The sequence below is a fragment of the Umezakia ovalisporum Ak1311 genome, from assembly GCF_029891685.1.
GTDB classification, from domain to species: Bacteria; Cyanobacteriota; Cyanobacteriia; order Cyanobacteriales; family Nostocaceae; genus Umezakia; species Umezakia ovalisporum.
Genome location: NZ_JANQDJ010000082.1, coordinates 1 through 55,600, shown reverse-complemented (window position 1 = coordinate 55,600; position 55,600 = coordinate 1). Strand labels below are relative to the sequence as shown.

Annotated in this window: 44 protein-coding genes, 1 tRNA gene, 2 pseudogenes and 1 riboswitch; of the genes and pseudogenes, 20 read left to right on the top strand and 27 right to left on the bottom strand. The window is 40.2% G+C overall.

The window, feature by feature from the left end:
• Positions 1-200, top strand: a pseudogene (locus tag NWP25_RS16340) (RNA-guided endonuclease TnpB family protein); the annotation flags it as partial.
• A 57-nt stretch (positions 201-257) separates the two neighbouring features.
• Positions 258-464 (top strand): annotated as a pseudogene (locus NWP25_RS16335) (5'/3'-nucleotidase SurE); the annotation flags it as partial.
• 9 nt (positions 465-473) lie between these two features.
• Here NWP25_RS16335 and NWP25_RS16330 read toward each other — a convergent pair.
• The 3 genes from NWP25_RS16330 to NWP25_RS16320 all read right to left on the bottom strand — a co-directional run bounded on the left by NWP25_RS16330 (position 474) and on the right by NWP25_RS16320 (position 3,806).
• Positions 474-791: a hypothetical protein gene (locus tag NWP25_RS16330; protein WP_280650446.1), complete on the bottom strand. Its 318-nt coding sequence runs from the start codon at positions 789-791 to the stop codon at positions 474-476.
• 265 nt (positions 792-1,056) lie between these two features.
• Complete coding sequence (locus NWP25_RS16325) at positions 1,057-2,808, bottom strand: ABC transporter ATP-binding protein (RefSeq protein WP_280699788.1); 1,752 nt, start codon at positions 2,806-2,808, stop codon at positions 1,057-1,059.
• Positions 2,809-3,086: 278 nt separating this feature from the next.
• Complete coding sequence (locus NWP25_RS16320) at positions 3,087-3,806, bottom strand: hypothetical protein (protein ID WP_280699786.1); 720 nt, start codon at positions 3,804-3,806, stop codon at positions 3,087-3,089.
• Between the two features lie 282 nt (positions 3,807-4,088).
• On the opposite strand from NWP25_RS16320, the gene galE reads away from it, so the two are divergent.
• Positions 4,089-5,087 carry a UDP-glucose 4-epimerase GalE gene (galE, locus tag NWP25_RS16315; protein WP_280650449.1) on the top strand — a complete coding sequence of 333 codons (999 nt, stop codon included), beginning with the start codon at positions 4,089-4,091 and terminating at the stop codon, positions 5,085-5,087.
• Positions 5,088-5,158: 71 nt separating this feature from the next.
• Here galE and NWP25_RS16310 read toward each other — a convergent pair whose 3' ends face one another.
• The 6 genes from NWP25_RS16310 to fba form a co-directional block, all read right to left on the bottom strand.
• Positions 5,159-5,725: a hypothetical protein gene (locus NWP25_RS16310; RefSeq protein WP_313959074.1), complete on the bottom strand. Its 567-nt coding sequence runs from the start codon at positions 5,723-5,725 to the stop codon at positions 5,159-5,161.
• A 55-nt stretch (positions 5,726-5,780) separates the two neighbouring features.
• The gene (locus tag NWP25_RS16305; protein ID WP_280650451.1) at positions 5,781-7,052 is read right to left on the bottom strand and encodes an urease accessory protein UreH domain-containing protein; all 1,272 of its coding nucleotides are present in this window, start codon (positions 7,050-7,052) and stop codon (positions 5,781-5,783) included.
• Between the two features lie 94 nt (positions 7,053-7,146).
• A complete protein-coding gene (locus tag NWP25_RS16300) occupies positions 7,147-8,277 on the bottom strand; it encodes a mechanosensitive ion channel family protein (protein ID WP_280650452.1) in 1,131 nt (376 codons plus the stop codon).
• 5 nt (positions 8,278-8,282) lie between these two features.
• Positions 8,283-9,380, bottom strand: coding sequence for a mechanosensitive ion channel family protein (locus NWP25_RS16295; protein WP_280650453.1), 1,098 nt, complete (start codon positions 9,378-9,380; stop codon positions 8,283-8,285).
• A gap of 1,249 nt (positions 9,381-10,629) precedes the next feature.
• The gene (locus tag NWP25_RS16290) at positions 10,630-12,279 is read right to left on the bottom strand and encodes an alpha/beta hydrolase (RefSeq protein WP_280656587.1); all 1,650 of its coding nucleotides are present in this window, start codon (positions 12,277-12,279) and stop codon (positions 10,630-10,632) included.
• Between the two features lie 185 nt (positions 12,280-12,464).
• On the bottom strand, positions 12,465-13,544 hold the full coding sequence (gene fba / locus NWP25_RS16285; protein ID WP_280650455.1) for a class II fructose-bisphosphate aldolase: 1,080 nt from the start codon (positions 13,542-13,544) through the stop codon (positions 12,465-12,467).
• A 113-nt stretch (positions 13,545-13,657) separates the two neighbouring features.
• Between fba and NWP25_RS16280 the strand changes: the two genes are divergently transcribed.
• Positions 13,658-13,792, top strand: a complete 135-nt coding sequence (locus NWP25_RS16280; RefSeq protein WP_280650456.1) for a hypothetical protein — start codon at positions 13,658-13,660, stop codon at positions 13,790-13,792.
• A gap of 323 nt (positions 13,793-14,115) precedes the next feature.
• On the opposite strand, the gene NWP25_RS16275 is transcribed toward NWP25_RS16280, so the two are convergent.
• The 3 genes from NWP25_RS16275 to pdhA all read right to left on the bottom strand — a co-directional run bounded on the left by NWP25_RS16275 (position 14,116) and on the right by pdhA (position 16,221).
• Positions 14,116-14,187, bottom strand: a tRNA-Lys gene (locus NWP25_RS16275).
• A gap of 61 nt (positions 14,188-14,248) precedes the next feature.
• Entirely contained in the window at positions 14,249-15,121 is an 873-nt protein-coding gene (locus NWP25_RS16270; protein ID WP_280650457.1) for an aldose epimerase family protein, read from the bottom strand.
• 65 nt (positions 15,122-15,186) lie between these two features.
• The gene (pdhA, locus tag NWP25_RS16265) at positions 15,187-16,221 is read right to left on the bottom strand and encodes a pyruvate dehydrogenase (acetyl-transferring) E1 component subunit alpha (RefSeq protein WP_280650458.1); all 1,035 of its coding nucleotides are present in this window, start codon (positions 16,219-16,221) and stop codon (positions 15,187-15,189) included.
• Positions 16,222-16,920: 699 nt separating this feature from the next.
• On the opposite strand from pdhA, the gene NWP25_RS16260 reads away from it, so the two are divergent.
• Both NWP25_RS16260 and NWP25_RS16255 read left to right on the top strand, forming a co-directional pair.
• On the top strand, positions 16,921-19,212 hold the full coding sequence (locus tag NWP25_RS16260; protein ID WP_280699784.1) for an IMS domain-containing protein: 2,292 nt from the start codon (positions 16,921-16,923) through the stop codon (positions 19,210-19,212).
• Between the two features lie 490 nt (positions 19,213-19,702).
• Positions 19,703-20,953: a DUF4912 domain-containing protein gene (locus NWP25_RS16255; protein WP_280650460.1), complete on the top strand. Its 1,251-nt coding sequence runs from the start codon at positions 19,703-19,705 to the stop codon at positions 20,951-20,953.
• Positions 20,954-21,193: 240 nt separating this feature from the next.
• On the opposite strand, the gene NWP25_RS16250 is transcribed toward NWP25_RS16255, so the two are convergent.
• The 4 genes from NWP25_RS16250 to ntrB all read right to left on the bottom strand — a co-directional run bounded on the left by NWP25_RS16250 (position 21,194) and on the right by ntrB (position 25,292).
• Positions 21,194-21,997: an SAM hydrolase/SAM-dependent halogenase family protein gene (locus NWP25_RS16250; protein ID WP_280650461.1), complete on the bottom strand. Its 804-nt coding sequence runs from the start codon at positions 21,995-21,997 to the stop codon at positions 21,194-21,196.
• 3 nt (positions 21,998-22,000) lie between these two features.
• Positions 22,001-22,834, bottom strand: coding sequence for an ABC transporter ATP-binding protein (locus NWP25_RS16245; RefSeq protein WP_280656591.1), 834 nt, complete (start codon positions 22,832-22,834; stop codon positions 22,001-22,003).
• A gap of 51 nt (positions 22,835-22,885) precedes the next feature.
• Complete coding sequence (locus NWP25_RS16240) at positions 22,886-24,328, bottom strand: ABC transporter substrate-binding protein (RefSeq protein WP_280656592.1); 1,443 nt, start codon at positions 24,326-24,328, stop codon at positions 22,886-22,888.
• Between the two features lie 112 nt (positions 24,329-24,440).
• The gene (ntrB, locus tag NWP25_RS16235; RefSeq protein ID WP_280650464.1) at positions 24,441-25,292 is read right to left on the bottom strand and encodes a nitrate ABC transporter permease; all 852 of its coding nucleotides are present in this window, start codon (positions 25,290-25,292) and stop codon (positions 24,441-24,443) included.
• A 95-nt stretch (positions 25,293-25,387) separates the two neighbouring features.
• Positions 25,388-25,607, bottom strand: a riboswitch (cyclic di-AMP (ydaO/yuaA leader).
• 210 nt (positions 25,608-25,817) lie between these two features.
• Between ntrB and pirA the strand changes: the two genes are divergently transcribed.
• Complete coding sequence (gene pirA / locus NWP25_RS16230) at positions 25,818-25,973, top strand: arginine synthesis PII-interacting regulator PirA (protein ID WP_280650465.1); 156 nt, start codon at positions 25,818-25,820, stop codon at positions 25,971-25,973.
• 655 nt (positions 25,974-26,628) lie between these two features.
• Here pirA and NWP25_RS16225 read toward each other — a convergent pair.
• On the bottom strand, positions 26,629-27,558 hold the full coding sequence (locus NWP25_RS16225; RefSeq protein WP_280650466.1) for a DUF2382 domain-containing protein: 930 nt from the start codon (positions 27,556-27,558) through the stop codon (positions 26,629-26,631).
• Positions 27,559-27,948: 390 nt separating this feature from the next.
• On the opposite strand from NWP25_RS16225, the gene NWP25_RS16220 reads away from it, so the two are divergent.
• A complete protein-coding gene (locus tag NWP25_RS16220; protein ID WP_280699783.1) occupies positions 27,949-28,773 on the top strand; it encodes an S-layer homology domain-containing protein in 825 nt (274 codons plus the stop codon).
• Between the two features lie 112 nt (positions 28,774-28,885).
• Here the strand turns inward: NWP25_RS16220 and aspS are convergent, their stop codons facing one another.
• The 3 genes from aspS to NWP25_RS16205 form a co-directional block, all read right to left on the bottom strand.
• Positions 28,886-30,673 carry an aspartate--tRNA ligase gene (gene aspS / locus NWP25_RS16215; RefSeq protein WP_280656595.1) on the bottom strand — a complete coding sequence of 596 codons (1,788 nt, stop codon included), beginning with the start codon at positions 30,671-30,673 and terminating at the stop codon, positions 28,886-28,888.
• A 118-nt stretch (positions 30,674-30,791) separates the two neighbouring features.
• Positions 30,792-32,117 carry an ABC transporter substrate-binding protein gene (locus NWP25_RS16210; RefSeq protein WP_280650469.1) on the bottom strand — a complete coding sequence of 442 codons (1,326 nt, stop codon included), beginning with the start codon at positions 32,115-32,117 and terminating at the stop codon, positions 30,792-30,794.
• Positions 32,118-32,189: 72 nt separating this feature from the next.
• Entirely contained in the window at positions 32,190-33,275 is a 1,086-nt protein-coding gene (locus tag NWP25_RS16205) for a glycosyltransferase (RefSeq protein WP_280650470.1), read from the bottom strand.
• A 423-nt stretch (positions 33,276-33,698) separates the two neighbouring features.
• Here NWP25_RS16205 and NWP25_RS16200 point away from each other — a divergent pair, with 423 nt between their 5' ends.
• Both NWP25_RS16200 and dnaK read left to right on the top strand, forming a co-directional pair.
• Entirely contained in the window at positions 33,699-34,463 is a 765-nt protein-coding gene (locus NWP25_RS16200; protein ID WP_280650471.1) for a class I SAM-dependent methyltransferase, read from the top strand.
• Between the two features lie 394 nt (positions 34,464-34,857).
• On the top strand, positions 34,858-36,744 hold the full coding sequence (gene dnaK, locus NWP25_RS16195; protein ID WP_280699782.1) for a molecular chaperone DnaK: 1,887 nt from the start codon (positions 34,858-34,860) through the stop codon (positions 36,742-36,744).
• A gap of 164 nt (positions 36,745-36,908) precedes the next feature.
• Here the strand turns inward: dnaK and NWP25_RS16190 are convergent, their stop codons facing one another.
• Positions 36,909-37,193, bottom strand: a complete 285-nt coding sequence (locus NWP25_RS16190; RefSeq protein WP_280650473.1) for a hypothetical protein — start codon at positions 37,191-37,193, stop codon at positions 36,909-36,911.
• Positions 37,194-37,691: 498 nt separating this feature from the next.
• Here NWP25_RS16190 and NWP25_RS16185 point away from each other — a divergent pair, with 498 nt between their 5' ends.
• From NWP25_RS16185 to NWP25_RS16140, 10 genes are all read left to right on the top strand, one after another.
• On the top strand, positions 37,692-39,056 hold the full coding sequence (locus NWP25_RS16185; RefSeq protein ID WP_280650474.1) for a UDP-N-acetylmuramoyl-tripeptide--D-alanyl-D-alanine ligase: 1,365 nt from the start codon (positions 37,692-37,694) through the stop codon (positions 39,054-39,056).
• A 1,177-nt stretch (positions 39,057-40,233) separates the two neighbouring features.
• Positions 40,234-40,851, top strand: coding sequence for a hypothetical protein (locus NWP25_RS16180; RefSeq protein WP_280650475.1), 618 nt, complete (start codon positions 40,234-40,236; stop codon positions 40,849-40,851).
• 48 nt (positions 40,852-40,899) lie between these two features.
• Positions 40,900-41,277, top strand: coding sequence for a hypothetical protein (locus tag NWP25_RS16175; RefSeq protein ID WP_280650476.1), 378 nt, complete (start codon positions 40,900-40,902; stop codon positions 41,275-41,277).
• Positions 41,225-43,972: a hypothetical protein gene (locus NWP25_RS16170; protein ID WP_280656599.1), complete on the top strand. Its 2,748-nt coding sequence runs from the start codon at positions 41,225-41,227 to the stop codon at positions 43,970-43,972. Before NWP25_RS16175 ends, NWP25_RS16170 begins: the two co-directional genes overlap by 53 nt.
• Before the next feature lie 114 nt (positions 43,973-44,086).
• The gene (locus NWP25_RS16165) at positions 44,087-44,854 is read left to right on the top strand and encodes a hypothetical protein (RefSeq protein WP_280656600.1); all 768 of its coding nucleotides are present in this window, start codon (positions 44,087-44,089) and stop codon (positions 44,852-44,854) included.
• Positions 44,855-44,890: 36 nt separating this feature from the next.
• Complete coding sequence (locus NWP25_RS16160) at positions 44,891-45,940, top strand: hypothetical protein (RefSeq protein WP_280650479.1); 1,050 nt, start codon at positions 44,891-44,893, stop codon at positions 45,938-45,940.
• 105 nt (positions 45,941-46,045) lie between these two features.
• Positions 46,046-46,870, top strand: a complete 825-nt coding sequence (locus NWP25_RS16155) for a hypothetical protein (RefSeq protein WP_280650480.1) — start codon at positions 46,046-46,048, stop codon at positions 46,868-46,870.
• 43 nt (positions 46,871-46,913) lie between these two features.
• Positions 46,914-47,594 (top strand): hypothetical protein, encoded by a 681-nt coding sequence (locus tag NWP25_RS16150; protein ID WP_280650481.1) that lies wholly within the window; start codon positions 46,914-46,916, stop codon positions 47,592-47,594.
• A 36-nt stretch (positions 47,595-47,630) separates the two neighbouring features.
• Positions 47,631-49,202: a TrbI/VirB10 family protein gene (locus NWP25_RS16145; RefSeq protein ID WP_280650482.1), complete on the top strand. Its 1,572-nt coding sequence runs from the start codon at positions 47,631-47,633 to the stop codon at positions 49,200-49,202.
• Positions 49,203-49,298: 96 nt separating this feature from the next.
• Entirely contained in the window at positions 49,299-49,868 is a 570-nt protein-coding gene (locus tag NWP25_RS16140; RefSeq protein ID WP_280656602.1) for a hypothetical protein, read from the top strand.
• A gap of 9 nt (positions 49,869-49,877) precedes the next feature.
• Here NWP25_RS16140 and NWP25_RS16135 read toward each other — a convergent pair whose 3' ends face one another.
• The 6 genes from NWP25_RS16135 to NWP25_RS16110 form a co-directional block, all read right to left on the bottom strand.
• The gene (locus tag NWP25_RS16135) at positions 49,878-51,188 is read right to left on the bottom strand and encodes an MFS transporter (RefSeq protein WP_280650484.1); all 1,311 of its coding nucleotides are present in this window, start codon (positions 51,186-51,188) and stop codon (positions 49,878-49,880) included.
• 247 nt (positions 51,189-51,435) lie between these two features.
• Positions 51,436-52,347 (bottom strand): ferric iron reductase, encoded by a 912-nt coding sequence (locus tag NWP25_RS16130; protein ID WP_280650485.1) that lies wholly within the window; start codon positions 52,345-52,347, stop codon positions 51,436-51,438.
• Positions 52,344-53,324 carry an iron-siderophore ABC transporter substrate-binding protein gene (locus tag NWP25_RS16125; RefSeq protein ID WP_280650486.1) on the bottom strand — a complete coding sequence of 327 codons (981 nt, stop codon included), beginning with the start codon at positions 53,322-53,324 and terminating at the stop codon, positions 52,344-52,346. The genes NWP25_RS16130 and NWP25_RS16125 overlap by 4 nt, the downstream gene beginning before the upstream one ends.
• Before the next feature lie 5 nt (positions 53,325-53,329).
• On the bottom strand, positions 53,330-53,704 hold the full coding sequence (locus NWP25_RS16120) for a TroA family protein (protein ID WP_280699781.1): 375 nt from the start codon (positions 53,702-53,704) through the stop codon (positions 53,330-53,332).
• A gap of 102 nt (positions 53,705-53,806) precedes the next feature.
• Positions 53,807-54,262, bottom strand: a complete 456-nt coding sequence (locus tag NWP25_RS16115) for an ABC transporter substrate-binding protein (RefSeq protein ID WP_280699778.1) — start codon at positions 54,260-54,262, stop codon at positions 53,807-53,809.
• Between the two features lie 160 nt (positions 54,263-54,422).
• Positions 54,423-55,454, bottom strand: a complete 1,032-nt coding sequence (locus NWP25_RS16110; protein ID WP_280699790.1) for a TonB-dependent siderophore receptor — start codon at positions 55,452-55,454, stop codon at positions 54,423-54,425.
• Positions 55,455-55,600 lie beyond the last annotated feature (146 nt).

Below are 55,600 nucleotides of genomic sequence, written 5' to 3'. Positions count from 1 at the left end.
GTAGCGGAAACAGAGTAAAAAGAGGTTTGTTTAGAAATAAGCAAGGAATAAAAATAAACGCTGACTGCAACGGAGCAGCCAATATTATTCGTAAAGTAGCGATGATGTTTAAGTTTGACTTAACCGGAATCAGTAGAGGTTTTTTAAGTCAACCTAAGAAAGTTCTTTTATGGAATATTCAGAAATCCCCGTGTCTTTAGACCGGGGAAGCTTAAGGGTATTTTATCTTTGTGTATCTGTGGTTTAAATTCACTTTGAATGTGAATTTACCACATCTGCAACCAGGTGACCCAGATCCTCAAATCGTGTTTTGTCAACCCTCTACTAAACCCTTACCAATTAACTATACGGATAGCAATGATTTTTATTATGTAGGTGAATGTGGCAAACGCCACCGCATTCCTGGTAGTGATGTTGATGTTTTTTTTTCCGGTAATATCGCCGTAAATTTGTTAAGAGTGTAAGTGTAATTGCTAGTCTTGGCTGTACACTGTGTCTTTTGATTCTGGAATTATTGACATCAGCCTATCCAGAGTTTGTGTGAGTTCGGTTATTCGTTGTAGTGAATCTTCCTGAGATTCAGCAAGGGTTTGGACAGCATCACATAATGCAAAAATTTGATATCCTTGCTGTTGCACTTGCTTACCCTGTGCTTCAACTTGCACGCGGAGATTTTCTAATCCTTCAGCGAGGTGTTCAATTGTCTCAGTGGTAGTGAGTACTGCTTCGCCAATTTGTTCAACAATGCATTCTACGCGACTTATTTTAGCTTGGACACCAGATGAAATCATTTATTTACCATCCCTGAATTGAGTGTCGCTCCCAATAGCCGTTGTTGTTTCTATACTATTTATGATTTTGTTCCTTGATGCTTCTGTCAAAGGATAGAAGCATTTTTAATTTGTTTAAAATACTCACCGACGTAGAACGTCGGTGATTCTTGACAGATTACAGCAACCAGGTACCAGAGTAGTGTTACAGTTGCTCCCCGTCAGTTTAAGGTTCTGTCGGTGCCCTATGCCGACCATTTCTATATTTGTAGATGCGTTCTCCTCTTCAACGCAACAGCTCCTCTACCTGATGCTGAGTCCACAAAGTTTTGTAAAGGCCCTCGCTTTGTAACAGTTCTAAGTGAGTGCCTGTCTGGACAATTTTGCCCTTATCCATAACAAAAATACGGTCAGCAGTAGCAGCAGCAGATAGCTGATGAGTGATAAAAATTAAGGTTTTGCGTCTGGAATCAGAGGAAAGATTATCAAGAATTTTTGTGGCGGTTTGATTATCCACACTGGAAAGGGCATCATCCAAAATTAATATTGGCGCTGCCATGAGCATTGCCCGAGCCAAAGCAGTACGTTGTCGTTGACCACCAGACAAAGTTATACCACGTTCACCAACAATGGTTTCATACTGATGGGGAAAATTTTTGATTTCTGCATCAATTTGCGCTTGTCTGGCAACATTTTCTACATCCTGAACTTCACTAACTGGGTCACCGTAGCGAATGTTATTTTTAATTGTGGTGCTAAACAAAAAGCTATCTTGAGGAACGTAGGCGATGGCCTGACGTAAATCTGCCAATGATATCTTAGTAATATCCCAACCATCCAAGAATAATTGACCCGGTGCAATATCTAACAAACGCGGTAACGCATTTGCCAAAGTTGATTTACCAGAACCAATAGCCCCGACAATAGAAACTGTTTCCCCTGGGAAAATAGTAAAGTTGATATTGTCTAAGGCCGCAGTACTAGCCCCTGGGTAAGTGTAACTAAGATTTTGGGCTGTAACTTTGCCTTTGATCTCAACTAAAGGCAAATGTACAGTGTCGGCTTCGTCTTGAATTTTCGGTTTTACAGAAAGAATAGACTCAAGACGGTCAATACTAACTTCACCACGTTGATAAGCCGTGATTGTAAAACCTAATAACGCAGTGGGAAAAACTAAACGTTCTACATAAATTAGCAGCGCCAAAAAATCTCCTACAGCCAAGGTTCCAGTGGATATCTGTGTAGCCCCTAGCCAGATGATTACTAGAGAACTGAGATTAGCTAGACCACCGATTAAGGGAAATAGTATATTTCGGCTTTTAGCCAGTTGTAAGTTAGCCGTCAATAGCTGCTGATTCTTTTGGGCGAAAGCTCGACGCTCATTTTCTTCTTGGGCGTAAATTTTAATCAGCGCAATACCACTAATATCCTCTTGAATCAGTTCACTAATATCCGATAATTCCTCTTGGACTACTGCTTGCTCTTTCCGTAGGCGATTGCTAAAAAGATGTACTAACCAGAACATAAAGGGATAGACAGCCAAAGAAGCTAGGGTGAGATTGACGCTAATTGTTAACATTACTGGTAGCGTCAGAGCATAGGCAAACACAGTATTTGCCAAACTCAATACCGCAAAACCCACCAACCTCCTGACATTATCCACATCACTAGTAGCCCGACTAATTAAATCTCCAGCAGTGTTAGTGGCAAAATAAGCAGGCTCCAGCTTGAGTAAGTGTTGAAAAATTCTTTGTTTTAGGTCAAATTCTACCTGCCTTCCTACGCCAAACAGCCAAATGCGCGAAGCCATACGAATCAGCCACATCGCGCAACTGAACAAGATAATCGGCACTACGTAAGATAATACGTCACTGAAATCAAAGCTGGCCGAAAGTTGGTCAACTGCTGAACGGATCAACCAAGGTATATAAACACCCAGGCCATTAACGGATAATAAAGCAAGAATGCCTAGTGTCGTTTCCCGCCAATGGGGACGTAAGTAAGCACCGAGTTTAGCAAGTCGTCGAGATTCTGCCATTGAGAGCGATATTGCGACTTAATCATTTGAAGATGAACTGCTAATCAGTCTGTGTTTTTGGTAATTCCGCAGTCCGCTCTATCCTACTTTAGCGAATAGCGAACCCCTTAAAGCAGCAATTTGTGATGATAACTCTTGCAACAGTTCATTTTTTTCAGATTAAACCACAGATGGAGACAGATGGAGACAGATAAATACCGATATTTATCTGTATTCATCTGTGGTTCATTTTTCCTGATTGCTTTTTTACAAACAATCCAGGTGCTACAGTCACTTTTTTAGTCAGCTGTCCGGTTACCACGCAAGAAAAAGTAAATCTGGTTAAGATAACTTTCCCATACTTGGGTTGTGAGTTGCAGAGTTTGTGCGCTAGGTACAAAGTCTTCAATGCGCAACCCCCGCTCACCAATGGCCTGAGGATTTTGTAACAGGTAAGGTGAAACTTTCACACCCAAAGAATTTAATGCTACGGTTGCAGGGCGTTCTTGATTGAGAAACATACCATTGGCCACTACATCAGAATTTATCGTGGGGGTGGTTGCTGGGCTCAATGCTACAAGGACCTCCGGGGATGACGCTAAGGGATAATCCTGAATAATTTCCTGAGTTACTAAGTTGGTGTCACCCACCATTGCCACAGGTATTCTTACCAAAAAGTAAGCGATCGCTGGTGTACTTGCCAAGAGTAAAATTGTCAGGGACCAACCAAGCAAATAACCACCTGGTTTTTCTATTCCCCCGCCCTTAATCCTTTGTGCGGCAAAAATTAAGAGCAACATGGAAGCTCCCAAAGGCTTGAGGGGAAATGATACAACCCTCCACAAAGATGCTACAGCTGGTTCATTGGGGTTAATAAACGACAAAGCTATAACAATCAAGACAATGACCAACAGTAATCTCCCCACAAACGTTCCAGATGGATAAAATCTCTGGAACAGAGAGTATACAACAGTGCCAATTAGCAGCCACAGCAGCACTCGACTTAGTAATAGAAACATAGGTTAACTCTCAAATTTTTTTTGTGGTGTGAGCCAGTTAACAACAGGAGTTTCCCCATGAATAACTGACACACCCGTTAGGGACAGCATAGAGATTTTTGGCATAAGATGTATTTTCCCGTCAAGAGCAAATACCTCCAGCCCAAGACCAAAGACCACCGTCGTAGTGATTTTAGTGCAATTTTTTCACACTGCGTCTACTATTTGTCATTTTCCAGGTGAGCAATATGAGCACCAGTCAACTAAATTAATTGAGTAGTTGTCAACTGCAAAGGAAAAACTATGTCTTTTGAAAAGCCCTGCATCTTAGTAACCGGGGGAGCTGGATATATTGGTTCCCATACTGTACTCGCTCTCAAGCAAGCTGGTTATGAAGTGGTAATACTAGATAATTTAGTTTATGGACATCAAGATTTGGTAAAAAAGGTTTTACAGGTTGAACTAATAGTAGGAGATACAGGCGATCGCGCCTTATTAGATGACTTGTTTAAAACTCGCAACATTGCGGCGGTCATGCACTTCTCTGCCTATGCCTACGTAGGTGAATCAGTGACCGACCCAGCCAAATATTACCGTAACAACGTTGTGGGTACCCTGACGCTGTTAGAAGCCATGCTAGGGGCATCAATTAAGAAATTCGTCTTTTCTTCTACCTGTGCTACCTATGGAGTCCCAGAAGTCGTACCTATTCCCGAAAACCACCCCCAAAACCCCATTAATCCCTATGGGGCAAGCAAGCTGATGGTGGAGCGGATTCTTTCTGACTTTGATGTAGCTTACAGTTTCAAATCAGTACGTTTTCGCTATTTTAATGCAGCTGGCGCTCATCCCAGCAGCTTGCTAGGGGAAGATCATCAACCAGAAACCCACCTCATTCCCTTAGTACTGCTCACTGCTTTGGGTAAAAGAAAATCTATTTCCATCTTTGGCACAGATTATCCCACCCCTGATGGTACTTGTATTCGCGATTATATTCACGTTAATGACTTGGCAGATGCTCATGTTTTAGGATTAAAATATCTCTTACAAGATGGCCATAGCGAAGTTTTCAACTTAGGTAACGGTAACGGCTTCTCTGTCAGAGAAGTAATCGCGGCAGCACAAGAGGTAACTGGACTAACCATACCAGTTGAAGAATGCGATCGCCGCCCTGGTGATCCTCCATCTTTAATTGGCAGTGGCGAGAAAGCCAGAAAAATCCTCAACTGGCAACCCCAATATCCAGACATCAAAGACATTGTCACCCATGCCTGGCATTGGCATCAAAAGCGACACCTGTAAAAGTGATGAGTCAAGGATATCGTTTAATGATTAAAATTCTCCCTCTTTCAATCTTGTGTATAGAAAGGACATCAACGGGTCTCACGCTCTTTCAACTCCTGTAGTATAAAAAACACAATACCCACAGCCAGAAGAATTGCCAGCACTAGCACTGTAATAGTGAATCCTGACTTAATATTCACATTTTGAGTCGGTGCATTATTAGCATTTAGGACATTTTCTTGGTTTCTGGGTGTTCCACCAGCCACAGTGACTTCAAACTCAAATTGAAATGGTTTAAAACTTCCTTCATTTCTGGGTTTACCACTGAGCTGTAGTTGATACAGTCCTGCCTTGGGAAAATTTATTTCTGCACCGGGAATACCTTGATAACGTTCAGCTGACACAGGTTGTAAAGATGGCTCTAGTAGAGCTGGTTCCCCTGGCGTATGAGGTTCAGCATAAATCAATAATTCACAGTGGCATTGCGTCAGGGGAATTACCTTACCACCTTTACGGGTCAGAGCAAACCAAGCTTGGGTCTGTTCTCCAGCACGAGGATTATCCTGGGGCTCAATGTGGAGAGTAGCACCGACATCTTGAGATATTTCCACTTGATGGGCAACAGTGGAATCAGCAGCAGTGATAGATACAATCAAACAACTCAAAAATAATAAAGAATAATAAATTATTTTTGGAATCTGATCATGGCTGTTAGTAGGATTTGGTTGGGGGTACATAAAACTTTTCCATATTTAACTTTGACCAAAACAAACGTGAACGGATCAATAACACACCAAAGGTGACAATTCCCATTATCACTACCGCTAATTTATTCCCCCATGTTAATTCCAAGGAACCCAGGTAATGGGAACCAATCAATACAGTATGAATAGCACTTAAGAGTAAAGCTGGTATACTCAGTAAATGAATTTGTCGCCAGCGCTGGCCCAAATATTTTTGTAGTGATTCAAAACTTGTGAAAGCCGCCGGGGTAATTAAAACTAATGCCACAGCACCCGCAGCCATCCCCCACTGAAAATCTGGCGGTAAGAAAAACAAAGCGGCAAATTGCCACTGCAAGGAATGTTCAATCATGTGGGTGGTATGAACTACAGCCATAACAAAAGCACCCACTCCCAAACCCCGACGGTAACGCAAAGGTGAAGCCCACAGGCGGCTAATAGGACGGGCGATTAGTGCCAGTATCAGACAAGCCAAAGCACCGTGTCCACTGTAATCTACCATTGTATGACCGGTTCGCAGCAAGGTCAGTATCCCAATGATGAGTGTCACCCAACCGCCTAAGCGAAATAATTGACTTTGTTTATCTCTATTTACCAAAGAAGTAGAAACACCTACACCTAGCATAGTCGGTAAGGTTCCCAGACCAAAAGCCAGCATAGTCACTGCACCCATCCATAAATTGCCAGTTTCCGCGGCTTTAATCTGAGCAGCATATAAAAAACCGCAAGGCATTAAACCCCAAGTCATGCCTAAAAGCATAGGTGTCCACCATCTGCTTTGGTAGGAAAGCTTGATCATCCCTGTACTAAGGCGGTCATGTAAACGTCCTTTTAGTAAAGGATGTAATACAGGAATTCGCGGTAGCAACTCAGGTTTTACTTGCCCTAACCCAAACCAAATCAGCATTACACCAGTAATAATTGCCATCCCACGACGGAAATCACTGCCTACACCCGCCAACTGACCACCTTGGAGTAATACTGAACCCAGGGCCCCTATGCCAGCACCGACCAAACCATAGCTCAACATTCGCCCTAGGTTCAGTAGTAGATGAAATCTTAATTGCTGCTGGGACGAGTTGGGTATTTTCCAAGGTGGTGTCTCTTGGCGAGAAAGTTTTTCTGGAGTTGTTTGTTGCTGAGACAGGGAAAATGCCACAGTAAGGGGTCCACACATTCCAAAGCAATGTCCAAAACTGCCTAAGAACCCCAGGATGGTAATGAGTGACAAATCTAGCATTGTGATCAATTCCTGCGGCACTTTTCTAGTGCGGAAATTTACCCTAATTTCTTGGCTGTGTCAAAAGACGAGTTGTCAAACTTGGCTGAGGTTGTTACAGCGTAACTGGCGAGTCTACATAAATTGTCGGTTCTTGCATGGTAAATTCAATGCCAAAACTAACTAATTTCTTGGAGATTTTCTCATTGGCTAACTCTAATAGACGTTTACGTAATTGTAAAGAGTTATCACTGGAACCCAAAATAAAGAACGTCACTCTTGTGCGAGTTGTTTGCTTTGGCGAATTATGATTTAAAAAGGTAATACTGGTGCTTCCTGGATCTATCCCAAACAGTGAGTTAGTACTTTCGGCTACCACTTGCTCTACTAAAGCTTGTTCTTGATATTCCAGCACCGTGGCAAAATCGAGGTAGAGTAAAACCATGACTTTTTTACCTCGAGTAATATTTTCAATTTCTAAGTTTGCCAATATAGAATTGGGAATAATAAACAAAGTACTCTTAGCCGCAGTCCGAATTTTACTGGAGCGAATGCCGATTGATTCTACTCTGCCAAACAACCCTTCAGGGATTTGCCCAGATTTCTGTAAACGAATATATTCCCCAGGAATAAAGGGTCTATCTAAATATAAAACAATCGTTCCTAGCAACTGCTCTAATGTCTTTTGTGCAGCAAAAGCAATTGCTAATCCACCAATACCTAAACCAGTTAATAAACCAATTAAATTAAATTGTTGACTCTGGGCAAAGATGATAATCGCCGTAAAGCCAATCATCACATTTGCTAAGGTTTCAAATACTAAAAGTAATTCGTCTACTTCCCGTCCCAATTTACGTAATAATTCAATACCATATACCCGAATAAATTGGCGAAATATACGAGAAGCTAGCCAAGCTAGACTACTGATAACAGCTAAATCTACAATGGGGGAAATAAACCTATATATAGATTGATATTCGATAATCCATGCTAAGGATAATGAAATCAAAATTAAACTACCAGAAACTCTAAATGTGTTTCTGGTAGGTTCAATTAAATTATTATAAATAGTGGCTACTTGCTGCGGTGCAAACCGCCTAATAAAGATTCTGATTAATGTTGGTGTGTATCTTCCAGCTATTACAGATAGGAGAGTAAAGAATAAAAACAAGCCAAATCTAGTTAGGAATAATATTGTGGTATCCCGCTGGAGAAATTGCAAGATAATCTGTGACATTTTGCTCATTATTTCTAAATCGTAATGGGTGAGTCAACATAAACTGTTGGTTCTTCTATATCAAATGAAATACCATATTCCTTTAAATATTGAGTCATGCTTTGAGTGGCTAAATCTAAAAGTTGACGACGTAATTCCATGGAAACATCTCCAGAACCCAAAATAAAGAAAGAAACTTGCGCTTGACTTTTATCTTGGTCAACTAGATTATTAATATTCTTAAAAGTTACGTTTGTATTACGAGAATCAAGTCCAAAAATCCCCCTTGTACTTTCTAAAATAACTTGACGAATCAGCGCTTTTTCTTCAATGTTGATGGCTCGATAAAAAGTCAAATAAAGTATAGACATTACTTTTTTTGCCCCAGTAAAGTTTTCAATATTTACTTGAGTCAAAGAACTATTGGGAACTATCACCACTGTTCCTTTACCAGATGTACGAATGCGAGTGGATCTGAAGCCAATAGATTCAACTCTTCCAAATGTACCGTCGGGTAAACCAATATAATCATCAATTACAAAGGGGCGGTCAAGATAAATAACAATACCACCCAAAACTTGCTCTAAAGTCTTTTGAGCAGCAAAGGCTACTGCTAAACCACCAATTCCTAAACTCGCTAGCAATCCTAAAAGGTTAATTTGATGACTTTGAGCATAGATGAGAATAGCTACAAAAATAATGATAATATTAGCTATCCATTTGACAAGGATGAGTAACTCACTGCTAATTTTCTGCCCAGTTTGAAAAGCAATATTTAATAAATAAAAATCAAAAAAGTTTTTAAATAACCTAGAAGCTAATAAACTCGTCGTGATGGTTAAAGTTAAACTAATGATGATTTCTAAGGAGGTAGTCCAGCTATTACGCGGAAATAAAAATGAAATTAACTCCAAGGCAGAAACTATAAATACAGAAATAATTAAAATTTCATTGGGTTGAATTAGTTTTTGATAAATATCTTTAGTTTGCAAAATTTTTAGTTGTTTACGGAGGAATTTTAACCACACAAAAATTAAACGGAAAATTCCGAATATCAAGCTTACAGCTACTAATCCTAGAAGGGCAATGGTGATCTCTTTAATGGTAATCGTTTCTAATGCAAAATCTAACATTTAGCCAATTAAAAATGCAATTTCATACTTTAGCTCAAATTTTAACAAAAATCATACCTGACTAGCTCTGAAAACCGCGAATCTAGCTATTGATTGGTTTGGCTCTCACAGATATAGTCAAGGATAAACTTAGCATTTAGCCAATGGATAATGCAATTTTATATTTAGCTCAAATCTCTACAAAAATCATCGCTGACTAGCTCTGAAAACCGCGAATCTAGTTATTAATTAGTTTCCCTCTCATGGGCATAGTCAACGATTCAAATTTATTTTGCAATTCATATTACAATCATTAGTTACTCGTTAGAGTTCTGAGAAAATTCTATCCACAAATAAATACTGGATAGATAGGCTACTGATAGAATGCAGATATTTAATATACAATTAGAGTCTTTCATGTTACCGAAGTCCTGGTGAAAGTGTACAAGAAGGAGGAAAATTGGAGTACATAAACCTTGCTGTCAACATCCAAATTATGGAATGTTGAAAAAATAAATCAAGCAAAGTCAATTACGTTAATAGATGAAACTACAAATATAGGGCATATTAAACACGGCTAGCCCTAGGAATGATTTAGCCAAAATCAAGGTACAAACAAATACATTTTTCGACCTGACCTCAACTCATCTGAGGTAGGCGGCTAAATAGCACTGATGAATTAAACTTGTCTAATGTTTGACTAGCTTTTCACCAATGTCTTTCCTCTTTGCCACACATTGCTGTGCAGACAAGCAGCAATCACCAGCAAGCTAGCATTACTTAGCCTATGAGCCTATTACCTATTATTTATGTACGTCATCTTTATCTTTGCTCCCCATTATAAATCTAAATTAGACTACAACCCAAAAAAATTGTTAAAAAATTTATTCTCCAAAGCAGTTGTTGAAAATATTTCATTGATCTAGCGGTAATTAAAATTCAAAAATGTCTCTATTGATCATGCGATCGCTATTAAAAACTAGTAAAAAATACTCATGGAATTTGTTGTGCTGTTTGACTCAAAATCTTTGTCTGTGCAGGTTATCTTGACACAATTACAAAGAATTTGCTATTGCATACTAGTTGGTCATCAGGTAAGCTGCCACCTCAATTTGTTACGCATTGACACTTATCAATGTCGAAACAAGGTGGCAAATACACCAATATTAACTAACTGATTGTTGACGGATCTAAGAGAATGTTTTGTTTGGTATGAATAATATTTTTTGAAATAAAACCAAACACGATGTGCTAGCCTGATGGTAGTTTCTTAGTTACCATCAAGTTGCTGAACAATTGACATAGCACCAGAAGGAATCTCTCTGACAATCCGAAATGGGAAATTTTCAGTTGAAACTAACTGGGCATAATCTGATGTGAGAAAGACAGCATATTGACCAGCCCCAGGAGTCATCTGTGCAGCCATTGCCAAAGTAATGGATTTCAGGAATTTGCGAATGTCTGCTGCTTGTTCCCCAACGATTTCAGCACCAGCAACGGGTGTATCCGCTTTTCCTGCCTGATTTAAAGTGGTACTGGGGTCTTTTATGCTTAGATGAGTACCCCCAATTACACCAACTAACCATTTAGTCCCGGGAATTTGATTAAATCCTAGTATTTGTTCCGTTAAAGCAGGAGTGGTTTTATCTGCGGAACTTGCCAAGATTAAAGTTGGGACTTCCACCTTGGTTAAACCTGTTTTACCAAACATTAAAGAACTGGTGGGATTTAGGGCGATGGCTTGTTTAACTCTTTCATCTCGTAGTTGATAGCTGTTTTCTGGCAATTCTTGAGCAATACATTGGATGGTTTCACCAAAACTCAAACTAGCTAAATTCCCTTGGCAGCGTTGCCTAAGTAGATCCAGTTGTAACTCAGCTCCAGCAATTGCTAAGGCTGTACCACCACCAAAAGAATAGCCGACTATCATAGCGTTATTAGCGGCCAGTTTTCCTTGCAATGGGTGATTAGCTGTTTGATTTAGCTTTTCTAGCTCGTTCAGGACAAAACTAATGTCTCTGGGACGTTCCAAAAATTCTTGAGGCTGTAAAAGCCTGTTTTTACCTTGTATTGCTAAATTAGTATTTGTTTCATTACTACCAGGATGTTCTAAAGCCGCGACAACATAACCGTGGGATGCTAGATGGTTTGCCAGGTAGCGCAACTCATGGCGCACTGACCCTAAACCGTGGCTGAAAATCACCAGGGGTTTTTCCGCAGTAATGCTGTTAGATGAGTAAATATCAACGGGAATGTTACGACTGCGCTTTTGATCATTCCAATTCAACTTCAGTACTTCTACTTGAGCTGTTCCTGGTTCGCTGGGGTCAAATGGTATGGAAATCCGGGGTATTCTAGAATCAAGTTGGGGTGCGATCGCTAGCATAAACTGTTGAGTGCGCCAAAAAGAGGTGTTCAAACTTCTTGCAACTCGGAAGGCCTTTGGCAGACTAATTTCTAACCTGTCACTGGGATAAGCAGCAATAAAACTGAGTATAGAAAGACCCTGTGGTTGATTAGCGCCTAACACTAATGCTGCTCTCAGTGCTTGTACTCCTGCCTGATCCTTTCTCACTAAAGCCTCAGACAAATTACTGAGAATAGTTGTACCAATCTGACTATTGAGTAATCTACTCAACGTTACAGCATCAATTGGTACTTTCGCTTTCAGTAATGCCGAGAAATAGCGCCGTTGTTCTTCAGATATTCTCCCGGTGTAAAGCCCTAAACCCTTGGGCAATTCCCCTGTACCCGCAACTTTTTGCAACTCGGCCAGGGATATAGATTCTGCAAATAAACCAAAACGCACAACAACAGTATCAGCAGCACGTACAGAGGTGTTTGACCCACAAAACTGTGTCAAAGCCATGGCACCCAAGAAAGTGGCAATTATCTTGAGGTTTTTCCAGTATCTTCCCATAAAATTTTCACCAACTTATACTTACGGGAATATAACGGAAATTTGTGTACTTGACTACCCCAATCTTTAATTCATAAGCAAGGTTTTTTGACGAAACGCTTCCCTCAGCCAGTAGGGCATAAGATGCAAAAAAACAAGTGAAAAGAGCATAGCATTGCTATGCCCCTATTTAATTTTTGGCGATATTAAACTGTAGCAGATGCCTTAGTAATCACATTGAGTTCGCCCTTGGCATACTTGACAGCAAAATCTTCCAGAGAAATTTGCTTAATCTTGCTAGCATTACCGGCGGTGCCAAATTGCTCATAGCGTTCTGCACAAACCTTCTGCATATATTTAATAGAAGGCTTGAGGAAGTGACGGGGGTCAAATTCCTTAGGAGCTTTAGCTAAAGCTTCACGAACGGCAGCGGTGATAGCTAAACGGTTATCGGTGTCAATGTTAACTTTACGTACACCACTCTTAATACCTTTTTGGATTTCTTCCACGGGTACACCGTAGGTTTCGGGAATTGCACCACCGTACTCGTTAATCAGAGCAATTAAATCTTCAGGTACAGAAGAAGAACCGTGCATTACCAGGTGGGTATTAGGTAAACGGCGGTTAATTTCCTCAATGCGGCTAATTGCCAAAATTTCCCCAGTGGGCTTGCGAGTAAATTTGTAAGCACCGTGACTTGTGCCGATGGCTACAGCCAAAGCATCTACCTGAGTTGCTTGTACAAATTCTACAGCTTGGTCGGGGTCGGTCAGCAATTGAGAGTGGTCAAGTGTACCTTCAAAACCGTGACCATCTTCAGCTTCACCAGCACCAGTTTCCAAAGAACCCAAACAACCAAGTTCACCTTCAACGCTGACACCCAAAGAATGAGCTACATTAACCACTTCACGAGTGACATTGACGTTGTACTCAAAACTTGCTGGGGTTTTAGCATCAGCTTCTAGAGAACCATCCATCATTACGCTGGTAAAGCCATTCTTGATTGCTGAGTAGCAAGTAGAAGGTGCATTTCCATGATCTTGGTGCATAACAATGGGAATGTGGGGATAGGTTTCTGCTGCTGCCAAAATCAGGTGGCGGAGAAAGTTTTCCCCAGCATAAGTACGAGCGCCACGAGAAGCTTGTAGAATCACAGGGCTATCAGTCTCTGCTGCCGCCTTCAGAATTGCTTGAATTTGTTCCAAGTTATTAACGTTAAAAGCAGGAATGCCGTAACCGTTTTCAGCCGCATGATCCAAGAGCAGCCGCATTGGTACAAGCGCCATAGATAGTCCTCCTAATTTGTTTTTCAGCTAATCCGTGTCAGACAAGCGTAATGTTTACGCTGACTTAATAGTTTTTTCAACTTATAGGAAATTATAACTAGTGTCGGGTGCTTATGTTGAAAAACTTTGTGGCATTACTATATCAAGGTAATCTATGGTTTCAATATGCTGTTGTCATATTCGTTACCGCCAAGCCAGAAAGTTTGGTAACTTGGGATGCTAGACTGTGTGTTGAAGTGATTCTCTAGTTGGGATTACTCTTTGGCGTTAGCTCAAATCACCATCGGATATTATGTTGAATTTCAACAGGACTGAGGCAAAACTTTCTCTAAATTTGTTTAGTTTGCCTTCTTCGCCTCCTTTGCGGTAGGTTATTCCGTGACTTATCATAAGCTTTATTAACAAAAGCGATGGCCATAGCTTTGAGAAAATACACTAGCTTGTTTGTTGATAGACCCCCGCCACCGCTTCAGAAAGATGCCACAAGTTCAGCGTGAAAGCCTTGTTATCAGCTGTTATTTTCCATGGAAAACGCTAACGACACTGGTAAAGCCGTCTTGTGACATCTTTATGGGTCGCCCGGGATTCGAACCCGGAACTAATCGGTTAAAAGCCGAGTACTCTACCGTTGAGTTAGCGACCCTTTCTGATTGTTTAACAACTTTGTCATCATAGCATGAGCATCTGTAAATTTGCAAATTGTTTTATAAAAAATTTGCTGTTAACCTGACAAATGCCGTGCCCATTGCGTTTGGATCTAATACAGTTAGGTTTTCGCCTGTATTGAGGGCGTTGCGAGAGGCTGTCCAGGGTTCTAGACAGTAGAAGTCTTTGCCTTTGAGGGTCCAAAACACCAGACAAGAGTAGATGGGATCATAATCCAAAACCAATTCTAGTGCACGACTGCGATCAATCACTGTGGCGGATTGGCTGGTCAAATTCTTAAAAGCAACATCAATTTCATCGCGGTTGAAATCAAAATTACCTGCAAATGAGTGAATTTCCTGACTACCTTTTTCTTGATAGTGCTGAGAGGGAATTTTCAACTCTAGCTGATTCTTATCAATACCGGTGAGAAAGTAAGGATGGAAACCAGCAGAAAAGGGCATGGGTGTGGATGACAAATTTTTATATTTCTGCCGAATTGCTAGAGTATTGCCTTGCAACTCATAGGTAAAAATTACTTCAAAGTCAAAAGGATAAACTGCCTTAGTTTCCTCGTTGCTACAAAGTACAAGAGTCAGGCTAGCTTGATTTTGAGTTTCTTGCTCAGTGACTTGCCAAGGTAAATCACGAGCGAAACCATGTTGTTTGAGAGTATACTGTTGCCCGTTATGACTGTAGGAATTATCTACTAAATTGCCACAGATAGGAAACAGAATCGGATTTCCACCTCTGACGCTCAAATCCGGATGAGTAAAGCGTTCAGTGTCTAGATAGAAAATTTCTTGCCCTTGGATACGCCAACGGGTGATGACACCGCCTCTTGCTGGCACTACTTCTATTTGAGATCCAGCACTTTCATCGGTGAGGATGTAAGTTTTGTATTGTTGGTGTTCAACAGTGATAGTAAACACAAGTTTTAGTCCTTATATGGTGAATGTGGAGTGCTAATCACTCAGCACTCAGTATATTGCACTTTTTAATGGTCTTCTGCGAATACGAAGCGATACAATTCCCTGGGGTCAGGTTCTGGGCTACTTTCGGCAAACCGAACGGCTTCATCGATTAATTCTTGAATTTTCCGGTCAATTGCTTTGAGTTCGCCATGGTCTGCTAACTTTTGCTCAATTAGATTATCTGCTAGTTTCTTAATGGGGTCACGGGAAAACCAGAATTCTTTTTCGGCTTTGCTTCGCATTTCATCGGGGTCGGCGAGGGAGTGTCCTCGGAAACGGTAGGTAAGGGCTTCAATTAATGTGGGACCTTCACCAGCACGAGCGCGGGCGATGGCTTCTTGGGCGACGGCCCGCACTGCTAGCACGTCCATACCGTCTACTTCCACGCCTACCATGTTAAATACACTGGCTTTTTTGTAAATCTCTGGCTGGGAAGTTGCTCGTTCGTGAGACATTCCAATTGCCCATTTATTATTTTCCACTACAAAAATAATCGGCAGTTTCCACAGAGCTGCCATATTTAAAGTCTCGAAAAATTGACCGTTGTTAGCCGCACCATCCCCAAAAAAACAGGCTGTTACTTGGTCGGCGTTTTGGTCTCCTAACACCTCCCGGCGGTATTTGCTTTGAAATGCTGCTCCAGCTGCTACAGGAATACCTTCAGCTACAAAAGCATAACCGCCTAGTAAACCATGCTCGGCAGAAAACATGTGCATGGAACCACCACGTCCTTTGCTACATCCTGTGGCTTTGCCAAATAATTCTGCCATTACTTCTCGAGCTGGTACACCTGCACTGAGCGCATGAACATGGTCGCGGTAGGTGCTGCAAACAAAATCTTCACCCGGTCGCATGGAGAGGATAACGCCTGTGGAAACGGCTTCTTGACCGTTGTACAGGTGGACAAAACCAAACATTTTGCCCCTGTAGTACATCTCAGCGCATTTGTCTTCAAATGAGCGGCCTAGTACCATGTCTTCGTATAACCGCAATCCTTCTTCTTTGGTGATTTTGGCATTGGCTGTATTAAATGTAGGTAGGGCGCGTTCTTGAACCATTATTTTCTAGTGTTCCTATAGTAAAGCTGAAACTTACCATCTCAAATAAGTTGCCTTCACGCAATATTTGCTCTTCGTTAGCTGGGCAGTGCTGAAGTCAACCACAAAAAAAATTATGCCCCAAAAAGGTTTATGGGCAATGGATCTGAAACAGTGAGTGAATTTTTGATTGTTATACCCACGATCTGGGAAGATTTCACCCCAAGGGCAACAGATACACCCTTGAGTTTTTTCTCTTTCTACTCCTATTCATAGGCTACCAATCAGGATAGCTTGGTTTCTGCATATCCATGCACAATTTAGAAAAATTGAACCAGAAAATTTCTCTATTGAGCTAGATACTTGTAAATTTAGTTTGTGTATGTTATCGTACATACTATTTAGTTAGCAACATATCTATTTAAAAGTAGTTTCTTTAACTCTGTAAATAGGGAAATCGGTGAAATATCAGCAACTTTGAGTAGTGACGGGCAAAAATACTAGGAATTAAAACAAAGTATTGACACTTTCTGGGCAAATGGGAAATTGTATCACTAAAATGTTATTCAAATTTTAGAGGGTAATAGGATAATTAGTTGCAATATACACTTATATTGTAATTTATCTACGGTATTATTCACGTTATTATTATGGCACGGTTTTACATGCCTGGAATGCTCTAGGTTAATTGTTTTGATCACAGTGCAGGGGAAGTAGACTGTGCGAATTCCGCTAGATTACTACCGAATTTTGGGATTACCGTTAGCGGCAAGTGATGAACAGTTGCGGCAATCATATAGTGATCGCATTGTGCAATTGCCACGACGAGAGTATTCCCAAGCAGCAATTTCTTCTCGCAAACAACTTATAGAAGAAGCTTACGTGGTTTTATCCAATGCTAAAGAACGTAGCAGTTATGACCAGCTTTATCTTGCCCATGCCTATGGTCATGACGGCAGCGGTAATGCTACTGTTTCCCCGGGAAACCAGACAGAAACCAACGACGGTGATCCCGATATTCAGGGTCTAAGTATCGACATTTCCCAAGAGGAATTAGTGGGTGCTTTATTAGTTTTGCAAGAGTTGGGGGAATATGAACTGGTACTAAAGCTCGGTCATAATTACCTGATGACTCAAAGCGCCATAGCATCTAACAGACAAGTTCATGATCTCAAAAGTGAAGAACTTTTACAAAGTTCTGATTACCCAGATATTGTGCTCACTGTTGCTTTGGCTTGTCTAGAACTAGGTCGGGAGCAATGGCAGCAAGGTCACTATGAAAATGCCGCTATTTCTCTGGAAACTGGTCAAGAACTGCTGGCTCATGAAGGGCTGTTTCCCAGCGTACAGGCCGAAATGCAGGGTGACCTGTACAAGTTGCGTCCCTATCGCATTTTGGAATTGTTGGCATTACCTGAGGAAAAGGTGGCTCAAAGACGCCAAGGTTTGGCATTTTTGCATGATATCTTGAATGATCGCGGTGGAATTGATGGTGGTGGTAATGATCAATCTGGTTTAAACATAGATGATTTTTTGCGCTTTATCCAGCAGTTACGCAATCATTTAACAGTTGCGGAACAGCATAAGCTATTTGAAGCGGAAAGTAAGCGTCCGTCTGCTGTTGCTACTTACTTGGCAGTTTATGCTCTATTAGCTAGGGGATTTACTCAACGCCAACCGGCTTTAATTCGTCAAGCCAAGCAAATGCTGATGCGTTTGGGGAAGCGTCAAGATGTACATTTAGAACAATCATTGTGTGCGCTGCTTCTCGGGCAGACTGAAGAAGCTACCCGTGTTTTGGAACTAAGTCAGGAATACGAAGCTTTGGCTTTTATTCGGGAAAAATCCCTAGATTCTCCCGACTTGCTACCCGGGCTATGTCTGTATGCAGAACATTGGTTACAAGATGAGGTATTCCTTCACTTTCGAGATTTAGCTAAACAGAAAGCGTTGCTGAAAGATTATTTTGCCAACCAACAGGTGCAAGCTTATTTAGAAGCCTTACCCACTGATGCGGAAACTACTAATGAATGGGCTGTAATCAATCGTCAGTCTTTTTCCCAGACTCCTTTGCAGAGTTATCATTCCACTGGTGTTTCTTTAGAATTTTCTGAAGGTAAGGCAAGATCACCGGGCTTACCAGGAGCTCCAGAACAGAAAATACATGAAAATCCGAGCTTTTCCCCAACTATTCGGAATATACCGCCAGATAAAATTTCACGGCATACTAACTCACAAACAAGTGTAGGAGAATTTTCTCGTCCTGCACGCACAACTAAAGTAACTAATCCTGATGTCACCAGTACAGCTGGGTCTACTCCCACTCGTCAAGTCAAAAAGCGCCGGAGGCGAAAGCTCCATCCAAATGTCAACGGGGGTCATCCTCAAGGAAAACAAAAGGTTGTTGGTACTTTAGCAGGCAAAACACAACTTGTTTGGACTATATTTGCTTCTTTGGTAGGTATTCTAGTTTTTTGGCTGTTAGTTTCAACGATGTTTGGATGGGTAAAAAATTTGTTCTCCCCTGTACCAGTTTTGCAGGGTGAACAGTTATTGGTGGAAATTAATAAACCAGCAATTGAAATTCCAGACCCAAGCAGCAAGTTGCAATCGGCAGAAGGTTCTCTGACAGACGGAACGTCCCAAGAAGTTATTCAAACTTGGCTATCTACTAAAGCAGCAGCTTTAGGACCAAAACATAAGGTGGATAGTTTAGAAGACATCTTAACAGGTAAAGTCCTTTCTCAATGGCGGCAGCTTGCCCAACAAGAGAGGTCACAGAATCGCTATCGGACATATAACCACACACTGAATGTGGAGTATGTTGATCAAAAGTTGGATCAAGCTGTAGTTGTGGCTACGGTGAGGGAAGTAACACAGTTCTATGACAAGGGTCAGCTCAGAAATTTTTCTGATGAAACTTTGCGTGTGCGATATTCTTTAATTCGAGAAGCTGATTTTTGGCGCATCGAAAATATGTCAGTTATTAATCAGGTTAGTATGAGTTTTTAATGGTTTGGTCAGTGAATGTGGTCTGGGGCAAATTTTTTAGTCCCTCAGATACTCCTCAGTCCCCCTTTTTTAGGGGGATTTTAACGGCTGAAGGGGTAAATGTCATGAGTTCATGACATTTACCCCTTTGGATGAACCCACTAATTTGAGTTTTGTCATGAAATAATGACATTAGGATCCCGAAAGAGCCGATAAATTCGTATAACAGGCAAAAAAGTGACTTTGAACCCCTTGATCCCTACCAAGGTTTACTGGTTAATATTTACTTAACAAAAGAACTCCTTCGATCCCGAAGAAATGCTAATGATGGCATGATGGCTGGATGGCAAGGCAGTGAATTTTAATTTAAAAACAAACTAAAAAGTTAAAACTGGGCAAAACCAGAAGTCAGGAGTCAGAAATTCATCTGGGGTGGATGAAATTTTATTTTATAGAAGATTCTGTAACCCAGGGAAATCATTTACCTTGCACACTACTGGAGGCCAAAATTGTGGCAAAAGAACGCCCACCATTAGAAGAGATGACACTAAGGCAACTACGCAAAGTTGCCAGTGAATACAGCGTCTCTCGCTATAGCCGAATGCGTAAATCTCAGCTGCTGGCAGCAATTCAAGAAGTCCAGCGCAGTAAAGTAACGCTTAGTCCAACTCGTTCACTGGAGGCACAGGAAACCGTGGAAGCAGCAAAATTTGAATTGGGTCAAGAAGACCGTACTGGTGGTTCTCTGGCTGATGTTGATGAAGGACTGGCCGATCTACCACAAGGTTACGGTGAAAGTCGGATCGTACTTTTACCCCGCGATCCTCAGTGGGCTTACACCTACTGGGATGTTCCCAATGAGCATAAAACGGAACTACGCCAAGAAGGGGGACAGCAATTAGCATTGCGGATCTATGATGTAACCGATATCGATCTTGATCAGCAAAGTCCTCACAGCATTCAGGAATATCCGGCTGACGAGCTGGCAAGAGAATGGTACATTCCTATTCCTGTTAGTGATCGCGATTATGTTGTAGATATCGGCTACCGTACTGCTGATGGTCGTTGGTTAGTTTTAGCGCGTTCTGCGAGAGTACACATTCCACCTGTTTATCCATCTGACTGGATTGAGGATGCGTTTATTACTGTTAACTTTGACGAAGACCTACGTGGTAAGACTATTTACGAGTTAGTACCCCCTGGGAAGAAAGCTACTGGTGCAGGAGTAGGTGTAACTGGTAACGCCCCCATCTACGAGGAAATCTTTGGCTTGGCTGAATCTGCTGAGGCACAACGAGTTGCTGGTTCTCTGTTCGGTTCGATGCAGCACGTACCAGGTTCTGTAAGTCCCGAACAGGCTATCAGTTCCTACGTTTTCCCCTCTGGTGTGGGTATGTGGGCAGTTCCCACTGTGTCTGGTCTAACTATGTCTGGTGTGGGTATGTCTGGTGCTGGCTTCTCAGCTGGCGCTATACCAATGCGTCCTCGCAAATTCTGGTTAGTTGCTGATGCTGAGTTGATTGTTTACGGTGCAACGGAGCCTGATGCTACTGTAACCATTGGTGGTCGTCCAATTAAGCTGAATCCAGATGGTACATTCCGCTTCCAGATGTCTTTCCAAGATGGTTTAATTGATTATCCAATTTTGGCTGTTGCGGCTGATGGTGAGCAAACACGATCAATTCATATGAAGTTCAATCGTGAGACTCCATCCCGAAATACCAATACTAAAGATGAAGCTGTTTTAGAATGGTTGGCTTAAGTTCCTGATTGGAATTGAGAAAATTAAATTGCTTCCCGCTATGTTAATTACATGGCGGGCTTTTGTTTTCTCACATAATTTTAAATTCAGCTTACTGGACTGGATGCTTGGGATTAGCTAATTTTTGGGTGTTATTTATTGCCAATATCTGGGGTAATTGCTTGGAATCCTTTAGGTGAGTCAAATACTAAGAACAAAATTGCCCAAATTTCTCATAAAACCTGTTTTGATTCACGTTACCTATAAAAATAAGATTTGTAACGAATCCTGACAATTCATCTGCAAGTGTGAGGCTGCGTTACGGCTATTAATGGCAATTTCTACCCAGCCATGACTACCAATCAAAGCCGCGACTTCGCCTACATCAACATCACCATAAGTTGCACATCCCGGTATGGTCAACCCAGAGGCCTGCACACACCAATTTTTACCTTGGACATATTTTCCGGGAATATTGCTGACTAAGTTACCAAAATGATCAATATACTGAATACAACCTGTTACGCCAGAATGAGTTGGGTGGTATTCTTGTATATCTAACTTTACCAAAGTAGCAGCATCGATTTTTTGCCCTAGCTTTTTTAACGGGACACCAGTGGCGAGATGAGCGCCCACTGGTGCGAAGATGTCTCTACCGTGAAAAGTTTTGCTAGGTTCGGGGGTGTGCCAATAATGAGGGTTCGTGAGTTCAATGGTGTTGATTGCCGGAGTTTGAGCCAGTACGCCGCTAAATATGCCGTTGTCTGGCCCTACTAAAAACCCTTGAGCAAATTCTACCGCGATCGCCCTTCGCTTACTGCCTACTCCCGGATCTACCACTGCCACATAAACTGTCCCCTGGGGAAAATATGGGTAAGCACTCATGAGACAAAACCTAGCGGCGGCGATGTTTTGCGCTGAAATTTGGTGTGTTAAGTCTATTACCCTGATGTGGGGATTGATTTGAGCCACAACCCCTTTCATCACACCAGCATAAATATCGCGATCGCCAAAATCCGTCAGTAGTGCTATGAGTGATGGTTGATTTACTTGTTTATCGGTCATGACTTATTCGTCTTGTGTAAAGTATTTATCCAGGAAATTAATAGCATGGTTGCGGATTTCAAAATATTCTTTTGATTTTGCTATGACAGCACGGTCTCGTGGACGTTGAAAAGGAATCTTTAATATTTCTCCAATTGTTGCTGCTGGACCATTAGTCATTAACACGATGCGGTCAGACATATAAATGGCTTCATCTACATCGTGAGTTATCATCATTACTGCTTGCCGATTATTTTCCCAAATATTTAACACTTCTCGTTGTAACTTGCCCTTAGTTAAGGCATCTAATGCCCCAAAAGGTTCGTCCATTAGCAACATTTTTGGTCTTATTGCTAAAGCTCTGGCAATACCTACTCTTTGTTTCATACCTCCAGAAATTTCATCTGGATATTTATTGGCTGCTGACATTAAGTTCACCATTGCTAAATGTTGGTTAACAATGCTAATTTTTTCGGAGCGATTAGCATTTTTCAGCACTTCATCTACTCCTAGACGGATATTTTCTCGCACAGTTAACCAAGGTAAGAGTGAGTAGCCTTGAAAAACCATCATTCTTTCGGCTCCTGGCTGGCGAATTTCTTTTCCATCTAGGCGTACTGATCCAGAAGTTGCTTTTTCTAACCCAGCTACTATCTTTAATAGTGTTGATTTACCACATCCAGAGTGACCAATGATAGAAATATATTCGTCTTCCCCAATAGTTAGATTAACTTTATCTAGAACAACAAAATTACCTGAAGGTGTGGGATAAGACTTGACTAAGTTTTCAATTTCTAAAAAGTTATGGCGAGACTTAACTTGGTTCCTGTTGTTTACTAGTAATGGCATATCTTTCATAATGAAAATTTCCTCAAAATTTCAAGTGATGTAGTTATGTGCAGTTGGGATTTAAGACATGAAGAAACTTGTGGGAGCGTTAGCTCTAATTGCAAACCGTTTTAAATATCCCACTGGGTCACTAGGGTCAAAGCCGATTTTGTCGATGAACATTTCTGGCGGTTCCACTTTATAGTCATCTTGGGGAGATGGAATGCCCATTTCATCTGCTATGTCCCGATATAAATCTGTTCTCCAGCTGCGTTCAGTTATTTGATCTGCATTTTTGGGAAATTTGGAAATTTGTCCCCAACGGGTGGCTTGTGTCATTAACCAAATGCTTTGGGATCTCCATAAGAATGTCGAATGGTTTCCTAGCGGTTCAACTAGGTTATTGGGAAGATCAAAGAAAATTGTGGTATCGGCAGATTTAATGGTGCGGTCTTTGCCATCAAAGCCACCGTAGCTGTAATTGCCGATAATTCCTGGGCTAGTCAATTTGGCAATGGGTGCATCTGCTTGTTTGGGTCTAGCGCCTGTAAACGAAACGTCTGTAATTAGTTCTGCAACTTCTTGGCGATTTTCTGGTTGGCTGCAATACTGGCAGGCTGCTATCATTGCCTTAACCAAAGAACGATAGGTTCTGGGATAATTGTCAATGAAGGATTCCATGACTGCCAGTAGTCGGTCTGGGTGTGCTAACCAAATTTCTTTGCCTTGGGCGAAAGTGAAGCCGATACCTTGATTGCCCGTAATTGCTCTGGTGTTCCAAGGTTCCGCCACCATGTAAGCTTGCATTGCCCCAATTCGCACATTTGTCACCATCTGGGGAGGTGGAACAATGATAATGCGGAATTCTTTGAGTGGGTCAACACCTGCAGCTGCGGATAAGTAGCGGATAAAGTATTCGTAAATCGAAGAACTGAGAACTACTGCCCAAACTTTGCCTTCTGTTGGTTGCTGTTGAAAATAGCTACGAAAATCATGTCCGAACGCTGCTAATGCACCATCGCCATATTTTTGTTGGTACTCGTACCACGGACGCAAGCCAAAATCCCACATAGCTTTGTTCATAGTCATGGCATTACCGTGACGATGAATGGTCATAGCTGCACATAAGGGGGCATGACGTGCGCCTTCTGCACCGATTCTGGCGTTGGTGACAGCACCGGATACCACCGGGGAGGCATCTAAACGACCGAATATTAGACCGTCGCGGGATGTCGCCCAACTAGCTTCGCGGTTGAGTGTCACGTTCAAACCATATTTGCGGAAGAAACCTTTTTTCCAGGCGATAGCAAATGGGGCACAATCATTAACAGGTACATAACCAACAGTAATGTTGGGTTTTTCTAGTTCCTCAGATTTGACTAATGGTTCAACAGCTAGGGCTTCTTGAGTTAACCCTTTGCTACCAGTATTTCTAGGGATGGCGCAGGATGAAAACCCTATTCCAACTGTTGTTGTTCCTATGGCTTTTACAAAGTTTCGTCGAGTCCAATGATTATCACTCATTTTTTTAATCGCTCCAGTGGTAATCAATTATTTTTCGGTCATTTTTTCGCAAGCTAAGGCAAAGATGCCAATTTAAATTGGGTCTTGCTAGTTTTTAATCACTTCAGTTTTGTTAGTTAAAAGTTGTAGGTCTGTGGGTAACTAGTTCTTGGATTTTCCCTACTGCGTAGTCTAAAACTAGTCCAGTGACACCAATAACTAAGACGGCTAAAAACACTGCACTGAGATTGAAACGACTCCATTCATCCCAGACAAAAAAGCCAATACCGATACCACCTGTAAGCATTTCTACTGCAACGATAACTAGCCAGGCAATACCTAAACTAATGCGTAATCCTGTGAAAATATAGGGTAAACTCGCTGGCCAGATAATTTTCGTAATTTGTCGCCAATGAGGCATTTCTAATACTTTGGCCACATTTAAATAATCCTTGGGAACTCTGGCAACTCCCAAGGCAGTATTAATAATTGTTGGCCACAGGGACGTAATAAAAATCACAAAAATCGCGGAAGGTTCTGCCAAGTTAAAGATTGCTAACGCAATGGGCAACCAAGCCAAGGGTGATACGGGTTTAAAAATCTGAATGATCGGATTAAACGCTAGCATGGCGGGTTTAGACATACCAATGAAAAATCCCAAGGGAATCGCCACTACTGTACCTAATAAAAAACCAATCAATACGCGCTGCAGACTAGCTATCAATAACCAGCCAATTCCTAAATTTCCCGGGCCTCTTCGATAAAAAGGATGTAATATGTAATCAAGATTGGCGATTAACGCCTCAGGTGGGGTGGGCATTAATTCATGATTCATTAGTGCTACTACCCACCACACAACAATAACTCCCAACAACCCCAAGGCAGGTAGGAGAAAAGCATCTCTGGCAACTACAGGCTTGGTTTTTTTCCATGCAGTGTGCCCAGCAACAGCTACAATCGCTAACAAATTTAGTTGAAATACCATTCACGACCTCAACAGACTAAGTGCAGTCATAAAAATCTGAGCACTACCAGCCTCGGACACTGATGAGATCAAAACACCACAAGAATGCTGTCTCTTCAGTCTCCTCTCAATGCCTACGAAGTTAGCTGACGGGCTAGGGCTGAGAGATGCCCTTCTCTGGTGGATTTAGGATTTCATAGATTGGGAAGTTGAAATGAATCCTCAGTTTCAAACTTCAAATCTTTTTAGCCGTTAACTCAGAGATACGCCCCAAACTTTGGTTCCTCCGCTCCAGTGTTAGGCGCTACGAAACACCGGATTAGGCTGACTTACTCAAGCTTACTATAAAGTATACATGAATATTCTTATTTGGCAATAAAAATAAAATCACTAAATATTACAACCGTCTTCAATTTCTTTTTCCGGAGCAGCATAACAGGCTGAGTAATAATTTATATTAAGAGATATTTTTCTGTATTTATAGATACTAAAAACATGGTATGTTAAAAGTGTCAGGCATGAGAATAGTTAAAAAGGAGTATTCTGATGAGTCAGAATAGACTATCAGCCATAAATCAAGCACAAAAAGCCCACAGAATGAGTATTCAAAAAAGCCTAGAGCATCGCTTGCAAGTGGCTAAGGCCAGTGGAGACAGCAAGCTGATTGATCAACTGGAAGCGGAAATAAAATATTTCAGCTAATATTTCGGATAAATATCCACTTTTTGGCTTATGGTTTTTTTTAACACCCAGCTGGGGGGCGTTTTTTGTTTAAAGGAGGTAAATGTAGTTAAATCAAATACCCCTAAAAACTTCTCAAACCTTCTCACTTTTCTAGCTGAAAAGCAAATTTGAGGAGGCTTTTTTAATTTTGAATAGGTTTCTTTGAGCAGTTGGCAATTTGACACTCTTGGGGCTAAAGCCAGGGAGATTCTACATTCTACGTCAGAATTTGCCACAGCAGGTTTTCACCAGATAGAGTATTGATTCCAACGCCTGGAGGGTTAATATACCTGACCCCACGCCAGGGAAACGGGCATGGCCTCCCCTGTTTTTTGCTAAATTGAGAATGCTTAGTGCTGCATTCACATCTCCGTAAAACTCACACCCACAAATACACACCCACTGGTAATATTTGTACAGAAACGCTTAAACGCTACATTTCTCAACAAAGGGAATAGCTAAAATCACTGAGGCGTAAACCCCTGGACTGGGTTTTATCCCTTCGCTGAACGAGGGCTAAGTTTTTCCCCAAAATCGAAAACTGAACCTCAAGGGTTTCCAGCCTATTTTGTTATCACTGCATTCACCCCCATAGTATTGGCATATTCAGCTACGGAATCATATTGAAAATTGCTTAACTTCCTCTTGTCCGTGGGGGATCATTATCCTTACTAATGTCTAATTCTTCGCGACGCAGGTCTTCTTGAGCTTGAACTGTATGTTCTTCTACAACCTTCTTAACTTTTACTTCTTCACGCACAACAGGTTCCTTGCGAACTTCCGCAGTTTCTTCGTAAATATCCATACGTACAACTTCACCTTCGCGGAAGTTAACTTCACCAGGGGCAGCTGTTTTTCCAGCATCGGGTGGGGTAGTGCGTTCAATAATTACACGCTCTTTTTCCACTGGTATAGAAACTGCTGATCTTTGCGTTTCAACGTGCTTACCAACTGCTACCTCTCCTGTTTTCGCACGGGATTTATCAGCAATTAACCGCTCTTCGTACAGTTTGAGATTTTGATGATCTCCCTCGGTGATGGTGTATAGTTCCGGTTCTCGCTCGTAAGTATAAGTATCACGATCATAAGTAGGACTAGGTGCGGGTGGGGTTGTGCTGATTGCGCTTTCAGAATAAGTGGATGAAATATCTACAGGTGTCGAAGTCTCTACAGGTGTCGAAGTCTCTAAAGGTGACTGTACATATGGAGTGCGATATACTCCGCGAACCCGTTCTTCATAATCGTAATCAACAGGTTCAAGCTCGTTAAAATCAGGCAAGTTTTCTACTTGTTCTCGGGTAAGTCCTGTAGCGTAGACTCGTTGGTCTGCATAACTAATGCGAGTACGTCCAATTGGTAACAAAACTTTCTTACCAAAAATCCAAAAGCCTGTATCTACAACTAAGTAACGAAAACGTCCAGTATCGTCTACCAAAATATCTTTCACTGTGCCAACTCTTTCATTATTGATATCTGAGTAGACATCAAAGTCTTTAATTGCATAATTATCAACATCAGGAGTTGTATACTCAGCACCAAAATCATCAAGTTTATAAAGAACCATATTAGCATTTACCAAAATCTACATTTCCCATCCTAGAGGATACGTTATGTTTATACTTCCTTCTGGGGATTTAATACTTCTAGTAGATTTCAGTAGCTCAAATTAAAAAAGGTAATAATATGTTTCGTGCTATAGACTAATTAAATTCATGAAATCTGATTTATAACTTTAGACACAATTGTTTTAATCGACAGGTAGATAACTATGGAAAGACAAAGAAAATATTATATAAATACATATCAAATTTACAGATAAATACAACAATTGACAGGTAAATGAAGTACATATTTGTAGATTATAAATCTTGTGGGTTAACCACTGGGTCGCTTTTACCTCACTTGGATGAAAAATTAGCTGTAATTTAATTTAAGTTAATGGAGGTATGTTTGCATGTCTAATTTATGTCGTTTTTCTGGATTAAGTACATCTTTGGTAACTTTGGGAGTAGCAGCAAATCTAACTTCTCCAGCTTTGGCACAGAATATTTTTCCTGATGTTCCTTCTAACTATTGGGCGGAACCATTTATTGAACGTTTAGCCGAAAGAAATATTGTTGTGGGATATCCAGATGGCACATTTCGACCAGAACAGGCTGTAGAACGTGATGAATTTGCAGCAATGATTCGTAAAGCTTTTGATAAAGAGCCAGTGCGGGAGCTAAAAGATGCAAGTGTTTATCAAGATGTTCCTCAAGGATATTGGGCATCTCCCGCCATTAAAGAAGCTTATCAACAAGGATTTATGAGTGGTTATCCTGGTGGTTTCTTTCGTCCAAATCAGCCAGTTACTAGAGTAGATGGGATAGTCACCCTGACTAGAGGCTTAAACTTAACACCAGAAACGCCACAAATAGCTCGCCGAAGTTTGAGAAGGCAGATATATTTGCCGCTAGCAATGACTTTTTTAATGCAGCCCTTAGTGGCAGCACCTCCAACAACTACCTCTGTAGTAGCACTTGCACAAAATTACTATGCTGATGCCCAGGCAATTCCTCAGTATGCTGTGAATGATGTGGGCATAGCGACACAAAAAAATATGGTGGTCAATTATCCTAATTCGAGACTGCTAAATCCTAACCAACCTCTCAGACGTGCCACTGCGGCTGCTTTTATTCATCAAACTTTGGTTGCTCAAGATAGAATTGAACCCCTGCCTAGTAATGTAGAAGCTGATAACTATGTTGTTCGGCCCCGAGTTACTCAGGTTGGAGGATAAGAGTTTACCGATGAGACGAAGAGGGAATTTAAATATGGTTGTGATTTCCCCTGGCTAGATAGAGACGTTCCATGGAACGTCTCTACATTGCTTTGTCAATAATTAAACCTCGTTAAGATTTAGGTTTGTAGGTCGAGGCAACGTGCAACTCTTTGAGCTGCTTGACATCTACCCCAGAAGGGGCATCTGTGAGCAAACAACGGGCTTGTTGTGTTTTGGGAAAAGCGATTACATCACGAATTGATTCTTCCCTGGCTAGCAACATAACCAAACGGTCTAAACCATAGGCAATACCACCATGGGGCGGTGTACCATATTCAAAAGCTTCTAAGAGAAAGCCAAATTTACAGTGTGCTTCTTCAGGAGACAAACCAATGGCTTCAAATACCTGCTGTTGAATATCGCTTTGATAAATTCGCAGACTTCCGCCACCAATTTCTAAACCGTTTAACACTAAATCGTAAGCTTGGGCGCGTGCAGTTTTTATATCACTCACATCTTCTGGATGGGGTGCGGTAAAGGGGTGGTGCAGTGCTTCTAGGCGTTTTTCGTCAGCATTCCACTCAAACATGGGGAAATCTGTAATCCAGAGCAAGTTGATTTTTTCTGGATTAATTAACTTAAACTCCCTAGCAACAACTTGCCGCAACTTGTCTAAAGTTTTATTAACTGTGGCTGTGTCACCTGCACCAAATAATAGCAAATGACCGACTTTTGCACCTGTACGTTGCAAAATTTCCTGTTTCTGCTCTGGGGTGAGGTTGTCTTTAATTGCGCCAATGGTGTCAATTTCACCATTTTCTCGGACGCGGATAAAAGCTAAACCTTTGGCTCCGGCTTCGCTGGCTTCTCTAAATAAGTCACCGCCTGGTTTAATGCGGACGTTAGAGATGGCATCGTTACCGTCGGGAATTGGCAGAATTTTGACGATTCCACCATGGGCGATGGCATCGCGAAAGACTTTAAAACCAGAGTCTTTTAAGATATCGGAAACATTGACTAATTCTAAACCATAGCGGGTATCTGGTTTATCACTACCATAGCGTTCCATGGACTCGGCATAAGTTAGGCGAGGGAATGGTAAGTTTAACTCAATGCCTTTAACTGTTTTGAAGATATGAGCAACTAACTTTTCATTCAGCGCTATAATTTCCTCTTGGGACATGAAACTCATTTCCATGTCCAGTTGAGTAAATTCTGGTTGTCTGTCGGCGCGTAAATCTTCGTCACGGAAACAACGGGCAATCTGATAATATCTATCCATGCCCGATACCATTAGTATTTGTTTGAATAGTTGGGGTGATTGCGGCAAAGCGAACCACTCGCCGGGATTGGCACGACTGGGTAAGATGTAATCTCTGGCACCTTCTGGGGTGGAACGGGTCAGGATGGGGGTTTCGACTTCAATAAAACCTTCGAGGTCTTCTAGGTAGCGACGCATGGCTTTGACGACTTGATGACGCAATTGCATGTTTTGTGCCATGCGTTCTCGTCGCAAATCCAAATAACGATACTTTAGCCGTAAGTCTTCCCGCACACCTTCAGTATCAGCCGTGGAGACTTGGAATGGTAGTTGTTTCCCAACGCCGTTGAGTAGCGTAATTTGATCCGCGTAGATTTCTACTTCGCCTGTGGGAATGCGGGGATTCAAAGATTCTTCGGGACGCTGGGTTACTCTGCCGGTGATTTGGACAACGTATTCATTCCGCAGGGTGTTAGCCTGCTGGTAGGAATCTGGGGTGCGTTGTGGGTCACTGACAATTTGGACAATGCCAGAGCGATCGCGCAAATCTAAGAATATCACGCCCCCATGATCGCGGCGACGGTCTACCCAGCCGTACAAGGTAACAGTTTCTCCAATATGTTTTTTTCGGAGTTCGCCGCAATAGTGAGTTCGCATAGGTGTTAGTTTGATTCTGTCGGGCTAGATGGGCTAGTAAATGTCAAAGCTTTCCCATTATCTAGCATCAATAGTAATTGTAGTTGTTACACTGCCAGAAAAAATTTTTTTCCGGCTTTTACTCCTTGTTCCAAATGAGTTCTAAACGTTCTTGGGCCAATTGCAAAGCTTTTGCTGGGGGTTGACCGAGCAAGCTGGCCTCAATAGCTCTACCTAGGCTGTCGGATAAACGACTATATCCGGCAATAATAGGTCTAGCGCCTGCTGTGTGTATTTGGTCAACAAAGACTTTTAACCAAGGTTTTTTTGCTGCATATTCCTGATAGGCTTGACTTTGGGACGACTTGAGGTTAACTGGTAAAAACCCTGTGCCAATACTCCATTCTGTTTGGAATTGTTCACTTAAAACATACTCTAAAAACTTCTGGGCTGCGGCTTGTCTTTGGGGTGTAGTTTTCATTACATACATATTTCCCGTCCCTGTAACTGTGGCTTGTGTGACACTTGCTGGGATGGGAAAAACATCATAATCAATGTTAGACTTAGTAATATAAGTCCAAGGTCCGGTAATTTGCATAGCCACACGACCGCTTAAAAAGGCATCCTCTTCATAACCCCGTTCTGGGGGTGAGAGTTTGGCTGAACGATCTTGCAATAGAAGGTCTTGCCAAAATTGTAGGGCGGCGATGGCTCCTGGGTTTGTCAGGTTGGGCTGATGATTGCTGACTACTTCCCCCCCAGCACTCAATAAAAAGGGAAACCAAGTAAATACAGTCCATTCGCCCTTACCCAAAGGTAGTAGCATTCCATACTGTTCTGGTATGCGATCTCCATCCCGGTCTATGGTGAGTTTTCTCGCGGCTACTCTGAGTTCTTCCCATGTCTTGGGTGTTTGGGTAATTCCTGCCGCCTGGAAAAGCTGTGGACGGTAGAAAATACCTATATTACTGGTATAAAGAGGAATTGACCAAAGTTGATTGTTGAATGTTAATTCCGCAAACAACTTGGGGTTGACTTCCGACTTACCTGGGAATGTGGCTAACCAATCATCTAAGGGGCAAATTGCTCCTAATTCCACTAACTGTCCGGTAATTTGGGGATAAAAGCTGAGAATATCCGGCGGGACATTCCCCACCACAGATGCAAGGATTTTAGGTAATTGTTGCTCTAGGTCTCCTGCAAAAATAGACTCTACTTGAATATCAGGATGAGTTTGATTAAATTTATCTACCAGTTTGTTAAACACATCGCGGTTAACCGGTGGATTAATTCCTTGCCATAGTGTCAAATGAATTACGCCATCATCTTTTTGTGCTAAGGGTTGACAACTGGATGAGATAATTAAACATACACTCAAAACAATTGTCAGAATTAATCGCTTCCCTACAGCAAAAATGAACTGGTGGAAAACACTGATTTCCTGTAGTGAGATGTTTTTTTTCATGCTGAATTAGTTAGCTGGATGGGGAAACTCGATGTAACTTTGCCAAAAATACTAAAAGCGAAAATATCTGTTTTATCCTAAGGGCAATTTTGCTCCTGAATGTTTAGCTAGACAATCATTCAGCCAAGTTTCAAATCTTTCTCCCAAACCGGCCAAAGAATAGGACGCTTCTGCCTCTTCTCGACAGTGACTGCGATTAATTTGCCCGAGTTTGGCGATGGCTTCTACCAGTCCATTAACACTGTCCGGCTCTACCAGCCATCCTGTTTTACCTGAATGGACAATTTCACTAGGTCCACCCCGACTATAAGCAATTACGGGTACACCGCAAGCCAAAGCTTCTATGCAGACATTACCAAAGGCTTCTACCCATCGGTGAGTCATTAATAAACCTCGGCATTTTCCTAATTCTTCCTGGAGTGCGGAAGTGGGTAAAAATCCCTCATAACTAAAGGGTGCTGAAGGAAACTGAGCTTTAATCCATTGCCAGTAATCACTATTTTGTAGTTTGCCCCAAATTTTCAGAGGAATCTGGGTTTTGTTCACTGCTGCAATGGCATCTTCCAGTCCTTTTTCCGGAGAGATACGCCCCATCCATCCCAAATATTCCTGGGGGTATAGATTACATTGATAAAGAGTCAGATCTAACCCATTTGGTAGACAGCGACAGGAGGAAGCAAAAGGAAAGGTTTGTGCTTGGGCGCGAGTACGCACTGCGATGGTTCCTGGGTAGCGTAAAGCTACAGCATTGATTACTTCATCCATAACTGTAGACAAAGACCCCATACATACTAAATGGGCTACAGGACGGTGGAAAAAAGGGGTAAGATAAAAGGGTAGCCAATCATAGGCAAAATTCAGCAAAATATCAAACTCTGACTGTAACTCCCTTGCCACTTCCCACATTCGTCCTAAAACACTGCCTGCGTTAATAGAAACTGGGGTTGTTCTTTCACAAAGTTGTGCAAGAGGGGGGGGTTCACCGCCAACTTCTATCACTTGGCCATGGGCAGACTGAGATCCTTGGGGTGCGATGATAGTAATACTATGGTTACGGTCACTTAAAGAGTGAACTACGTTTCTCACAGTTAATTCCAACCCCCCTCCTTCCCCGGAACCTAAAAAACCAACTGGTGTAGAGACACATAGTATACGCATGACGGTATGGGGTGTTAAGGCTAGCAATAAACAATATAATATATTTACTGGAAAACGGCCCAAAGCCCCTGGCTTTAGACACGGGGATCTAGGCGATTTGTGGCTGTAGCCGCGGAGAGTCTTGCTTTCCTATTGACCTTAGATGAATATACTGTATAATTTCTTTGGGGTGTGATGAATGGTTGTTCATTCCATTATGAGTACATTATCCCCGCAAATACACCAAGTCCTACCTACTCAATTCAGTGTAAATCTTTAACTAAAGCCAAGGAACAATACCCAGAATTAAAAAGTGTACATTCTCGGGTATTGCAGCAAACACTAAAAACACTGGAAAATGCTTTCGCTATTATTTTATTTGGTATAAATCTCCATTAGGCTTTGTTAATTCAGTTGCAAACATCTTCTAAATAAATTCCAGATATGAGTCAGAAAGTAACTGCCCCACCCTTCTTAAATGATTTTTTCCAAGAATCATTTATAATCAGGAAACATATACAAGAGTTTTTAGGTTTAGATTCTCAGACTCTAGAGTTAAAATTTAAACATAGTCAGCAAGAAATGGCTGACTTAGGTCATAAAGATTTTGACTGGTCAGAGGTAAAAGATTTTTATAGTGATAAAGTTGGAGAACTTTACCTATTTGAACTGGGCGCGTGGCATTTGGCGAGTCATGAATATATTGCAGATACCTTACGCTTAGTGGCAGATTATGCAATGGGCAAGGTTTTAGACTTCGGTGGTGGAATTGGCACTCATACAATTGGTGCAGCCCTTTCCCCTGCAGTGGAGCAGGTAATTTATTGCGATTTAAACCCCATTAACCTGGAGTTTGTTGAATATAGAGCCAAGCAAATGGGACTCAGTGATAAAGTGGTTTGTTGTTCAGATGTTCCTGAAGAAGTAAAATTTGATACAATAATCTCTTTTGATGTTCTGGAACATTTACCAGATCCCATCGAGTGTTTACTTGACTTTGAGGAATGGTTAAACCCAGAGGGTAAAATGATCTTAAATTGGTATTTTTTTAAGGGATTTAATCAAGAATACCCGATGCACCTAGATGACCCTGTAATTGTAGATAATTTTTTTCTCAAGCTGCAAGGTAAATTTTTAGAGGTGTTTCACCCCTACCATATTACTGCTCGTTGTTATCGAAAAAAAAGTCCTAAAATCCGCTCCCTCTAGGGGCTAGTAACTTTCAAGGATCAACGACTTTCTAGGTCCGTGAGTATGTCAAAAGAAGCTATCAATCTAATTAAACTGACGAGTTGTACGGTTATTGCGATGGCATTTAACGATAAAACCGAACCGATTCAACTTTGAGCTGGTCTAGTGTGTTAATTAGGAAGGTTGGAATAAAGCTTGATGAGATAAAAGATTTATTGAGGAAAAATACTGGTTGTCTGCAAGAACTCAAAGTTGAATATTAACCCGCCTAAGAGGGTGTTTGTCGATTTTTCTACTATGAAACCATCTGGAAACCTCTCTCTTACAAGGCTTTAAAACTCCCACCCCCAATATCCAGTGTCCTTTCCTCAACGCCACAATTGCTGAAACTGAAGCTAACGAGGAAAATTATATGCCAAAAGTAATTGGAATTGATTTAGGAACCACAAATTCTTGCGCGGCTGTTATGGAAGGTGGACAACCTTTAGTAATTGCTAATGCTGAAGGACAACGGGTTACTCCTTCTGTGGTGGCTCATATTAAGTCTGGTGAACGTTTGGTGGGTCAAATTGCCAGACGACAGGCGGTGATGAACCCAGAAAATACTTTTTATTCTGTAAAACGCTTTATTGGGCGGAAATATGAAGAAATTACCCATGAAGCTACAGAAGTTAGTTATAGGGTTTTACGCGATCCTAATGGTAACGTTAAATTAGACTGTCCCGGAGCAGGTAAGCAATTTGCACCTGAAGAAATTTCTGCTCAAGTTTTGCGGAAGTTGGTTGATGATTCAAGTAAATATCTAGGAGAAAAAGTTACCCAAGCTGTCATCACGGTTCCGGCTTACTTCAATGACTCCCAACGCGAAGCTACTAAGGACGCGGGTAAAATTGCTGGTTTAGAAGTTCTCCGCATTATCAATGAACCGACGGCAGCAGCCTTGGCTTATGGTTTAGATAAAAAGCACAATGAAACTATCTTGGTCTTTGACTTGGGTGGTGGGACTTTTGATGTTTCTATTTTGGAAGTAGGAGATGGGGTTTTTGAAGTAAAATCCACCAGTGGCGACACCCATTTAGGTGGTGACGACTTTGATAAAAAAATTGTCGATTGGTTGGCTACTGAGTTTCTCCGCAATCAAGGTATTGACTTGCGTAAAGATAAGCAAGCTTTACAAAGACTAACTGAAGCAGCAGAAAAAGCCAAAATTGAACTTTCGAGTGCCACTCAAACTAATATTAACCTTCCGTTTATCACCGCTACTCAAGCTGGGCCGCAACACCTGGATATGACGTTGACTAGGGCTAAGTTTGAGGAAATGACTGCTGACCTTTTAGACCGTTGTCGGAAACCTGTGCAGCAAGCATTGCAAGATGCAAAACTGAGTAATGGGGAAATTGATGAAGTTGTATTGGTGGGCGGTTCCACTCGCATTCCGGCTGTGCAAGAGTTAGTACGACGGATGATTGGCAAAGATCCTTGTCAAGGTGTGAACCCTGATGAAGTTGTGGCTATTGGTGCTGCTATTCAAGCGGGTGTGTTAGCCGGTGAGGTGAAAGATATCCTGTTGTTGGATGTTACCCCCTTGTCTTTGGGTGTGGAAACCCTCGGCGGTGTGATGACTAAGATTATTGAGCGTAACACCACTATCCCGGTGAAAAAATCAGAAATCTTTTCTACGGCGACTGATGGTCAAACAAATGTAGAGGTTCACGTTCTTCAAGGTGAGCGGGAACTTGCCAAAGATAACAAGAGTTTGGGTACTTTCCGCCTGGATGGTATTCCGCCAGCACCTAGGGGCGTACCACAAATTGAAGTGACTTTTGATATTGATGCTAACGGTATTCTTTCCGTGACTGCTCAAGATAGGGCCACAGGTAAACAGCAGTCGATTTCCATTACAGGTGCTTCAACTCTTGATAAACGCACTGTGGAAAATATGGTGCGGGATGCAGAAGCCCATGCTGAGGAAGACCGGAAACGCCGTGACCAAATTGATACTAAGAATATAGCAGATTCCTTGGCTTATCAAGCACAGAAACAGCTGCAAGACTTGGGTGATAAGGTCAGTGCTGAAAATCGCGGACGGGTTGAAAGATTGGTGGAAGATTTACGAGAGGCGATTAACCAAGATAATTTGGATCGGATGAAGTCTCTCACTACTGAGTTACAGCAAGCTTTGATGCAGGTTGGTAGTGCTGTTTATGCTCAAGGAGGTGTGGCTACCGATGGAAGAACTACAGGCGAAAGCCCTGGTGGTGAAGATGTGATTGATGCCGATTTCGTGGAAAGTAAATAAAATATGCATGATTTGAAGGCCTTGTAGAGACGTTATATGGAACGTCTCTATTTTCAGGTTAGCCTAAGAGGGTCTATTTGTGGACTCTTCAGAAATCCCCGGTTTTGTAAACTGGGGAAGCTTAAACAGTGGGCTCCCTATGGATCTGGTAAGGGGTATGTCTCTTAGTTGGGCATATTAGATTCTGGTGTGGTTAAGGTTTCTGGGTCTGTGGGATTTTCTGGGATACCGATTTCTGGGTCTGTGGGATTGTTTGAGTCTTGAGTAGGTGTGGTTGGTATGCCATTCTGACAACGGGAATTGAGTGGGAATTGCTCACACAGAAGTTTTAGTCCTTCTGGTGACAATTTGATTTCCCTTGATGAAGTACCGGATTCGGCTATGGCAATGTTGGCAGATAATGCCAATGTCAAAGCTGTACCAATCAGAATTAAATATTTTCCCTTCATTCTCAAATAAACCTCAACTGAACAGTCTATGTTTAGCCGCAATTATTTTATGCACAGATAGAGTAAAGCTAAAGGTTTGGTTACGAAAAATGTAACCAATTAAAACTATACAGTTTAGTTTTAATTTAACTAAAAAAAGTCTAAAAATAGATTAAAGAGCCTAAATTTAATCGATGTTGGAAAATTTGTGTTACTAATACTAATTGCCTATATAAGTTCAGTTTGATTGATGGAAAAATTAAGTATTTTACGGTGAGTGGGGATAAAATTTTTAGCCACTGAGATTAGGGCTTTGGTATGTTAATCCGCCTGTAAGTGTCGGTGGGTGTCTGGTCAAAAATCAAATAATCATCCTGGGAAAACTGTTATTGAATCAATATCTGCTTTTTTAATTGAGGATTTTTTGTTAAATATTAAGTACATTTTATTGGTAGAAGTACTAGAAAATTTGTATACTTTTTGTTTCACTAATTTAACCTTAAAAATCAGTTGATAACTATGTCTTGGTCTGCTACCATCTCCCAACTACTAGAGGTTCTTTGCGCCCAACCTGTCAATTTATCTGAGGCTGCTTTAAGACAGGTTACCAGCGCTATCCAAACAGATACCCGGATGATCAAAGGTGGTGAAGTGTTTTTGGCTTTACGGGGAGAAAAGTTTGATGGACACGATTTTGTCGCTACAGCCATCGCTCAGGGTGCTTTAGCCGCTATTGTAGATTGTGCTGATGAAAATTCTGGTTTACCTCTGTTGCAGGTGAGAAATACTTTAAAAGCATATCAGCAACTTGCTAGATGGTGGCGCGATGGCTTGAATATTCCGGTGATTGGGATAACAGGTTCTGTGGGGAAAACGACAACAAAAGAACTCATCGCCGCAGTTTTGGCTACTAAGGGAAGAGTTCACAAGACTTATGGCAATTTTAATAACGAAATTGGCGTTCCCAAAACCTTGTTAGAACTGAATACAGAACATGAATATGCTGTGGTGGAAATGGCGATGCGGGGTCGGGGGCAAATTGCTGAACTGACGCAAATAGCCCGTCCGAACATTGGGGTGATTACCAACGTGGGAACGGCACATATTGAGTTGTTGGGTTCTGAACAAGCCATTGCCGATGCTAAATGTGAGTTATTAGCGGAAATGCCTCAGGATGGTGTAGCTATTCTCAATCAGGACAATGCCCGATTAATGGCTACGGCGCAGCAAGTTTGGTCTGGGGATGTTTTGACTTATGGTTTTTCTGGTGGCGACATCCAAGGGCTGCTTATTGATAATGAAACTATCAAAGTTGGGGAAATGCAGCTACCTTTACCTTTACCTGGTCGTCACAATGGGAGTAATTTCTTAGCAGCTTTGGCAGTGGCGCGGGTCTTGGGAATTGAGTGGTGGAGGTTGGAAGGTGGTGTAACGGTGAATATGCCCACGGGGCGATCGCAACGTTTTACTTTGCCCAATAATGTGTTAATATTGGACGAAACTTACAATGCTGCACCAGAAGCTATGACAGCATCGCTGCAATTATTGGCAGACACACCAGGAAAACGCAAAATTGCTGTGTTGGGTGCAATGAAGGAATTGGGAGAGCGATCGCTGGAATTGCACCAAAAAGTTGGTGAAACAGTGCAGAGGTTGGAATTAGACGCTTTGCTGGTGTTAGTGGATGGCAAAGATGCCGAAGCGATTGCTCAAAGTGCTGAGGGTATTCCATCGGAATGCTTTACCAGTCATGCTGATTTACTAACCAAATTAAAAACATTCGTCCAACCAGGCGATCGTCTGTTATTCAAAGCTGCTCATTCCGTGAGACTTGATAGTGTTGTTAATCAGTTTCGTGGCGAATTTGTGGAATCAATTGACTAAATTGTAGTAATTATATTGCTTTTGTTGTTAACTCCCATAATCCCGGTGTAAATAAACCGGGATTTTTGTTTTTTGAAGATAGGTTAAGAAAAATAAAGTCCGCTAACGCGGACAGAACATAAGGGCTAATTGTTACCGATATTGGCAATATTTATGTCAGATGGCATTTTTATTTTTGTTGATTAAATTCAAAAAATCAAGATAATAGAATTAAATATTTAGACATAATTCCTGAGTCGAAGCTAGAAAATTGAAGGACAAATAAATAAAGTCCGCAGGGGCGGACTTGGAAAATTGGATAAGGTTAGGTTCTTAACAAGATGGACTACAACTTGTTAGAGGTTATCTTTATTCTTGATGAGTTATCTGAAAAAATCAACCATCTCCGAGATAATCTTTAGACATAAATCCAGTAATTATGTCTTCTTATACCTGAATAAATGCTAGGGAGAAAGTATAAAAATTAGTCATTGCTCCAATTTATGCGAAAGAAAAACCTGGATTGATTCTGTTCTTGTAAATCCTCATTCTGAGGCATGGTAATTTAATTAGATATTGATATGGACAAGATGGGATGCCCGGATGGCAGTGCCGAAGGTAATGGTTCATATGCCATTGGCAATGTATGCAAGATACCTGAGTATAGTTGATAGTTAAACTTCGCAGGTTTAGAAAACTGGTGATTTGTGAAGAGTCTACAAATATAGCTTCTTAGGCTGATGTGAGAACATGAGACTTCACAGTTTATGGAATTTTTAACTAAAAATTCCATAAATTACACATTTTTTTTATGGAAACAGCAGTGTATTCTACAGTTATCTACTGCTTACCCTAGTCCAAAAATTATACCAATCAGATATGAAATTCAACCCTGAGCAAAATTGTTAAGTATGAACACTAGCCTTCTGCCATTGCCAATTACCAGCGAGGTTATACATAAGGGGATTTATGACTTGCAGATCAAACCCTGAGAGTAGCCACAATAAATGCCAAGGCATATTTTAACTTAACCTTAAGGATTTATTAACATATTCTTAATAGAATGTAATACCTTGAACCCATATTATGTTCTGGTGACATAAATTTTTACTTAAGTATGAATTTTAGCTCAGTTTAAATGGTAAAACTTTTAAGAATGAATACAACTGATATTTGTTACAAATAATAAGGAAGGCAAATGTCTATAAAATCCAGTGTCAGAAGAATCAGCAAAGGTTTAACTGGTAGTGCAACGACAGTATCTGAAAAGTTGATCAGGACTTGGGAATCATGGCATCCTAGTATGGTGGAATCCATGCCCTTTTTCATAGCTTGTGCTGTGTTTTTAAGCGTAGTTAGCTTAAATAATCCCATCCTGCTTTTTTGTTTGCTAGGGGGTAGTTTAATAGCAATAGTGATGGAACAAATAGGGCAGCAAGTGCATTTACCAAAACGATGGCTTATACTATTACAAATCTTAGCAGTATCTGTCATTCTTTCTTTATTCTGGTTAGACTATTTTGCCGCACCTGCACAGGCACAATTTTTTGGCAGAGCTGAAAATTTTTTCCGAAGTACTTTATCGGAAGGTACAGGAGGCAATAATAATAGCCAAACAACAATCAGCTTAATATTCAATGTGTTAAGGTCAATTTATTTACTTTATATTGCAGTTTCTCTAATTGGTGTGATTAATGCATTGCGTAAAGATGAGGATTGGCAAAGTATTGCTAGAATTCCCTTGTTGGTAGTTGTCGCTGTTACTATTGCTGATGTCCTCACAGGGTTTGTAATCGGTGATACAAGCAGTAGATAGTTCATCTGTGTTGAGCAGATGAGTTAAAATTCCAGTTCAAAATTTTTTATGTCTGAAGAACGAAAGCCAGAATTTCGTCCAGTTAATCAAATTCTAGGATCACAACCATCATTAGGCCCAATTCCTGCTGACCAAATTTTTCCTTGGATTGTAATTATTTTGGCTTCTTACTTTGTGGTTAATGGAGTTTTTGGGGGGGTTTTTGCAGATGATGTCCAAAGATGGTTATGGACAGTATTAATTGCAGGTTGGGGGATAGCAACTTGGTGGATATTAACTGGTGGAAGGAGTTGGCGTTTTTTAAGCAAATTTGTCGGAGTTCCCACTTGGACAAGAGGCTTTGCTCGTTATCAAAGCTTGTTAGAAGTTAACCATGAAGCAAAAAATCGGAAAACAAAGTATAGACATCGCCGGAAAAGAAAGTAGATTAACACCATTTGAGGATGCTTTACATTTGGCGACAATGCTCCACATTTCGCTTGATAGTCGTGATATTGGCGCTTACATTTTAAATAAAGAAACCCAAAAAGATAGATTTTGTTTTGTTTTTGGTTTTGATTGTAGAGGTATTCATACTACTTTACGGAATGAACAAATAGAAACAATTTTTAATAACATTGAATCAGGACTAAAAGATATTCCTGAAGGTGAGAAAATGACCATTCACATGGGGTCTTTTAGTTCAGATGAAAAACGCCAAGCAGAATTAGGGGACTTGGTAAGGAGAACACCATCACGGGATATTAAGTACTTATTAACATCGGAAAGAGCTAGGGTTCAAGAACTTACTAAATCTGGGATTCGTAAGCCTAAATTTCTGAGAATTTATGTTACATACACCATTGAACCAAGTACTACAAATACGGATGATTGGATCGAGAAACTTTTAGCAAAAACTGAATTATGGTGGTTGAAATTTAAAGGGGAACTGGGAGAGGTTCAAAACCAGCGCATTGAAACTCTGATTATTCAAGCTTACCAACAAGGTTTTTGCCGTTGGGAACAGCTTTTATCTAACAAAATGGGGTTAGATGTGAAACCTTTAAATACTGATGAATTATGGGAACATATTTGGAAGAAATTTAACGATACACCACCTATAGAAATTCCCCAGTTGCTTCATTTAGATGAAAATGGACTGCATGAGCAAGTTAATTCAGAGTTAGCCAGTACAAAATTACTGGTAGAAAATATCCACAGTACAACTTTGCTGATGGAGTCTAGTGTACCCTGTGCTGATCGTCGTTGGGTTAATGTCAAAAATTGTTATGTTGGGGTGCTGACATTTTTGGAAAAACCGGGTGGTTGGCCGAATAAATTTGCTCAAATGCGCTATTTATGGGAATTATTAGCGAGAGAGGCGGTAGTAGATACAGAAATTTTTTGCGAGTTGACAGCTGCTAATCCAGCGTTAGTCAAAACTACTTTGCAACGAGTCCTGAAGCAGTCCAATATGACAGCACTCATGGCTCAAGAAAAAAGTAAAACTATTGATGTAAACGCTCAATTAAAGTTAAAAAAATCTGTAGCGGCGCAAGAACAATTATATGAAGGGGCAGTGCCGATATATACCAGTGTAGCTATTTTTGTTCATCGTCCTACTGTGGAACAATTAGACGCAGCTAGCAGATATATTGAAAATTGTTTTCAACGACCCGCCCAGGTAATTAGAGAAGTAGAGTATGCATGGAAAATTTGGCTACAATCTTTACCCATTGTGTGGGAAGGTTTGTTGGTAAAACCTTTTAACCGTCGCCTGTTATATTTAACGAGCGAAGTTCCGGGATTAATGCCTTTAGTGTTAACGAAAGCTGGGGACAGTGAAGGCTTTGAGTTGATTGCTGAAGAAGGAGGAACTCCCATACATCTGGATTTGTTTAACCAACACAAAAATTTAGCTTTATTTGCGACAACTCGTGCTGGTAAATCGGTTTTGGTTTCGGGGATTTTAACTCAAGCTTTAGCTCATGGAATTCCTGTGGTAGCTTTGGATTTTCCTAAACCAGACGGTTCATCTACCTTTACTGACTATACAGAATTTATGGAGGGGAATGGGGCGTATTTTGATATTTCCAAACAATCCAATAATTTATTTGAGCAGCCAGATTTGCGATCGCTGAGTGCCGAAGAGCAGCGAGATCGCTGGCTTGATTATGTTGGTTTTTTAGAATCAGCTTTAATGACAATGGTTTTAGGTTCATCCAGCGAAAATCAACTTTTGTCTCAAACCGTACGTTCCCTGATTAACTTAGCTTTAGGGGCTTTCTTTGCTGATCCAGGGATTAAAGAGCGATATAAACAAGCGATCGCCGAAGGATTTGGTAGTCAAGCATGGCAGAAAACCCCTACCTTAAAAGACTTTATGATGTTCTGTTCACCAGAACACCTGCAATTAGATGCTGTCAGTGGCAGATTAGATGACGCACTCAGTCAAATTCAACTGCGTTTAAGGTTTTGGCTTTCTAGTCGGGTGGGACAATCCATTTCCGCACCATCTAGTTTTCCCACCGATGCCAAACTTTTAGTTTTTGCTTTGCGGAATCTCTCAGATAATGAAGATGCAGCGGTACTTTCTTTAAGTGCTTATTCAGCAGCTTTACGACGTGCTTTAAGTAGTCCAGCTTCTATTTTCTTTATTGATGAAGCCCCAATTTTATTTGAATTTGACCAAATATCAGATTTAGTGGGGAGAATTTGCGCTAATGGTGCAAAGGCTGGAATTAGAGTCATTCTATCAGCACAAGACCCTGATACCATTGCTAAATCTAAAGCCTCATCGAAAATTTTACAAAATCTATCAACTAGATTAATAGGTCGTATTCAACCAGTAGCAGTGGATAGTTTCGTGAATATTTTAAAATATCCCCGCGATATTATTTCTCGTAATGCTACAGAAAGCTTTTTTCCTCGCAAAGAAGGTATTTACAGCCAATGGCTATTAGATGATCACGGTATTTATACTTTCTGTCGCTACTATCCAGGGTTTGAGCAATTAGCAGTAGTAGCTAACAACCCCAATGAACAAACAGCACGGCAAAAAATTATGCTACAACACAGCGATAAATATGAAGCAATTTCTGTATTTGCCCGTCAGTTGATAGCTTCGCTACGGGGGAGTTGAAATATGATATGAATGGATCGGCAAATGCAGCCAACGGCGCAAAGGTGGAAAGAATAAAATTTGAATGCCAAAGTTAGCAAGTCTTGATCAGGTTATTTTAGGGAGAAAGATAAGATGCAACGAATTACATTTTTTACATTGGCTTTTTCCTTCTTATTAGTCTTACCAGCAACGGCGCAATTAGGTAAGGTTTGGACTGACTTTCAATTGTACTCTGTGGATATGCAAAATTATCTGAGAAATAATTTAAGTGAAACTTTAAGACCTTTAGAAGTTAGAAGTCAAAATGCTCTCAGTAATTCCACAGGAGAATTGAGTATACCTAATCCGATAGAGGCGGGAAAAATTTTCCGTCAGGATATATTGTTTAACCCAGTGACAGATAGGTTTGAAAATAATCCAGTTCTTCACTCTAATTCAGTGAGTAATGAAATGAATCGGCTTATTACTTTTGGTTCTATAGAAAGTATTATGGGCAGAACTGGACAAATACGCTTAAAAACACAACTGCAAAATACTGAAACTATCATAGATAAAATTGCCCAACTTTCTGAAGAATCCGATAATATTTTCAATCAACTTATGAATACTATTAGTGGTGTGTCTGCGGGAGCTAATCCATTAGCTCCAGTTGAGCAAGATCAAGCAAATTTACAATTAAAAACTATTAGAATCCAACAAGAACAAGCAAAACTGATGAGTGCTAATCTGGCTCAGACAATACAAACAAATCAATCACTCCAATACTCTAACTTAAATTTAGCGAATATTTCCCAGCAAATGGAAGAAATGAATCGCTTGCGTAGAATTGATTCATCTACAGAGACAGCCAGACTGTTCCGTAGTGCTGCTCAAACAGATTTATTTGGCAGAGAAAAATAATTAATAGTTCTTTGTAAGCAAATACCCTTAACTAACATGCATCTGCAAATTTTGCAAATCTTTCCGGAAATTGGTATTAATGAGACTTTCGATAGTGGTGCTGCAACTGCTAGAAGCATGGCGGAAAGTTGGGATAATCAATGGCTAGATTTATTACAAAAAAACACCAGTAATAATATATATGGGGCACTAACGAATCTGGGTGTATTTTTTGCTGTAGGTACTCTGCTATTTTTTATGATGCAATGGCTCAAAGATGTTATATACAGTGAATATTCCCGCCCGATAACAGGTTTGATTTGGCCTTTGATAGTAGTAATTTTCTTAAGTAATACTGGCAACGGTAGTATACTTTCTACTTTGACATTGGGAGTAAGGAACTTTATCAACACAGTCAATCAACAAGTAGTGACGACAGCAGATGCTGAACAAGCATATCAGCAAGCACTAAATATGAGTTTGGCAGAAGAAATAGCTGGTTCTTTACTTCGTCCTTGTCGATCATTAACTGGTGAACAGCAAACCCAGTGTTTTGCCAGAGCTAGCGAACAAATAGACAACCTTTGGCGAGAATATCGAGATTTATACGGTAATAGAATTTGGATTCAAAGACTAGAAAATCAAGTAATATCGCTGAAATTTGGCACAGGAAATTTATCAGATACTAGCTTTAATTCTTTGTTAGGAAATACAATACAAACCAGTATCAAAAACTTTTTAATTTCTTTGCAATATTCGTTTCAAAATTTAATAGAAGCTACTATGTTGCTGATAGCAGCTTTGGGTCCATTGGCCATGGGTGCATCTTTGCTACCTGTAGCAGGAAAACCTATTTATGCATGGTTTACAGGCTTTTTAGCGGCGGGAATTGCCAAAATTTCATTCAATATAATTGCTGTTGTTACTGCGTCAGTTATTATCAACGGTCCAGCAGAAAATCCTAATGCTAATCCTGACTTAATGTGGTTCATAATTTTTCTGGGAATTTTGGCACCTTTGTTATCTTTGGTTGTGGCCGGTGCAGGAGGATTTGCTGTTTTCAGTGCAATTAATAATACAAATGCCCTGGTCAAAGATAGAATATAGAATTTTTATCTATGTAATCTGGGTAAAGGAGCTTTTGTGGTTAATCAATTCTTTCGTTACTTTTATATAAACTTGCACAATAATCAATGAGGTGAAAATGAGAAAATGACGAATTTACTTCAGAAAAGAAAATCAACTGGAAATGTGTTAACTGTATTTGCGATCGCTACTTTTATCTTGCATCTATCAGTGTTATTTTTATTCATCTTGCAAGGATTAAATATTCGCCAACTTAGTCTGAGAAAACCGCCTAACTTTGTACAAATGATTGATGGTGAACCAGTAGGTGCTGTTGATGATTTAGCCAGAGATCCCGAAGTAATTCGCCAATTTATCAGTCAAACTATGACGTCTATGTTTAATTGGTCTGGAACTCTACCGCAACAAAATGTGGCAGAAGTAGAAAAACCCCAGCCAGATCCAGGAATTCAGGTGACAACACCACAAGGAGGTAGACAAAAAGTTACTACTAGCAGTTGGGTAGCTAGTTTCGCCATATCAGAAGATTTTCGTAAAGGCTTTTTAGGTGCCATCGCTCAAATGACACCACCAGAAGTTTTCTCTAATAATCCTAGTCAGGTTATATTAGCAGAATTAGTGATCCAACGGATTTATCCTCCAAAACAAATAGCTCCTGGTAAGTGGCAAGTTGGTATGGTAGCTAACCTGATTCAAAAAAAACAGGATGATGATAGAAAAACTGTAACGCCGTTTAACAAAGATTTCCTCGTGCGTGCAGTGGATTATTTTCCCTACCCTATGGTTAACACTAGTACCGACATCCAAAAAGCAATTTATAGTAATCGTGCTAAGAAATTAGAAATTTACGAGATTCGGAATTTATGTTTACTCAATGACTATAGTAGTCTGAGCGAAGGTACATCAAGCCCCTGTGGAAATGAAGGAAATTCCCAAAGTTTTATCAGATAAATTTGCTCTTGAGCAAGTAATTTCATAGTTAACATAGTTATTTATGCAATTAGTCAAGCCAGAAACCAAAAAAAGTAGCATTTTGCCACTGTTAGCTGTAGGAACATTCGGTTTACATATATTTAGTTTGCTATTACTTTTGTTTCACAGTTCTATGATTGAAAATTTAAAACAGCAGTTAACACCTCAAAGTTTAGTGCAACTTGTTGATGGTCGGGTGATTACCGTAGGTCCTCAACAAAATGATGAAAGACATCCGGAGACAATTCGCCGTTTTGTGGGTGAAACTATGACCCTCATGCTTACCTGGTCACAGCAACAACCGCCACTCACAGTCTGGGAAATTAGTTCGCAACTTTTAGCGCCTGATTTGAAATCTAGGTTTCCGTCAGAAATTACTAACTTCAATTCCGCCGGGCAGTTAAGTAATGTGAGTCGGCAAAATGAATATGTATTAGTCATAAACAAAGTCTCTCAACCAATCAAAATAGGTAATGGTCAATGGAAAATAGAAATGCTTGCTAATCACTTAAATTTTAATAGTTCCAATAATCTGGGAACTTCAACTTCGTTCAACAAACAAATCTTAGTGCGAGCCATAGATCAACCAGCTACTTCACTCCCTGTCCAACCATTGCCGTGGCATTTAGCAGCTTACCGTCTTAGTGAAGCTAAACTAGAAATTTACCAAATATGTGACATTAAAGATAAAAACTGTTCTTGAAATTAAAACCTTGAAATTAAAACTAAGTAATACACCATGACTTCTTATTCAATTCATTCAGAACTTTCTACAAGATATCTAGTTACACCAATCCCTGAAAAGCAGGAACCAGAGGTAGAGTCTTTAGATTGGGAATCGAAAATGGCTAGATTAGTTGGCTTTGAAGAAGAATCTTCACCAGACAGCATTCATGTATTACCAGCAGACTCAGCTAGCTTAGAGTCTTTGGAGTCTCAGCCACAAGAAGTACCAACTGACCAATCTCTTTCATCTAATCCCTTTGCTAAGTTAGCTTTAGTAGGCGGTGCAACTTTGGCCATAGTGGTAGTGGCTGGTGCGTTTTTGTCCCAGCTGATGAATACGCGCAACCAACAGCCAAGAAACAATCCTGTTTCTTTAACAGAACCATTACCAGCAATAGATGAATCCCCGCAGCAAAATTTAGAGGAAGAAATAGAAATTCTCAAAACAAAATTAGCTCTTGCTCAACAAGTAGAGACCGTGACAGCAGCTCAACAAAATCTCAGAAATAGAGCAGCGTCGCGGGTAGAAACTCCACAGGCGAGAACAACCATACCAACACCCGTACAAACTACTTCTACTCCTAGGGTGGTGACTGTTGAACGCATCGTTGAAAGGCCAGCTGCTTCACCAGATCCTGTCTCACCCATTGCTGTAGCTCCCGTGCTTCCGCCAGCACCTGCACCTGCACCTGCACCTCCAATTATCACCCCACAGATTCCACCTTCTCCACCAAACCCCCTGGATGAATGGATGAGGTTAGCTAAGTTAGGTAGCTACGGGGAGGTCAACGCCACCGGTCAATCTAGAGTGAATACAACTTTATCTGTACCAGAAAGTAACACAAATGCACGAGTCCAGAGAACGAACTCTAGCTTTGAACCAACGCCACCAGAGGAAGATATTCTAGTCGGCCAGACAGGCTCACAGAGCGCCAAATCTATCAAAGTAGGGAGTAGTGCTAAAGCGGTATTAGCAACAGCTGTTTTCGGGGAAACTACCAGGTCAAGAAATAATCAAACTAATGAAGACAACAACGTGTTTGTTTTGCGTTTGACAGAACCATTAAAATCAGTGGATGGTGCGATCGCTTTACCTGCCAATACTGAGTTATTGACAGAAATTACTTCTATTTCTGAACAAGGACTATTACAGTTGAATGTGGTCACAGTGGTTGCAGAAAATAACGGCGAACTCCTAGAAAGAAATTTACCCAAAAATGCAATTATAGTTCGCGCTCCCCAAGGTAAACCTTTAGTAGCAAATCAATATCCCAATCAAGGTTCATCTATAGCAGGGATGGATTTAGGACTATTTGTTTTGGGAGGTATTGGTAAAGGAGCCGAGTTGTTTAATCGTACTGAATCCCAAGTTACCATTGAGGGTAGTAGCACAGTAGTGACTAATACTAATAATAGACGTAATATCCCGGCTGGAATTTTAGAAGGTGGTTTAAGCTCTATAGTTCCGCAAATTTCCCAACGCAACCAACAGGCAATCTCTCAAATGATGCGGCAAACTAATGTTTGGTTTATACCAGCTGGCAAAGAAGTGGAAATATATGTCAATAGAACAATTCAGTTGTAATTGGTAATTCGTAATTGCTGGTATTGGTAGAGATGTGACTATTCACATCTCTACTAAATATGGTAAATATTTTTGCTCATTTATCTGTTTTTAGCTATGAAACACTTTAAGTTGATAAAAACAATACTTAAATATCCTCATGTCTTGCCTTTGACTTCTCTGATTTTCTCGGGTGCAATCTTATTATTTACAGGCGGAGCTTTGGCTAGTAATGCTGTTTTGCGTTCGATGTTTTCTTGCCAGGCTCAAGGTTTAGGCGGAGTTGTACCTACTATCAATGTTTCCTATCAGCAAGGTACAAATTTAAGCTTTTTGCCAGCTGGTGAAACAATTAAAAAAGTTTGGTTAAATGACCCGTCACAGGTAACTATGGATTTTGATGGGCCTATGTGTATACAGTTTGGTGGAGAACAAAAATTGAGTTCAGGAAATTGTGAAAAATCCTCGGCAAATGTGATTCAACTCCGGCGAATTAAAAGACTAAATATTCCTGGACTACCTAAAATGGACAATACACTTTTAACGGTGATTACTGATGACCAAGGTAGAAGTAAGCTCTATACCTTTAGAATAATATATCAAGACACTGCTCCTGGATACCACACTCTAGCTATTTATCCTGATCCCGTTTCCGGGGAAGCTGCTTGTGCGGGAAATTTTCAGTAGTAGTTTTATCTACTCATGATCAGGTACACTGTTTTCAATATCCTGCACTAAGGGGACTGTCAACCCGATTAAACCAACGAGTAACATAAACAAGGCACAAATTACATACAACAGCGCGATTCCTGCACCAGTACCAGTGCCAAATAATCCTCCTAAAAGATGAAAAAGACCACCCCCTACACTCAAAGCAGGTGCAAATACATTATCCGCCAAGGGACCTGCTATTAAGTAGGCGATGGCAGAAGCTATCTGTAAAAGTAGCGATCGCACCCCAAAAACTCTTCCTTGCAGATTAGGCGCAACTTTTGCTAACCAAATAGCATTATTTGAACTGCCATTTAAAGGAAAATGAAAAGAAGAACAAAATTGTGCCGGAATCCAAACCCAAGGAGTTCTACCCAAACCAAACACTATTTTACTGATACCAGCACCCATCATCCCCCATAAAACACCTTTGATTTTGCGTTCAAATCCACCCCAAGTGCTGACAATTATTGCACCTGTTACACCACCACAACCCGCAGCCGAAGCTAAACTTCCCAATATTAAGGTGTTATTATGAGTGTGTGATAAAATCATTGGTGCATACAAAGAATCTCCTATGTCATGGGGTAGCCAAAATAACAAGTTCACTATTAATAGTGCTAATAAACTTTTTTGGCCAGTAACGTAGCACCAACCAAAACCTAAATCTTGCCAAATGTTAGTTATTTTTTCAGTTTTTTTTGTCGGCGATGGTTGAGGAATGTTGATGAAAAATAAAGTGGAAATCGCTATAAAAAAAGTAAAAATATCAATCAACCAAACTCCCAGAAAACCAATAACTGTATAAAGAAAACCGGCGAAAGCAGGTGCAATAATTTGACTCCCATAACTTGACACAAATTCCATACTGCTAGCGCGGGTGTAATGTTCTTTAGGAATCATTAGTGCCACTGAAGCAGAATAAGCCAAATATTGAAATTGATTAAAAGTCCCGACAATAGCCCCTGTCAGGTAAAAGTGCCAAATTTGTAAATTATTGGTGAGGTACAGCAACAAAATTATAATTGTGCTGGCAACGGCAACTGTATCACCGACCATCATCAGCAGTTTGCGGTTAAAGCGGTCTACAATTACACCACTGATGGGGGTAATAATAATGCTGGGAAGTAAACTAAAAAAACCCACCAACGTTAGGGTACTGGCTTTACCTGTAATGTCCCATGCCCAAATTTCAATTGCAAAGCCGGTCATGCGGCTACCCATAGTGGAAACTAGTTGACCAAGCCAGATCATGAAAAAATTACGCATACTGGCAGAGTTTGGTTGTTGTGACATTTTGATGTGAAAGAAGTGGGTAAATTTTTTTATAGCAGTTCCCATACTCATGAGGTACAAAGTTTTTTACTTTTAGGCAATAGGGACCAGGGAACAAATTGGTGTGTACTTCATTAGCCTAGGAAAGGCTATATTAATGCGGCTATAGCAGATAAATTAAGTACAAATATCAATGGTAAAAATCTGGTGTGGCAAGCAAGATACCTGCCCTTGTCTACGTGGCTCAGATGAAATTATCTGTATGAATTTAATCAGGTTCTGTCATGTATTTTTTCATTTGGGCAATTCGTTCCTGTGGTTTTAATAAAGGACAGTTTGTGCATTTTTGATCATAAGGAGGAATCAAAGCATATAAACAACAGGTAAGACGGACCGTAGTTGTGGCGGGTAACCCAGGTTCATTAATTTGTTCGGTGCGGACTAAATTATAAAGTGGGTTAGGTCTTGGCATAACTGAATTATTCCGTTGTTCATATAAAACCAAATAATCTGTTTTTATTGATTCTGAATTTGTACATTTACTAATTTCCGCAAACTGTCTTTCTGAAGCATTTACCGCATTACCCCACATAGTTTTTTTAGAAAGTTTAGTTAAACTATGGACTCGTTCTATCATGGGTGCAAAATTGCACTGGAATAAGCTAGTAAATACTGCTTTATGTAAATTTTCTACACTATCGACTATTTTGCCTGGATAATCTTGGGGAATAGGGATAGGTAATCTTGGCGGATAAATTACTGTACCACTTAAATCATGAAACCATAATGCCTTGGGTTCACCGTCTTCCAACACAAAACTCACATTATCAATTTCTGAATTTAACCCAATTCCCGCCCAAGTCATCAAAGCTAACACACCCGGTAATGTTTTCCAGCTATAAACTTTGTTCCAAATAGAAGCAGCAATGCGAAGATCTTGACTTTTTTGGTATATATCGCTGGTTTGCCATTGAGATAAAAGTCTATCTGGTTGTAGATAATCATTAACTGAAATCACCTCAACACCATCAGGAGGGTGAGTCAAAATTATGAGGTCTGTATAAAAACTATCTAAATTTATTTGAGCAAGAGTAAATATTTTTAGTAAAAAATCCAGCATATTATTAGCTATTTCCTGAGATGTTGACAGTGTTTGTATATTTTTAGAATCGACTATCATGATGCTTTTACTAAAAATGTAAACAAATCATCTAAAATGGCATTGGCTGAAATAATATTTCCAAAAATCCAGTAACTTGAATCAACAGTATAAACTCGTTGATTTTTAACTGCTTTCAGATTTTGCCATAGTTGACTATTTTGATATTTTTGCAAATTCTCTTCCGCGCCGGGATCTAAGACAATAAATAAAATATCAGCATTGATTAAATCTAGGCGTTCTAAACTAACTGAAACTAGAGGTTGATTTTCATTAGTAGTAAGTTGATTTTGAATTTCTGGTATAGGTATTCCTACCTCTGTGATTACACTGCCAGGAAATGAATATTTAGTGCGGAATTCTGTAAATTTGTTGCCAGCATAAAAGCGACTCACAGAAACAGTTTTTCCTTTGAGTTTATGACTTATAAACCTGCGTAACTTTTGAACTCGTTGGTGATATTCCTCAAGTAATTTTTGTGCTTTTTCACTTTTCCCTGTGATTTCAGCAATACGTGAGAAAGCATCTTTCCAGGCATTTTGAACATAATCAAGTGTAACTGTAGGTGCTATTTGGGACAATAATTTGTATTCCTGAGCACCCATAGAAAAACCCAAGATTAAATCTGGATTTAACTGCACCATTTTTTCTATGTTTGGTTGATTATTTTTCCCTAAAGAAACTATTCCCTCAGCTTTTTTACCCAACTTTGGTATCATACTACCTGCAATATTTGGCTGTATTGCTGCTATTGGTTTTAAGTCCAGTGCTAACAAGGCTTCCATAGAGGTTTCATCTAATGCGATGATGCGTTTCGGTTGTAAAGGAATGCAGCTTTCCCCTACAGGATGTGTGATGACTTTACATTCAGATATTGCTAATTTTGTCTGATTTGAATTTGTAATTTGATGATGATTGTCATAACAAGCCCTAACTAAAATTACGCTTATTAGGAAAATCAAGACTAATTTGATAGGGTTATATAATCTTTTTTTCATTATTTTTATGGACTTTCTAACAAATATTTAACAAGGTCGTCTGAAATGGCATTTGCTGATATGATTTTTCCAAAAATCCAGTAACCTGAATCAACAATATATACTCGATTATTTTTAACTACATTAAGTGTTTGCCATAAAGGACTATTTTGATATTTTTGAAAGTTTTCTTCCGCACCTGGGTCTAATGCTATAAACATAACATCTGACTCTAACAAATTTACACTTTCTAAACTCACATTGTTATAACTGACATTGGCATTATTACTAAGTTGACGTTGTGCTAGGGGTACGGATAACTTTAATTCCTGTAAAATGCTAACAGGAAATGATAATTCATTCAAAAATTGTGTAAATTGAATGGTTGTGTAAAATCGCATTACAGAAATTTCTGTATTTTTGATGTTGCGAGCAAAAGCAATTCTTAATGTTTGAATTATTTGTTGATAAAATTCTAATCTTTTTTCTGCTACTTGATTTCTTTAAAGTATTTTAGCAACCTGTAATAAAGTTTCTTTCAACCCTGTTTCTGTATAATTTATGGACACTGTTGGAGCTATCTGAGAGAATAGTTGATAATTTTCATCACTGATAAAAAAATCTAAAATCAAATCTGGATTTAACTGGATTATTTTCTCAATGTTGGGTTGACTTTCTTTGCCTAAATCAATAATTTTATCAATATTTTTTCTTAAGATATATCCTTTATTACCTACCCGGTTAGCTGTAGTTGCTGCTCTAGGTTTTAAACCCAAAGCTACTAAAATTTCTAAGCTTTCTTGGTCAGTTACAATTATGCATTGGGGATATTGAGTAAGACAACTCTCTCCTAATTCATGCTTAATAATTCGACATTCGGATTTGATTAATTGGGATTTTAAGGATAAAACTTTTTGATTACAAAAGCTATAAAAACCCTTTAAAGGTATTACAGACATGGTTATTGTTAAAAACAATTTTAGGTAATAAAACCATTTTCTAATCATTGAATAAATGGGTGATAAATTGGGTAATAAAACAGCCCTCATACCATTCAAGGGCTGTATATAAGTTGTCATCAATCTCAATCAAAGATTATCCATGAGAGCAATTTGTAAATTAAAGTTCCCAGCCCAATGTTAATTTTACTGTGCAGGGTGCACCGTAAAAAACACGTAAGCGGTTTTCAGCCATTTCAAAATATTCAGTATCAAACACATTTTGTAGGTTAAGAGCGGCTCGGAAATTATTTCGGCGATAAAATAATGCTGCATCAGTGCGTAAATAACTAGGCAATCTAAAGGTATTGTTTAAATCTCCCTCCCTTTCTCCTACATAAAAGAGTCCTAAACCAAAACCTAAACCTTGTAGATTTCCTTTTTGAATTTCATAGGTATTCCACAAACTAATAGTGTGTTCTGGCGCGTTATTAATGCGGTTTCCAACTGGAATATCATTGTCTTTAGTTACCTGTGCATCATTGTACGCATAACCACCAATTATTTTCCATCCAGGTAGTATTTCACCAACAATATCTACTTCAAAACCACGACTTCTTTGTTCCCCGGTTTGGATGGAGAAATCCGGATCTCTGGGGTCAGTAGTAAGCACATTAGAGCGTGTAATTTGATATACAGAAACTGTTGATGAAAGTTTATCTGTCCAATCAAATTTAGCTCCTAATTCATATTGTGTACCTCGCTCTGGTTGAAATAAACCTCTATCAAAAGTTGTGCCTGTTACCTGCTCAAATGAACTGCTGTAGTTAGCATACAGTGAAACTAATTTGCTTGGCTGATAAACTATACCAACGCGGGGGCTAAATGCTGTATCTTCTTGAAATAAAATCACATTTCTTTCTGAATCTTCTTGTTTTTGATTCACAATATCCAAACGCCCCCCAATTACTAATTTAAAATTGTCAGATAGGGAAATTTGGTCTTGTAAATAAAATCCTAAACCCTCTTGAGTAAATGGCTCATTGGGAAATTCAGTAAGTACATCACCGATGTTTTGTGAACCGTATACGGGATTAAATAAATCTAGAGGATTAACTTGAACACGCTGAGAAGTACCTTGAAATACCTCTCTAGATAAATCAAACCCAAATAATAGTTTATGTTTGAGATTTCCAGTATTGAAGTTACCAATCAGGTCAGAAATGTTGAATGTCTTTACAAAAGTTTACATAGTTAGATATAGTAGTCCTATCAAAGGTGAAAATGTCAACATCTCATAATATCTTCCATCCAATGAACATAACTGATTTGTTGACACATACAAGCTTGAAGGTAGCG

What these genes read in the sequence shown, in the direction of transcription:
- NWP25_RS16135 (WP_280650484.1), bottom strand. Translation starts at nt 51,188, where the DNA reads ATGTCACAACAACCAAACTCTGCCAGTATGCGTAATTTTTTCATGATC.
- NWP25_RS16300 (WP_280650452.1), bottom strand. Translation starts at nt 8,277, where the DNA reads ATGAGCAAAATGTCACAGATTATCTTGCAATTTCTCCAGCGGGATACC.
- galE (WP_280650449.1), top strand. Translation starts at nt 4,089, where the DNA reads ATGTCTTTTGAAAAGCCCTGCATCTTAGTAACCGGGGGAGCTGGATAT.
- NWP25_RS16220 (WP_280699783.1), top strand. Translation starts at nt 27,949, where the DNA reads ATGTCTAATTTATGTCGTTTTTCTGGATTAAGTACATCTTTGGTAACT.
- pirA (WP_280650465.1), top strand. Translation starts at nt 25,818, where the DNA reads ATGAGTCAGAATAGACTATCAGCCATAAATCAAGCACAAAAAGCCCAC.
- dnaK (WP_280699782.1), top strand. Translation starts at nt 34,858, where the DNA reads ATGCCAAAAGTAATTGGAATTGATTTAGGAACCACAAATTCTTGCGCG.
- ntrB (WP_280650464.1), bottom strand. Translation starts at nt 25,292, where the DNA reads ATGGTATTTCAACTAAATTTGTTAGCGATTGTAGCTGTTGCTGGGCAC.
- NWP25_RS16155 (WP_280650480.1), top strand. Translation starts at nt 46,046, where the DNA reads ATGACGAATTTACTTCAGAAAAGAAAATCAACTGGAAATGTGTTAACT.
- NWP25_RS16280 (WP_280650456.1), top strand. Translation starts at nt 13,658, where the DNA reads ATGTTGAAAAACTTTGTGGCATTACTATATCAAGGTAATCTATGGTTT.
- NWP25_RS16325 (WP_280699788.1), bottom strand. Translation starts at nt 2,808, where the DNA reads ATGGCAGAATCTCGACGACTTGCTAAACTCGGTGCTTACTTACGTCCC.
- NWP25_RS16330 (WP_280650446.1), bottom strand. Translation starts at nt 791, where the DNA reads ATGATTTCATCTGGTGTCCAAGCTAAAATAAGTCGCGTAGAATGCATT.
- NWP25_RS16130 (WP_280650485.1), bottom strand. Translation starts at nt 52,347, where the DNA reads ATGATAGTCGATTCTAAAAATATACAAACACTGTCAACATCTCAGGAA.
- NWP25_RS16210 (WP_280650469.1), bottom strand. Translation starts at nt 32,117, where the DNA reads ATGAAAAAAAACATCTCACTACAGGAAATCAGTGTTTTCCACCAGTTC.
- NWP25_RS16250 (WP_280650461.1), bottom strand. Translation starts at nt 21,997, where the DNA reads ATGACCGATAAACAAGTAAATCAACCATCACTCATAGCACTACTGACG.
- pdhA (WP_280650458.1), bottom strand. Translation starts at nt 16,221, where the DNA reads ATGGTTCAAGAACGCGCCCTACCTACATTTAATACAGCCAATGCCAAA.
- NWP25_RS16175 (WP_280650476.1), top strand. Translation starts at nt 40,900, where the DNA reads ATGTCTGAAGAACGAAAGCCAGAATTTCGTCCAGTTAATCAAATTCTA.
- NWP25_RS16185 (WP_280650474.1), top strand. Translation starts at nt 37,692, where the DNA reads ATGTCTTGGTCTGCTACCATCTCCCAACTACTAGAGGTTCTTTGCGCC.
- NWP25_RS16160 (WP_280650479.1), top strand. Translation starts at nt 44,891, where the DNA reads ATGCATCTGCAAATTTTGCAAATCTTTCCGGAAATTGGTATTAATGAG.
- NWP25_RS16295 (WP_280650453.1), bottom strand. Translation starts at nt 9,380, where the DNA reads ATGTTAGATTTTGCATTAGAAACGATTACCATTAAAGAGATCACCATT.
- NWP25_RS16125 (WP_280650486.1), bottom strand. Translation starts at nt 53,324, where the DNA reads ATGAAAAAAAGATTATATAACCCTATCAAATTAGTCTTGATTTTCCTA.
- NWP25_RS16245 (WP_280656591.1), bottom strand. Translation starts at nt 22,834, where the DNA reads ATGAAAGATATGCCATTACTAGTAAACAACAGGAACCAAGTTAAGTCT.
- NWP25_RS16170 (WP_280656599.1), top strand. Translation starts at nt 41,225, where the DNA reads ATGAAGCAAAAAATCGGAAAACAAAGTATAGACATCGCCGGAAAAGAA.
- NWP25_RS16190 (WP_280650473.1), bottom strand. Translation starts at nt 37,193, where the DNA reads ATGAAGGGAAAATATTTAATTCTGATTGGTACAGCTTTGACATTGGCA.
- NWP25_RS16120 (WP_280699781.1), bottom strand. Translation starts at nt 53,704, where the DNA reads ATGCGATTTTACACAACCATTCAATTTACACAATTTTTGAATGAATTA.
- fba (WP_280650455.1), bottom strand. Translation starts at nt 13,544, where the DNA reads ATGGCGCTTGTACCAATGCGGCTGCTCTTGGATCATGCGGCTGAAAAC.
- NWP25_RS16200 (WP_280650471.1), top strand. Translation starts at nt 33,699, where the DNA reads ATGAGTCAGAAAGTAACTGCCCCACCCTTCTTAAATGATTTTTTCCAA.
- NWP25_RS16115 (WP_280699778.1), bottom strand. Translation starts at nt 54,262, where the DNA reads ATGTCTGTAATACCTTTAAAGGGTTTTTATAGCTTTTGTAATCAAAAA.
- NWP25_RS16240 (WP_280656592.1), bottom strand. Translation starts at nt 24,328, where the DNA reads ATGAGTGATAATCATTGGACTCGACGAAACTTTGTAAAAGCCATAGGA.
- NWP25_RS16290 (WP_280656587.1), bottom strand. Translation starts at nt 12,279, where the DNA reads ATGGGAAGATACTGGAAAAACCTCAAGATAATTGCCACTTTCTTGGGT.
- NWP25_RS16205 (WP_280650470.1), bottom strand. Translation starts at nt 33,275, where the DNA reads ATGCGTATACTATGTGTCTCTACACCAGTTGGTTTTTTAGGTTCCGGG.
- NWP25_RS16180 (WP_280650475.1), top strand. Translation starts at nt 40,234, where the DNA reads ATGTCTATAAAATCCAGTGTCAGAAGAATCAGCAAAGGTTTAACTGGT.
- NWP25_RS16140 (WP_280656602.1), top strand. Translation starts at nt 49,299, where the DNA reads ATGAAACACTTTAAGTTGATAAAAACAATACTTAAATATCCTCATGTC.
- NWP25_RS16225 (WP_280650466.1), bottom strand. Translation starts at nt 27,558, where the DNA reads ATGGTTCTTTATAAACTTGATGATTTTGGTGCTGAGTATACAACTCCT.
- aspS (WP_280656595.1), bottom strand. Translation starts at nt 30,673, where the DNA reads ATGCGAACTCACTATTGCGGCGAACTCCGAAAAAAACATATTGGAGAA.
- NWP25_RS16145 (WP_280650482.1), top strand. Translation starts at nt 47,631, where the DNA reads ATGACTTCTTATTCAATTCATTCAGAACTTTCTACAAGATATCTAGTT.
- NWP25_RS16320 (WP_280699786.1), bottom strand. Translation starts at nt 3,806, where the DNA reads ATGTTTCTATTACTAAGTCGAGTGCTGCTGTGGCTGCTAATTGGCACT.
- NWP25_RS16150 (WP_280650481.1), top strand. Translation starts at nt 46,914, where the DNA reads ATGCAATTAGTCAAGCCAGAAACCAAAAAAAGTAGCATTTTGCCACTG.
- NWP25_RS16165 (WP_280656600.1), top strand. Translation starts at nt 44,087, where the DNA reads ATGCAACGAATTACATTTTTTACATTGGCTTTTTCCTTCTTATTAGTC.
- NWP25_RS16305 (WP_280650451.1), bottom strand. Translation starts at nt 7,052, where the DNA reads ATGCTAGATTTGTCACTCATTACCATCCTGGGGTTCTTAGGCAGTTTT.